A 57,671-nucleotide genomic window follows, 5' to 3' on the forward strand; every position below is an offset into this window, starting at 1 on the left:
AAGTGGGGTCTACTCGGCGACTATGTGTACATCAACATCACGTTTAGTTACTTAACTATTGCTAGGCAGTACAGTTTCCATAAGTACTGTTTCCTTAAGTGCTGTCTAGCGCGCATATTTTACGTGTTTGCTTTAGCGTTACCCCTAAAAAGGTTTCACCACCGCGAGACAAACGATAGCGAGAATAATTAATACCGGCGCTTCATTTAAAAAACGATAAAAACGGGGCGTGTGTCTGTTTTCGTCCCGTGCGAATTGCTTCATTAACTTAAACAAATAGAAGTGATACCCGTAAATAGCAAGCAACAACAGTAACTTTATATGAAGCCACCCTGACATTTTAAACCACGTGCCCCCGTAGCTGACAATAAGCGCAACGCCGAATGCCAGAGTTAACAAGGCGAATGGTGTAACAAAGAACCACAACCGGCGTTCCATCACCTTAAATTCATCCTTTACCACTTGAGATTGTGTGGTGGCATGGTAGACAAACAACCTAGGTAAATAAAATAACCCGGCCATCCATGCCAACATGAAAAAGATATGCAGTGCCTTAAACCATAAAATGTACATATTAGTAATGAGCCTTTTGTAAGAAGCTTTGCAGGATATTCCACGTAACTACGCCAATAATATCGTTAAGCTCCTGATCGTAAATATAAACAGCGCCAGAGCGCGAATTTTTGAGATGTTCATACACTTCGTGCAGTGTGGACTGCGCACTTATGCCTTCCATATCATAATAGTTTAAGGCAGATGCATCGTGTTCCAAGCTGACATTGTATTGGACCAGTTTATACTGCACATCTATTTCAAACTTTGACTTCTGAATGACAATTTTTGTTGGATTACTTTCTAAGTAGTTGAAAAGTGCAGCCTCTGGTGCATCGTGAAAAAGTTTGTACTCTGTGTTCATGGCCGCAAGTACGCCGGTTTTTTCAAGGGCCTCGCGAATAGACGAAATGGCGTAAGGTAAGTTCTGGTAGTCGAGCTGACGGATGAATATGGAACGGTTACCGAAAAACTGCGTTGAGGTCACGTAAGCAGGCACAATGACAAGCATAGCGGGCAAAATTATTTGCGGGCTATATGAAAGTTCCATAACCGCAGATAGGGCAGCAAGGGGGGCGTGCAAAACCGCAGTCAGCATGCCGGCTATGCCCAGTAAAGCGAAGCTGTTGGTAAACTCAGGAACGTTGATAAAGTAGGAAAGCGGTAATAACAACACCGCGCCTGCCAGCATGCCAATTACCATCACTGGGCCAATGATGCCCCCCGGTATTCCCAAACCAATAGCGAACACCGCCAGTATCACCTTGAATATTAGGGTAGATACCAGTAGTAAAGCGCCCGGAGAGCTATCAAACAAATGCTCTACGTCTATAAAATTAGCACCAAGCGCCTCGGGGATAAACATACCGATTGTACCGGTTATTAGCGCGGCAAGTACTAAGCGCCACACCATAGAAACGGGGCGAAACCAGGTCATAACGCGCATTAACTGGCTGTTGAATAACACCGCCAACATGCCCAGTAAAACACCTAACAGCACCAAGTAAAAGTACATCCACTGGCTGAACGCGTTAAAAGATAAAAACGACAGTTCGTTCACTTCGCCAAACACTATTCTGGTCAGTACAGAGCCGCAGGCGGCCGCTAGCATAATGGGAACAAAGATATGAATTTTGTATTCTCGAAGCACCACTTCCATAACAAAAATAACGGCGGCAAATGGGGTGTTGAACGATGCCGAGATACCTGCAGCAATGCCGCACCCAGCCAGAATACGTATACTGTTGTAAGGCAGCCTAAGCCATTGCCCTAAAAAGCTACTGCCAGATGCGCCCATGTGTACCGATGGACCTTCTCTTCCTACAACAAAGCCCCCCGCTAAGGCAAGCATGCCGCCAAAAAACTGGTTTATTGTGGTTCTAAGTGGTACATAGCCGTAATAATACTTAACCCTGTGTATAACGAAGGGGATACCCAGTCGGTAATGCTTGAAGCCAGTAAGAAATGCGATGAACAGTATTAACCCTACGCTGATAAAAGGCATGATAAGCCAAACTAACCAGTCGTAGGTAAGCACAGCTTGAAGCGACGATACGCCTGTTTCTTTTAGCCACTCAACACAGAGCCGAAACAATATAATGATAAGCGCCGCGCAGGTTCCCCCTACAATGCCCAGCATGCACAACTGAATGGATGTGCGTGGGTGAGCTACTTCCTCTCTTAAAGCCTGCAAGCGCATGTTGTGGTACAGTTGATTAACGTAGCTAGCAGCTTACCATAAACACTTAAAATTCATAATATTTAGAACGCTTTAGCACTGAGTGTTTTTTATAGATGTAGAGAAGATGACAACAGATCAGTTAAAAGAAGTACTAGGCAATTATAAATGGTCACTGCTGGTGGCGCTTATTATGTTAGTCATGGTGGGGTTTGGTTATAAACTCGCCCGAATGATTGATGAGGGAGACCGTAAAAAAGTACAGGCCCAGCAAGACACTATTGCCATTTTGTCTAGCGAAAATAACACCCTGACCACGAGAGTAAATCAACTTGAAGTGGCTATAGAATTATCAAAACTAGAAGCAGAAAAAATTACCAGCACCTTAAGTGAGCAGAAAAAAGAGCTAGAAGCGCAGCAAGAGCTATTAGGCTTTTACGAGCGGGTGATGGCCCCAGAAAAAGTTGATGCAGGCTTTGCCATTGAGGGGGTGGAAGTCTTTCCCGTCGCTGAAGAAGCTTACCAGCTAAGAATGGTGTTACTTCAGCCGAAGCAGAAGAAAGCGGTAATAAATGGCAATGTTAAAATTGCGATTACAGGGAAGCGAAATGGCGAGCCGGTAACGCTAACATCGGGTAAATCAGGTGCATTGGGTGAGGATGTGAAATACCGCTTTCGCTTTTTCCAAGCGGTTAACCTAACGCTCAACATTCCCGGCGATATAGATATTGAAACCATCGAGTTATCTACCACTGTGTATCAATATAAGACGCGAAAAGATAACTATGAGCTAAGCGTACCTTGGAATAAGGCGCTTTCCGTTGGCGTGGAATAATTCCAAGTTAATGACTATAACTAAAGCCTGTATCGAGAAGCGTTAGCTTAGCGTAAGGCAGTCATAATGATAAAGGCGCACCGGTTTACTGGCGCGCCAACACGTTTTTACTATTAACTTTCTAGGGTAACCGTTCCCTGCATTATGCCAATGTGGCCTGGGAAAGAGCAGAAAAACATATAGTCTTCATCTTTACTCAACCCTTTTACTGAAAACGTGGTAGAGGTTTCTTCACCGCCGCCAATAATTTCTGTAGCGCCAATGACTCTCTCATCGTTAGGCTTAATGTAGTTATTGTCTAAACCAGCGCTCATACCGTCGGTTGCTACAGCTTGGCCATCTGCCTTAGTTGTCATAACCCAGTTATGGCCCATAGATTGTTTTGGTAACTGACCGGTATGTTTAAGCGTGACGGTAAACTCATCACAGCTTGCTGGAACAACCACATTTGACGTATTAAATTGCATGGCGTCGTTACTTTCTACGGTAACAGCACAGTCATTTGCAAAAGCGCTTGAGGCGAAGAAAAGAAACGTAGCGCCTCCAAGTAACTTCTTAATCATAGATAATGTCCTTGAATTTAGATGAATTACACCTATCGGTGGAACGAAATGGTTCATCCTTACATACGTATCAGCGTACCACTAGATCACATCAAATGCTAATGGTTATCATTTGTGTTTGTTGGTGCTATGCTCAATGTACTTTCATTCGTGTAACGGCAAGTAAACGTACACAAGGTGATATGCTGCTTGCCGCGCCAATTAAACATCAAGCTAATCAGTTGGCTTTATCGAGGCGCTAGTTAGCTTTATAGCGGTCAGAATGAAACGCAAACCGTTATATTGAGTAAAAAGAGTGATCGAATTGGCTTTGCACGGATAACAATAGATATGAGCAGGTTCAAAGCAGGGGAAGCTTGCTAAGCGCAGTACCTAAGTTTTCAACCATTTTCATCAATACAAGGACACGAGTAATGACAGCGACACGCACAGAACGCGACAGCATGGGAGAGCTTGAAGTACCCAAAAACGCACTATATGGCGCGCAAACGCAACGGGCTATAAACAACTTCCCCGTAAGCGGTCAGCAAATGCCAGAGGCATTCATTCGTGCACTCATCACTGTTAAAAAGGCAGCGGCGCAAGCAAACATGAAACTTGAAGCACTAACCGTTGACCGCGGGCTAGCCATCGTTAACGCGTGTGATGAACTGTTAGCAATGGATGATGTATTAGTACACTTTCCGGTAGATGTGTTTCAAACCGGCTCTGGGACGAGTACTAACATGAATGCGAACGAAGTGATTGCGCAGCTAGCCTCACGTAACGCGAATGAAAAAGTACACCCCAACGATCATGTAAACTATGGACAAAGTTCTAACGACGTAATACCCACCACCATTCATGTAAGTGCGGCAATTGCCCTATCGGGCGAACTCATCCCTGCGGTCGAAAGCTTAATTGAGGTGATTGAAGTCAAAGCAGAGTCTGTGGCGCAATACTGCAAGACAGGGCGTACACATTTAATGGATGCTATGCCTGTTCGTATGGACCAAAGCCTAATGGCGTGGTCGGCACAACTAAAACAGCAGGTAGCAACCCTTCGCTCAGTGCAGCCCGCAATTCAAACCCTAGCCCAAGGGGGGACCGCAGTAGGGACGGGGATAAACGCCCATGCCGACTTTGCCCCAGCGTTTTCTGAAACGTTAAAAGAACTTACTGATATTCCGTTTACGCCAGCAGATAATTTTTTTGCACTTATCGGCTCGCAGGATACGGCGGTAACCTTATCTGGTGCGCTGAAAAGCTTAGCGGTGACGTTAATGAAAATCGCGAACGATTTGCGCTGGATGAATTCCGGCCCGCTAGCTGGGCTTGGCGAAATAGCGTTACCGGCATTACAGCCTGGCTCGTCTATTATGCCTGGCAAGGTGAACCCGGTAATTCCCGAAGCCGTGGCGATGGCTTCTGCTCAGGTTATTGGGAATGATGCGGCCATAACCGTGGGCGGCCAGTCTGGTAACTTTGAGCTTAATGTGATGCTGCCAATGATTGCGACCAACTTGCTTTCAAGTTTGTCGCTAATGACCAACAGTGCAAGCCTTATCGGCGAACAGGCGATTAAAGGGTTTACCGTTAACCAGGATAATTTAGAAGAAGCGCTTTATCGAAACCCGGTACTTGTAACCGCCCTAAACCCGGTTATTGGCTACGCTAAAGCTGCGGAAATTGCAAAAACCGCTTATAAGGAAAACAAGCCGGTTATCGATGTGGCCGAGGCGATGACAGATATTCCCAGAGACGAGTTGGTACAACTGTTAGACCCTGAAAAGTTAACCCGGCCTTAAATATAAAACATGCCCCTAAACGCGAAAAAGTGCGACCGAGAGTCGCACTTTTTCGTCTTAACGCCGCCGTAAAAACCTGAGCAACAATGCTAGCCCCCCTTGCCGCGTAAAAACTATTCGCTTGTTGGCATGCTCTTGGCTTAGTCTTTGAAATAAAAGTATGCCAATAACGTGTTAAACACACCGCACAGTTGCTGTATGTACACGCAATTTTTGATACAGTGACACACTGAAAGATTTATACAGCTGCGTTAGACAGCAACAACATATTGCGCTAATAGGTTTTGCTTTAAAGCTTAGTCACAAGCAACACCTTTTCGGGAAGAAAAAATGACAGAAACTTGCTTTCGCATGAAGGGCACTACGCTCACCAGTATTGTGTTAGAAGTATTAGATTTTGAGCCAGATAACTTTGAAGCTCAGTTGTCTCAGAAGGTTGCCAGTGCGCCACAGTTTTTCACGCGTTCCTCACTGATATTGCACCTCATTAAGCCCCTATCGGCCACTGAATTCGAACTACTTGTTGCACTGTGTCGCAGGTTACAGCTACAGCCTATGGCGGTTAAAGGGGAAGTGGCAGAGCTAAAACTAACGATTAATGACTTAGGTCTTGCCGATGTAAGTCAAAGTAAATTCACAGATAGTACGCTTCGTTCACAAAAAACAGCGCAAAGTGCTGAGGTTAAAAGCGAAAGCACAACCAACAGCGATGCGGAGTCTGCTCAATCTCAAAATAATGAGCCGGCCGCACCGGCAAAGGCTGAAGCGATAAGCCCGCCTGCTGTAGCTACGCTAAAGCCTGCCAAGGTGATTAACCGCCCGGTAAGGTCTGGTCAGCAAGTTTATGCAGAAGGAAGCGACTTAGTAGTTACGGCATCCGTGAGTGAAGGGGCCGAACTGCTTGCCGATGGCAACATCCATGTTTACGGGACACTGCGCGGCCGTGCGCTCGCAGGCGTAAAGGGAAATACCGGCGCTCGCGTATTTTGTCAGTCGTTAGATGCAGAACTAATTTCAATTGCAGGGCAATTCATTATGCACGAAACCGTGAAAGGTGAATGCTGGAAGAAACCTGCGCAAGTATTTTTAGAAGAAGAAACGTTACGTATAGAGCCGTTGGCTTAATGCTTTGTACGCACTAATAGGAAAGAATAGATGGCAAAGATTATCGTAGTAACCTCAGGAAAGGGAGGTGTGGGTAAAACCACATCAAGTGCAGCAATTAGTACAGGGCTTGCATTAGCAGGGCACAAAACCGTGGTGATCGACTTCGATGTGGGTTTGCGAAACCTCGATCTGATCATGGGCTGTGAGCGTCGTGTTGTTTACGATTTTGTGAATGTTATTAATAAAGAAGCGTCGCTTAAGCAGGCCCTTATTAAAGACAAGCGCACAGAAAACTTGTTTATTCTACCGGCTTCTCAAACCCGTGATAAAGATGCCCTAACCGTTGATGGTGTTCAGGCCGTACTCGACGAACTTAAAAAAGACTTCGAGTTTATTATCTGCGATTCTCCAGCAGGTATTGAGCAGGGCGCACAAATGGCATTGTACTTTGCTGACGAGGCCATTGTGGTTACAAACCCTGAGGTATCATCAGTGCGCGATTCAGACAGAATCCTGGGTATTTTACAAAGCAAGTCAATGCGTGCTGAAAAAGGCGAGCCGGTAAAAGAGCACCTTCTTTTGACCCGCTACAACCCGTCTCGGGTAGAAAGCGCCGAAATGCTGAGCGTTGCTGATGTTGAAGAAATACTCGCTATCCCACTATTAGGTGTTATTCCAGAGTCAGAATCAGTGCTAAAAGCATCGAACCAAGGGCAACCGGTTATTCTTGACGAAGAGGCTAACGCAGGACAAGCTTATGCTGACGCCGTTAAACGTCTGCTAGGCGAAACTGTTCCACATCGTTTCCTTGATGCAGAGAAAAAAGGGTTCTTTAAGCGTCTGCTAGGAGGGAAGTAATGGGCATTTTTGACTTACTCAAAAAGAAGCAAAAACCGAGCACTGCGGCGGTTGCCAAGGAGCGGTTACAAATTATTGTGGCCCATGAACGTAAGAAGCGCACCGAGCCTGACTATTTGCCCATGATGCAGCAAGAGATTATTCAGGTTATCCGTAAATACGTCACTATTGCCGATGACCAGGTGTCGGTGCAGCTAGACAATAACGACGAGTGCAGCGTACTAGAATTGAACGTTACATTACCTGACAGCAACAGCTGAAGGTATTACAAAGTCACGAATCAATTGCTTGGCAAGCTAGGCGGTGAAAGTGAGTAAAAACTAATCACTTCGCCTAGCTTGCGCAATGAGTGCTTCGTCGACATCAAGCTGCTTTGAAGCCTGGGCTATAAGGTTTTCATCAAGAGGCGGAGGCGCAACCTCAACACCTTCGCTTAGCGCGTTGACGATAGTTTCAAGTACGTCTATACGCGCCTGCCATTTGTATTCCCCATTAATAATATGCCAAGGCGCATAAGACGTGTGGGTGTGTTTAAACATTTCATTTGCGGCGGCAATATATTCGTTTCGCATTCGACGATTGTGTAAGTCCTCTTCAGTTAACTTCCAGCGTTTGAATGGGTTATGTAACCTCTCTTCAAAACGTTCCCTTTGTTCTTTAGATGATATATGCATAAACAGTTTTACAATGCGTACGCCGTTATCACTCAGCGTTTGCTCAAATTCGTTAATTTCGCGGTAGCTGCGCTGCCAAATAGGGCGTTCAATAAGGCTGTTCACTCGTTCCACAAGCACTCGACCATAATGGGAGCGGTCAAATATATGAAGTGAACCAGGGGGCGGGATGTGTTTCCAAAAACGATATAAAAAGTGTTTTTCCTGATCTGATTGGGCAGGCTTAGCCACTGGGAAAACAGAAACACCTCTAGGATCTAGTTTTTCTGTAAGCCGCCTTATGGCACCACCTTTACCCGAGGCATCCCACCCCTCAAAGACAATAAGCGCTCGTTTCTTTTGATGATAATAGGACTGCTGCACGTGGAATAACGCTTCCTGATAGCTTGCAAGTGCGTTTTTGTATTCATCCTTACTTTTAAAACGAGAACTTCCAAAATCGTCAAAAAGACTTGGGGTAGTTGGTTTTTTAGCGCCATCTATCATAATAAATCTCTTACTATTCAATGAGTAATATCATTCTATAAGTGTTTTTATTAATTTTTCGCGACCAGCCGTGCAGAAATAAAAAGAACGTCTACACTTACCTGTCAATTTAAGCTATCAGGATTAGAACATGCAGTTCAATGTTTACCCGTTCTTTCTTTTATTCCTTATGCTCTTCTCCTTTCCTTCTCTTGCATCGCTTTGGAGCGAAAATGAACTTCATATTCAGCAAGGCAAGTTAAACCAGCCTTTCGCCGACGTGTCGGGCACCACATCAGACACAACGATAGTCACGTTTCAGCACGCCAGTGGTTGGGAGTACGGCCAACATTTTTTCTTCGTAGACTATGCCAGTACCGAGGACGACGACTCTCTCTACGCTGAGTGGTATCCAAGCCTGAGTACCCACGCCCTTTTTGACAGTACCTACGGCGGGGTATTGAAAGATATTAGTGTTGTTATGGGCGTGAATATGGCTCCCGAGTCAGATGTACTTAAGTATTTACCAGGTGTTCAGCTACATTTAGATGTAGACGGCTTCCAATTTTTAAACCTTCTGATTGCTGGGTACATAGACGACAGCGAAGGCATTAGCGCAGGCGGCGCACCAAAAGAAGGTGACAGCTGGATGCTAGATCTTGCTTGGCGATATCCATTAGCGATTAAATCTCAACACTTCTACATCGAAGGTCACGTTGAGTATATCGATTAGCGTTCTTCTGAAATACCGGGCGTCACTGTCGAATCGTGGGTATTGGCACAAGCACAAGTACGCTGGGATGCAGGAAATGCGTTTTTTGACGTTAAAGACAGGTTGTTTCTTGGTATTGAATATCAATACTGGAACAACAAACTGGGTACGCAAGAAAAGGACAACACCGTACAAGCGTTAGCAGTTTGGCGGTTTTAAACAGATACTTTCCGTTTTACCCTCTAACCATGAGAGATGGGTTAGCATACGGTTGAATCGTTAAGTTTCGCCCCAATAATTGCTAACTATCCGCAAGTATTAGATAATTGCGGCCAAGCACAAAGTGCAATCGCACTAGGTTAATGTAGAGGTGGGTATGTCTGTAGAAACGGCGTTGCCAATAGAGTTTTCCGACGCTGCCGCAGCGAAAGTGAAAACCCTTGTTTCAGAAGAAGAAAATCCTGATTTGAAATTACGTGTATACGTAACAGGTGGTGGTTGTTCGGGCTTTCAATACGGCTTCACGTTCGATGAGAAAGTAAATGAAGGCGATATGACCATTGAAAAAGACAGCGTGACCTTGGTGGTTGACCCTATGAGCTTACAATATCTTGTAGGTGGTGTAGTGGATTATGTGGATGGGCTGGAAGGTTCTCGATTCCTAGTACAGAACCCAAATGCCACTACAACCTGTGGCTGTGGCGCAAGCTTCAGCGTTTAGCGCTATTGAGTTGTACTCGCGAAGACTTAGATAGGTATACATCGCAACATTCTGTATGCCTATCGGTTGTCGCACTTTTCGTCTTTCCTTTGTTTACTTTTCGTGGCTACACTTGATTCATCAACGATAACTGTTTAGGACAGCGTTTATGAAACTGTATGGCTCTACCACCTCTCCTTATGTTCGCCGTATTCGTATTGTGTTGGCGTCTACGGAGCATGCGTTTTTAAACCTTCAAATATTCTCAGGTGAAGATCGCGAACTACTCGCCTCTCGTAACCCAACGCTTAAAGTTCCGTGCCTCGAAGATGACGGCCAAATGATTTTTGACTCTCGTATTATTTATAACTACCTCGCTGACAAGCTGGATCACGAAGGCTTGAGTTGGGAAGAAGAGAACCAGTTGACCTTAATCGATGCGGCTAACGATTCATTTGTACAGCTGATGTTACTCAAGCGTTCTGATTTCGACATTAGCCAAGATAAGATGTACTTCAGACTTCAAAACGAGCGCATTGAAGCAGTGCTTAGCGCATTATCCGAACAACTGGATGCAGGTGGCTTCAGCGGCTGGACATACCCAGAGATTTGCTTGTACACCATGATTGATTGGGTGCTCTTTAGAGAACTACACGACATGAAGGATTACCCTCAACTGCTGGAGTTTCATGAACAGCATCACAACCGTATTGAAGTTACCGCCACAGACCCTCGAAGCTAGGTTTTCCTCTAGTACCCACGGGAAAAGTCAAATTGGTATTTAAGTGGTTGGCCTTCAAGGTAGCGCTTGGCATTGTCTAGAAACACGTCTGCCACGTCACTTGGCTGAGACTCAGCGGCGGTATGGGCGGTAATGGTGATGTTAGGGTGGTGCCAGAAGGGGTGTGTTGTATCTAACGGCTCTTCGCGAAATACATCGAGCACAGCATGGGCAAAGGCGCCGCTATTAAGCGCATTAAGCAGCGCCTCATCATCAACTGCGCTGCCCCGTCCTGCGTTAATGAAAACACTATGGCTTTTCAGTGCGCTAAAAAAGTCATTAGACAGTAAATTATGGGTGCTAGGTGTATCTGGCATTAAATTCACTACGTGATCGCATGCACTTGCAAACGCTGTGATAGTGTCTGGTGTGTACACCTTTTCTACCCCTTTTATATTGTCGCCACTTCTCGTTAAGCCTACAACCTTCATACCCAAAGCGTGGGCGACGGGAATAAGTGCTTGGCCTATACTGCCTAACCCCGCAACGCCTAGTGTTTGGCCATGTAGGGGAATGCGTTGCGACGCTTCCCATTTCGGCACACCGGCGCGCTGGTTTTGCTCAAAAGCCTTTGTGTTTCTGGCATGCTGAAGTAAATAGGCAAAAACGTATTCACGCATAAGTTTGCCAAAAATACCTTTTAGCCCAGTTAGGTTGTAGTCTGTTTTAGTGGCGTTGAGAAGCGGGGCGTTACCCGCCCAGGTTGACTGGCACCAGACCAATGTTGAACACTTATCAATGATAGAAGCGGTAAGGTCGGGGTCGGCGAGTAATACGGTCACATTTTCTGCATCGATCGCGTCAGGGCGATGGGTAACGCATTCAAGCTCGATAAGTGGCTGGCCATCCCCGCGTCTGAACGTCTGATTATTAGCCAGTTTGTCGCGAAGTGCTTTAGCAATCTCATGAGCCTCATCGCTTAAAATTGTGAGCTTAATCATCTTTGAACCCCTTACCGTCATTCGCTTATCCTTCCCAAAGTAAACTTTTCTTTCCTATGCATGGACGTAAAATCGTCGCGCTGGTTGTTCTAAAAATGTGATTTAAGTTTTACATTTTTGTAAATAGTGTTGGTGCGCGCTAACGCGTATCTGAAGTCAATTCGCAATGGAATCGCCATGCAGTCAGAAAATAACTATCAAAACACCGTATCAACCGCTGTTGATGTAAAAAATGCTAAAGTGCTTTCGCCTAAGCGTAACACGACTAAAGCTGAAACCACTGAAGGTTTGGTGGAAGAACAGCTTTCTCATTTTGGCATTGATGCCTCAAGCGAGTATGGCAAAGCCCTAGCGAATACGGCCCATCATTTATACGGCGCCCATGCGAGCGTGATGCAGCTGTGGGACATTACCAGCAATACGCTGCAAGGACTCGACAAAGAAGACCGAGTGGCATATTTCAATGCTAAAAAGTTTCTATCTTTTCAAATCGCTAAAATCTTGGATACGTTACAAAACCCATTTCGCGCAACTTACCAAAGTTTATCAAGCGGAAGTGGCTCTCAGGGGCACTATCCTTTATTTGATAACGTGACCGCGCTGTTTTCGGCAACACCTGTGGTAGTTAGAACCGCAACCTATGTGTATGCCTGCACCGAATGGGTAGACGATGCGTTTCAGGGTAAAGAGTTTACCCATCAAATTTACTCGCGTTTATTAAATCCTACCAACATCTCGCTCGCCAATGCGATTGTTGATATGGAAGCTGGCCCTTATGCTGCTGACTATTTGGCGTGGAACTTTAATTCGGGTATGGCTGCAATAGACGCCTGCTTGTCTAATGTATTGAGCCATGGCGATGTACTCATTGTTTCTCGAAACGTTTACGGCGGCGTGTATCAACTGCTTCACGATTATTTCGCTCGACGAAACAGAATGGATATTCAAATAGCATGGTTTGACGGTTACGACACGCAAAGCTTTGCGAAATTTATGCAGCAAACCAAAGCGGAGTATGCTGATCGCCTAGATAATGGCGCTAACATGCATGTTTATTTAGAGTCGCCTTGTAACCCCCATGGTTACGTTTTGGATGTGCCAGGAATCTGTGAGCTAGCCCATGCGCAAAATGCATTAGTCATGTTAGATTCCACGCTGGCAACGCCCGTGCTTCACCAGCCGCTGCAACACAAAAATAAAGCTGCACGGCCTGACTATGTTATTCACAGCTACACCAAGGACTTGTGTGGTAGCGGGGCAACAACGGCGGGGGTTGTAATAGGCGAGGGGCATCGTATGTTTCAGCCTAAAGGAAGTTCAGTCAATGGGGTAGACTGGTCTGAGACCATGTTTTGGGATGTGTACTACATTAAAGGCGCGTTTCTTGATTCTGAAAAAGCATTTGATGTGCTAAATGGCATGAAAACCCTTGAACAGCGCATGATGACCAAAGTCATTAATACCCAGGTTTTTACCTCTTTCCTTAACGCGCATAATCAAATTAGGGTGAACTGCCACGCACTGCCAGAGCATGAAAACGCTGGGCTTCGTGAAAAACAGCATACGCATGGCTGGCCTTGTACGCTGTTCACCGTAGATATGGCCCCCGCAAACTTGCCTCGCGATGTATTCGTAGGTTTCTTCGATGCGTTAGAGCCGGCATTTAGCCATCAGGTAAGCATAGGTCAAAACAATACGATAGTTTTATGTCCTGCACTTACGTCTCACTCTGAGCTAAGTAGCGATGAACAGAAAAAAGCAGGCATAGAGCTTACAACAATGCGTATCGCCATGGGGACTGACAATGTAAAACAGTTAATTGCTCATTTTATGCTAGCCGCAAAGCATTTTATTGAACCGCATGCGCCAGGCTTTTGTGAGAAGTTTATGGCGAACGCTGATATTGACGCATTGTACGTCTCGGTAAGCGAAAGAGTATGTTCACAGCACTTTAGCAGCAAAGCCAGTATGGATTCGCTCATGAAAGGTGCATAAGTGGACGTTTAAGCTCAAGAAAATGCTGTAAGCTGTCGATACCGTTATGAGGATGTTCTCCTTCTCCCGGGCCTTTCCTTACGCGGGCTCGGGATTTTTTTATCTGCATCAAAGCGACATAGGGCTTAGCGCTTTTAGGCCTTTGGTGTACAGTAATAAATAAAATACCCTTAACAGTTAAACGTAACTAAGGCGGCGTTATGCACGAGTTTAAAATTGATGTGACCCTAGATGCATCATTGCCCTTTGTTTTTGCGGCGTTTCATGAGCCTGAATATCTTTCTCAGTGGTTTGCGCCTGGCGATTGCATGGTGACTCAAGTCATGATCGACTTTAAAAGTGGTGGGCGCTACCGCATCAAAATGATGTACCCGAGTGGCATAGAAATGTCGTTGACCGGTGAATACGTGCTTATTTTAGCTAACGAGCAGCTGTCTTTTTCTTGGGCATGGGAAGATAACATGGAAGAGTCTGTTATGACATCCGTGGACGTTCACTTTGAAGAAACGGAAGAAAATCAAGTGCGCTTAGTGCTTTTGCAGCAGGGGTTTATGAATAAAAAAGAATGCGATCAGCACCACTTTGCGTGGATGTCGTGCTTAGAAAAATTGGCTGTGCTATCGAAAAAGAAAAAAACGTTCAGCTAAAACCTATGTGCTATTAGGTATGCGCGCCTTCAAGTAATAAATAGCGTGTTTAAAAGGCAGAGCGCGTTGCTCTGCCTTTTACATTAACGCTCGCTGCCCTTTGGTTAGGTCAACGATGTCATTGCTTCTTTTCCACTCTTCTCTCGGTAAGTCTCGTAGTCGTTGTAGCCTTCCTCGCCACCACCATACCACGTCGACGGGTCGTCAAATGAGGCAAGAGGGTAGTCGTGCTTGAAGCGGGTAGGCAAATCCGGGTTGGTGATCCAAGGTCTACCAAAGGCAATCATGTCCGCATCGCCGTCAGCCAGTCGCTTCTCAGCGTCTTCTTTCGTGTAGCCACAATTACCCATTAACATGCCATCGTACAGCGCTCTGAACTCGGCTAACGTCATGGCTTCACCGCGCTCATGAAAGCCAAATGCTAAGCCGTCCATAACGTGAAGATAGCCCACTTTCAACTTATTTAGTTGTTGTGCGACATAGGTAAAAGTCTCGCGGAAATCATCAGCGCCCATATCATTAAAGGCGCCATTTGGCGATAATCTGACCCCTACGTTTTCCTCTGGCCACACGCCTAACACGGCGTCCATTACCTCAGCTAAAAAGCGGTAGCGATTTTCTAGATTACCGCCATAGCTGTCTTCTCGTTGATTGCTACGGCTATCTAAAAATTGATTGATAAGATAGCCATTCGCAGCGTGAACCTCTACGCCATCGAACCCTGCGGCTTTGGCGTTAATGGCTGCTTTTTTGTAGTCTTCTACGGTGCGTTTAATATCGTCTGACGTCATCGCTTTTGGCACTTCGTAAGGTTTTTTGCCTTTGGGCGTATGTATCTCGTCACCTTCAATTTTTATGGCCGAGGCCGACAAGGGCAAATCTCCGTTGTGAAAATCGCTGTGAGAGGCCCTGCCAGTGTGCCACAGCTGAAGAACAATTTTGCCACCCGCCTCGTGAACGCGATTTACAATAGAACGCCAGCCTTCAACCATGTCGTCGGTATAAATTCCAGGGGTATCAACCCAGCCAATGCCTTCTTCTGAAATGGCGGTTGCCTCTGTGATGATAAGACCTGCATCGGCACGTTGAACGTAGTGATCGCCCATGATTTTATTCGGTATGCGGTCTTCACCCGCACGCCCTCGCGTCATTGGCGCTAATACCATGCGGTTTTGCAATGTGTTGCTGGCCCAATCAAACGAGCTAAAAAGTACTGAATCTGTCATTCACTATCCTTATTTTATGTGTAATACGTTGTCGCAAAGATTCATCTGGTGATAAGACCAATGACCATGTGTGCCCTTATTTCGGTATGCAAAAATGGACAGCTGGCCAAAACAACACCACGATGTAACCATTAAGCGATGTGCAGTAGTAGTGAATACACAATTTGTACGCGGTTGGATTGCTTAAACCGTACTTTATAATAATGACGGTGATTACTTTGATAAGAGCGCTTAATGCGCTCTTATTTTATTGACGGGAAATAATACAGACTATTGTATGAGAAGACCCGCAAGATTTACGTCAAACCTTAGGCCCAATACAATCGCATCATCAAGCTCGCTAACTCTGTCGCGTTCTGCGAACTGATCGGGGTTAATAATATAGTGTACATTTGGCTGAATGCGAACGTGTTGGTTTAACTGATAACCGTAGCTCAACTCCAACATTGTTTGACTACTCGGTGGGGTGCCCACACCGCCATTCATCGCTCGCAATATACGTTGGTCTTCTAAGGCTTCATCGGTGTACTGCTGTCGGGTGAAGACGAATCCAATAGTATCGTTAGGTCGAGAAGCAAGCGTGCCGCGCATTACGAAACCCGCTTTAAGATAATAGTCTTCAATCAGTTCCCCCGACGTGCCGGTAAGCACAGCGCCAAATAAGGTTAACCCTTCTTTAGTGGACGGGTTGGGGCGAGTGACGGTTTGCTCGAAGCGAGCAAACACACCGGAGCGACCATTTCGAACGGCGTAGTCATTTCCCGATAAGGCGGCATAATTCCCTTGCTCGTCAAAAACTGGGTCGGTGTAGTCAGCACCGTCATACCAGCCGCCAATTTCGTATCTTCTTGGTAACGCATCGTTATCCCACGTTGTCTGGTAGCCTAGCGTAAAAGGGACAACAACGCCTGTGGCTTCATTCGTAGCCCAGTCAAAACCATGGTCGCCTAAGTCCTGATGGCTTGTGTTATCTTCATAAATACCCGTGTGGAAATACGTGTTTGATGATAGCCAATATTTTGCGTGACCACCCCAGCTAGACACAGGCCACCAAGTAAAGTTACTGGTTCTAAATACAAAAGTAGGGTTTCCGCATGCCGCGTTGGTCTGAAAATACTGACACAGTTCAGATCCTAAGAAACTAATATTAGCTACGGTACGGCCGCCTTCCAGTTCTAAATCGCCATCCAAAAAGGTCGAGGCAATGGTGAACCGAGCGAGGCGGGTGTTTTGACCGCCAAAGATTTCCTGTACCGACGTACTGTTACCAATATAATGTTCTGCTAAATTTTTACCGTGTCGGTTGGTCATCGCAACATGAATTTTTGTATCTTCCCAGTTGAACAGGGTATTTAGATCGAGTTCCCCTCCTACAAAAAGCTGCCCTGCGTATGCACTGCCTCTGCGCTCACCGCCTTCGACGTTAGTTGCCGATTCCCCGGTGTAGCTTGCTTGAAAGTCGAAAGCATCTTGCCACTTGCCTTGGTCGGCCTGGGCTGTGCCAGACACCAAAAGAGTGGTTGATAGTAAAGCTGCACTCAGGTTTTGCTGAAAGCCTCCGGTATTTTTAATTCGCGTAGGTTTTCTCATCATTATTCTCTCTGTCAAAATTGCTCGTTTAACCCAAACTTGTGTTAGTTAGGGAACGCAGACACCAATACGTTTTTGCTAACTCTTTGTTGAAACTAACTAAACTGGAAGTTAGCAAGATTACAACGCATTAACATTTGTGGCTTTTGAGCGAAATTTATCTGACCTTTCGATTTAAATCAACCTTGTTTATTTAAATTATTTACAGATTGTGTTGTTTTTTGGTTAACGGGGTTTTCTGTTTTTGATAACTCTAGTCACCTCGTTGTGCTAAGTTTTATTGAATCTCGAGGTGAGTTATCTGTATGAAATTTATGAATTTATCTTTGAATAATTAAAGGGTGACGAATAAGTCAGAGCTGGATTGTTAAAACCTTTCTACATCAAAAGTATAATTTTAAGCATAATTTCTAATAAGTAAATTAAATTGATTTATTGACAGGCGTGCTGGGCAGTGATTAAATTGCTTAACTAATTATTTACAAGCGAAAGGCCGTTCTTATGAAAAACAACGCCCCTTTGGTTTCCAAAGACACATTGCTCCCTTTTATATTGTTAACGATTTGCTTTGCTGCATGGGGGGTGGCTGCAAATATGACAGATCCTCTGGTGAAGGTGTTTAGTAAGATATTTACTATGTCGTCTTTGCAATCTGCACTTGTTCAATTTGCTTATTATGGTGCTTATTTTTGTTTGGCAATTCCTGCTGCGTTTATCAATAAACGTTTTTCGTATAAAACTGGTGTACTTACCGGTTTAGGTTGCGCAGCGGCCGGTGCCTTTTTGTTTTACCCTGCAAGTCAAACCATGACGTACGGTTTTTTCTTGGCCGCACTTTTTGTACTAGCAGGGGGGCTTTCAATTCTTGAAACGTCTGCAAACCCTTACGTAATGGCGATGGGCAATGAAAAAAGCGCCACTCGCCGCTTAAATTTGGCGCAAGCATTTAATCCGGTAGGCACAAACCTTGGGGTATTTCTGGCTGCCACACTTATTCTGCCCAATCTCAATCAAGCGTCGGCAGAAGAGCGTGCTGCTATGTCGGTAGGTGAACTTAAATCTGTAATAGGTTCAGAGCTTGATGCAGTTATGTTGCCTTATGTTGGTATGGCTTGCGTGCTGGTTGTTGTATGGATTGCGATTGCGCTTACTAAAGCGCCAATTCAAGAGTCGGTAGAGGCTCGCGCGGAAGACGTGAACTTAGGGGCATCCCTGAAGCGCTTAGTTGCTAATAAGCATTACCGCTTTGGTGTCCTTGCTCAGTTTTTCAATGTTGGCGCACAGACTTGTGTATGGACGTTTACCATTCAGTATGCAATGGAAGCGACTGGCGGCAATGAAGTTAGCGGCGGTGAGATTTTACAATACAGCATGATTGTATTTCTTATTTCGCGCTTTGTGATGACGTGGCTAATGCAGTATCTCTATCCAGCAAGACTACTGATGATCATGTCGCTAGTTGCAATGGCATTGTGTATTTTCATGACCCAGTCACCTAACTTGGCAGGGGTAATTGCACTTGTTTCAATTTCTGCTTGTTTATCTCTGATGTTTCCTACCATCTACGGTATTGCTCTTGAAGGCTTAGGCGAAGACACTAAGCTAGGAGCGGCGGGATTGGTCATGGCTATCTTAGGAGGGGCAATTATGCCGCTTTTCCAAGCAGCCATTATTGATAGCGCTGGTATTGTCATCTCTTATGTTGTTCCCGCTATTTGCTTTCTTCTTGTAGGCAGTTACGGCTTCTTCGACATGCGTGCTAAGAAGGTGAGCGCTAAACCGCAGGCCGATGTAAAGCTTCAAGCGGTAAAAGATATGGAGATGGGGATCGCTAAGTAATTACTGAGATGTACGACGATAGGGCCAATGGATAACCATTGGCCCTTTTTTTATGTCTTTTTATACATGGCCCCCAACACTGACGGTTTCGATGCGCCAGTGACTTCAGGGACATTACCCGGTATATCATGTATATAAGCGTGTGCGAGCCAAGCAAACGCTGCCCCCTCTACATGTTGAGGGTGAATGCCTAGGGTAAAGCTGTCTGAAACGCGGTAGTGACTTAATGTATCTTCAAGGTATTTCACTAACGATTTATTGAATGCACCGCCGCCACAAATAATAACTTCGCTGACATCGCCATCGGCGTTTTTCGCGGGTAAGTGTCGCTTAACTTCAGTAGCAATAGTCTCGCCTGTTAAAACGAGCAAGGTAGCCTGAACGTCTTGCGGGGCTAAGTTAAGGTCTGTTTCTTCACTTTTTAAATGGGCACTAGAAGGGAAGTAGTCAGCAAGCGTATTGCTAAGCCAATCAATATTAAAATACTCCCTTCCAGTACTTTTGGGGGCGGGCAAACTGAAATATTTGTCGAGTAAAAGTTGCTGAAGCAACCCATTATGCGGGTTGCCAGATGCAGCCCAAGCCCCGTCTTTATCGAAAGGTTTATTACAGTGAAGGCTAATCCACTGGTCCATTAACGTGTTGCCAGGGCCTGTATCGAAACCCTTAGGGGGGGCGTTATCACGCTCTGGTGCTAGCAAAGAGATATTCGCTATGCCCCCAATATTGACCAGTGCACGATGGCTGTGATTAGAAGCAAATACCGTATTGTGGAACGCTGGAACCAAGGGGGCACCTTGCCCCCCTAGTGCGATATCTTTACGCCTAAAGTCGGCGATAACATCTATGCCCGTAAGCACGGCAATCGTATTAGGGTCGCCAAGTTGACAGGTAAAGCCGCGAATCGATGAACTTGAAAACTGTGCAGACAACACATCTGAATTAGGGTGGTGACGTACTGTCTGTCCATGCGACCCTATAGCGGTAATGTCTGATGCTGTGAGGCTGCTTTTTTCCAATAGCTCTAGAGTAACTTGCGCAAAGACTTCCGCTACCAGTCGGTCGGCAATACTAAACGTATTAAGCTCGTCAGGGCCTTCACTGCAAAGCACGTTTAGTGCTGAGAGCAATTCTGTCGGGTAGGGAATTGAATGGGCGGCGAGAGTGTTACAAGAGGTATGCGTAATATCGCATAGGACGGCGTCAACGCCGTCCATGCTAGTGCCTGACATTAGGCCGATATATTTTGCCATCGTGCCGCTATTTCATCGCAAGCATAATACGTTTGTTGTTATTAAGTTGCTGCTGGCGCAGTTTAGCTATTTCCATAAATCTTTCTCGCTCTTCCTTTGCTATCGGTAATGCTTTTGGTAGTTCTACTGTACGAGGGTTTCTATGCACACCATCTACTAAGAATTCATAGTGCAAGTGAGCACCGGTTACCATACCCGAACTACCGAGATAGCCTACCGTTTGACCCTGCTTAACGACATCGCCCACTTTAACAGCACGCTTCTTAAAGTGTAGGTACTTGGTGGTGTATTTTTCACCATGCTGGATGAAAACGTGATGTCCGTTATATTTATCATAGCCTGCTTTGATAACTTTACCATCCCCTGCCGCCATTATAGGGGTGCCAACGGCAGCCACATAGTCTGTGCCTCGGTGGGCTTTCCAACGCTTTTGTACCGGATGGAAACGGGCTTTAGTAAAGTTAGAGCTTACGTATCTGAAGTTAACCGGCGCGCGCAAGAAGCTCTTACGCATACTGCGTCCTTCAGGCGTGTAATATGTGCCATCTTCGTGAAGAATGGCGCTAAAATGTTCGCCTTGGTTAGTGAATTCCGCTGCAACAATATCGCCGTAACCAACAAATTCGCCATCGATATATTGTTCTTCAAACACGACATTGAAGGTGTCGCCAGAGCGAATTTCCATTGCAAAGTCGATATCCCAGCCAAAAATACCTGCCAAATTCATGATTTGGTTGCTGGTTAACCCGGCATCGCGGGCTGCATTCCAAAAGCTTGAGTGAATTTCACCTTGGGCGAAGTTATAGCGAATATCGACGGCCCGTTTTTCAACTTCAGCCACTAAGCTACTGTTTTCTTCTGACGTGTCAGGGCGAACAAATAAGGTTTCTGTTGACGATAACTTGTATTTAAGCTCGCCAAAACTGCCGTCGTTATTCGCTTTAAACGATAGCTCATCGCCCGGTAGCAAGGTCACTAAGGTTTTACTTAGCTCGCCAGCTCGCGTTACATTGTAAACGTCGCGAGAGGTAAAACCCGCCCGTTTAAAAAGCTTAGCTAAAGTGTCGCCACTACGAACCTTATAGGTTTGCCACGTAGACTCTTCTTCACCGGAAAATACGTCTGTTGAAGGCGTAATGTGAAGATCTACAGGGTAACGAACCCCCGCGTCTAGAATATGTGCCTCTTGATGACGGCTAGCCTCGACGGGCTCCGACGGCAAAAGGATAAGCCCACCAAGAAACAAGCTTGCGATAGCAATGCCTGTTCTATGTTGCTTAGGTAAATTTTTATATAAATGTAGCGCTTTTGAAGCGTCTAATTTCTTTCTCATACTACAGCCCACCTGAGAAATGTTATGTGCACAGCACTATTTCACATACGTTGCTTAAAAATGCAACTTTTCTCATTATTTTGTTAGCGCAAATTGTTACACCCAATAGCTCTTAAACACGCGATTATATTATGCGTTATCTAAATATTGGTGAGTGTGAGGGGGAGGGCAGGAGCAAATCCTCCACCGCAGGGAAGCGGTGGCGGAGCGTCCGTGGATGGGTTTACCGCGCATTTGCGAAAGCCCTCCCCCTCACATTCAGTCCAACGTTATTCAATACGCTAATTTTGCGTTCAAAGCTGTTGGGTTTAACAACATGACTGTTTGTAATCCGTTTTTTGACGCGCAAACCTTTTAATGGTTCCGTTGTACGCGTAAAATGCCCGCCAATATTGAATGTAGTGTTATCAAAGAGTGTGATTAACAAATGAAAGATTGGCAAACAGCGCTAGCTGAGATTAAACGGGGCGTCGATGAAATACTCCCCGAAGAGGATTTAATTGAAAAACTAAAATCCGGCAAAACCCTAACCATTAAAGCGGGTTTTGATCCAACTGCGCCTGATCTGCATCTTGGTCACACTGTGTTGATCAACAAGTTGCGTACATTCCAGCAATTAGGCCACAAGGTTGTTTTTCTTATTGGTGATTTTACTGGCCTTATTGGCGATCCTACAGGTAAAAATGTCACACGCAAGCCTTTAAGTAAAGAACAGGTATTAGAAAACGCGAAAACGTATCAAGAACAAGTGTTCAAGATCCTTGATGAAGAGAAAACGGAAATTCGTTTTAATTCTGAATGGATGGACGGACTTGGTGCAGCAGGCATGATCAAACTTGCGGCAAGCCAAACCGTGGCCCGAATGCTAGAGCGTGATGACTTTAAAAAGCGTTACAACAACGGCCAGCCTATCGCTATTCACGAGTTCTTGTACCCGCTGGTGCAAGGTTGGGACTCTGTGGCTCTTGAGTCAGATGTTGAATTAGGCGGTACCGATCAGCGCTTTAACCTACTTATGGGTCGTGAGCTTCAAAAAGAGCAGGGCCAAAAGCAGCAGTCTATTGTCATGGTTCCGTTGCTTGAAGGTTTAGATGGCGTTCAAAAGATGTCAAAGTCGTTGAACAACTACATTGGTATTACAGATACGCCTAATGAGATGTTCGGTAAGGTGATGTCTATTTCTGATGATTTGATGTGGCGCTACTACGACCTGGTTAGCTTCCGTCCTCTTGAGGAAATTGCAGAGCTTAAAGCGCGCGTTGAAGGCGGTGAAAACCCGCGTGATATTAAAATCATGTTGGCAAAAGAAATCATTGCCCGTTTCCACGACGATGCAGCCGCTGAAGGCGCACACCAAGACTTTATTCAACGCTTCCAGAAAAATGCCATCCCTGATGACATGCCCGAGCTTGAAATAGCACTAAGCGACGAAGGCATCGCTATCGGCAATTTATTAAAAGAAGCGAAACTTGTTGGTTCAACGTCAGATGCCATGCGCATGATTAAACAAGGCGCAGTTAAAATAAATGGCGATAAGGTGGAAGACACCCGTTTAGTGATTACCGAAAAAGGTGAAAACGTGTATCAGGTAGGTAAACGCAAGTTTGCCCGTATCACGCTAGCTTAAAGCCTCACTAAACTAGTATTTGAAAGCCCGCTTATTTAAGCGGGCTTTTTTTTACCTATAATTCCAACATAGGAACGAAGCCGCCATAAATAAGGCGCTTACCGTCGAATGGCATGGGTTTTTCGCTTTCCTGCATACAATGGTGAATACGGCAGACTTACCGTAATAATTCACTAAGACTAACGCTCTGCAATTTTTGCCCATTGATATAAGCCGTGCAGCGCTAGTCTTCTTGCCTTGGGAAACGGGTATGTTTTAAGTGGTGATTGATAAATAGGAAGAGATAAATCAACGTCGCTTGTACCCATCATTCGTTGAGCTAGGCGTTGCCCGGCAAAAGCGGCAAAGGAAACCCCTGAACCACAATATCCCATAGCATAACCGATAGAATAAGCAGAGCGCTTTGCGTTATTACTGCTCGCTTCACTGTTTACGAAAATACGTGGCATGCTATCTAGCGACACGCTCACCCAACCACTCCAGAAATAGTCCATGGCGATACCTTTAAGTGCTGGAAAGCTTTTTACCATGGCGTCGTAAAGGCGCTTTTTCTCTGTCGCGTTATCTGCATCTTTGCCTTTTACTGCCCCACGGCCGCCAAACAACAATCGACCGTCTGGCAACACCCGGTAGTAGTATTTCATCATCCGCGTATCCATAAAACTCATGGGTGTGGTTAACCCGGTTGAAGCGCGTTGTTCATCATTTAAAGGAGCGGTAACAAAGATACTCGACTGTACGGGGAACTGCTTATTGTCTACGCTTTCATGAAAGCGTTTAGGTGTATAGGCGTTTGTTGCAATAAGTATATGCTTAGCTGATACTGAACCGCTTGGCGTGGTGACAAGGTACCCTGTTTTTTGCTTTTCAATGCGAATGGCAGGCGAGTCGTAGAAAAGCGTGGCACCAAGTTCTTTAGCGACTCTTGCATATTCGCTCGCCAGTTTTAAAGGGTGTAAACATGCGCCTTCAAGCTCAACGCCACCGTAAGCCCCTTCTATACCAAAGCGCGCGCTTAGGTCTTTTGGAGTGAGGGTAGTGCTTGGTACATTGAAGTTTGATGCAAGATGTTTAGCACTGGCGCATAGTTGCTCGGCTTGCTTGACGTTATGGGCCAATTTTAAATAAGGCCCTTCTACTAAATCGACCTGCATATTAAAGTCTGTAATACGCTGATTGAGCAAGCTCACCGCCTCATCGAACTCTCCCTGCATACCCTTAGCAACCGCATATCCCCATTTATTTTCAATGGCGCTCAAAGACAGTCGGCCGCTTCCAGAAAGGATAAAACCGCCATTGCGGCCTGCACAGCCGAACCCGAGAGAATTTGCATCAAGTAGCGTAACGTCCTGCTTAGCTTGAGCTAGCGTGATTGCAGCAGACAGCCCGGTGTAGCCGCCACCTATGACCAAATAATCAGTACTTATTTTTTTGTGTAGGGGAGGCTGCGCCATAGGCTGATGTGTGGCGTGCCAGTAGCTTGGTGCTGCCGGAAGCGATGATGAAACACCACGGGAAATAAGCGGGTCGTAGGTCATAAAGAGGGCTTAATACAAAACAGCGTTTAGAATGAAAGGAGCATCTCTGCGCCTTCACACTCACAATATCCTGAACAAACCGGGCAGTCATAGCCTTCGTGAATAGACGCATAGCGCCATTTATTGGCGTGTTTTTTAATTAACTGCCCGCCATTTTTTGTGAAATATTTGAACGCACTGTTGTTGGGGCTCGCCAGCCAGATATGGGCTAACCCGGCGTCTGCGCCTTGTGCTTTAGCGCATGAAATAGACTTGCGCAGCAATTCGCTGCCAATGCCCTCACCTTGCATGGCAGGGTCTACGGTATTGCACTTAAAATAACATACGTGCTCTATCATATCGGGCCATAGCGACGGCGTGCACCACTTATCAAACTGCCACTGGGTATGGGCAAAGGTTAAGGCGAAAGCCAACAACTTTACCTCGGTTAAGTGCTACCCAACTAGCGTTTATATCACCGACAAAGCTTTTCGCGTAATAGTCGGCCAACAGTGCTTGTGTGAGATAATTATCGCCTTGCACCTTATTTCCAAGAGAAATTACGCCAGAAAAATGTTCAGGAGCGAGGGGGGCATAGCTTATATCAAAGCGTGCCATGACCGATTGATGCGTATCAGTATGCGTCATAACTTGCCTATTGTTTCTCGATACTAGGGCTGTGTTTAATGCCATCTAAGTGAACATCTAACGCTTCTACTGAGATGAGTATTTCTCTCACCGACATCCATAAAGAGTAGAGTAGAGAGACTAAACTTGCCGCGAACACCCAATTACCGACTTGCTGATAAGTAAGGTAAATGGCCAGCATAGAAACGACACATAGAAAAAAGCTGCCAACCCCCGCAATTTGCATGCGCTTTATAAGCTGTATGCGCAAACGCAGGTTTTTGATTTGTGCCTGGGTATTGTCGTCGCGCTCTTCTTTAGAAAAGTTTCTGATAATCGTCGCCAACGTTAAAAAACGATTTGTGTAAGCTAAGAGCAGTAAAGAAATAGCAGGGAATAACATGGCTGGTGTGGCGATATCTATTTTCATAAGAGGTTCGTACAAGCGTCAGTTTTATTAAGTGTATCATACGCTTTTATTATCACACAGGGTGTGGTGTACAGCGTAATACGTAAGAAAAATAAGGGGGGTGTAAGAATACAGAAGGAGGGGGTAACCTATCGGCACTAAACAAATACTAAGCACTTACATTCTATCTACCGTCATTCCTGCCGCGCTCCAGCCCAACATGTCACCCTCTAGATGCATGACTTCTGAAAAGTCTAAATCTTCGAGAACCTTCATTGCTAGCTTGGCTCTTCGACCTGAACGACAATAGATAATTATAGGCTTATCTTTATGGCCTTCTAACTCACTCAAATAGTCATTAATGTTCTCGTGAGGCATGTTTACCGCGCCGGGTATATGACCATCTGCAAACTCTTTTGGGGAACGCACGTCAATGAGCAGCCAGTCGTTGTTAGCAACCCGTTCAATTAGATAAGGTGATGCGGCAACCGATGCCTGAGATTGCGAAGTTGCTTTTGCCGTACATTGAAGCGACACGAAAAGTGCAATACCGACCACAACAAGAAAAACCGCAACAACAATCCGCATGAAAAGAAACTCTTACCGTAATAATGAAATATTAGAGCCATTGAACCTTTAAACATTCGCTTTGTACAATGGGCGCATAGCACCCCGAATGCTTTTGCAACATAGCGTGCTTTTGGGAGCACAGGCTGCCATTACCTAGACTTAAGTATAACGCGCGAGAACGTCAATTTATACCTTCACAAAGCAGTTTTAGTTCATTTATTAATCGCAGTGAAAATCGACTGGTAATATCAGGGTTTACTACAATTAAAGGTGCGTTTAAAAAGCTGCGGTGATCTGCCCAAAAGCCTTCAAGGTCTGCTCGTGCACTTTTAGATGCGGCTACCAGTGCCTGAGGTTGTCGGGTAAGCACGTCCTTTAATGCGACCTGTGGGTAGTCGACAGGGCTGTCATAAAAAAGGGTTTGCGCGCCGCACACATGTAGTAACTTATTTGCCCATGCGTCTGGACCAACGGTCATCAGTGGCGTAGTCCAAGAATAATAAAAAACAGGTGTTAATGTTGTTTTTGCATACTCGTGATTTAGCGCAGTGAGCTTTTGTATAAAATTATCGGCAAGGGTCGACGCTTTTTTCTGACTGTTGGTGATAGCGCCAAGCTTCTTAATTTCGCTAGCGATGTCTGCGATATTTTCAACCTTACTCTTAAATACTTTAAGGCCCATGGAAGAAAGTTTGTGAATATCCTGCGGTTTATTCCCTCCATCCCAAGCAAGAATTAAGTCGGGTTTAAGTGCGACTATGCGTGCTATGTCAGCGCCTTGGAAGTCAGCGACTCGCTGTATGGTTTTAGCCTGTTCGGGGTAGTCACTGTAATCGCTTACGCCAACCAAATTATCACCCAAACCTAAACTAAAGGCCCATTCAGTTAGGTGGGGAGCTAAACTTACAATTCTCAAAGGTTGCTGGGGGGCCTGTTCAGTGACTTCCTGCGCCGTCGCGGTTGAATGTGCAGCGTGCGTCATTATTGAAGTAAGCGACAATGTGAGAGCTAATAAGGCAAGTGCCAGCGCTTTTTTAAGACAAAAACTACAAATGCGGCATGGCAAAGCGCTCTTGCCTCGTTTCATTGTGATGTATTGATAGCGCATTATTATGGCTCTCTAAGTGTAAATACAGATCGCATGCTGTTTTGCCTTAAACAGTAGTTAATAAATAAAGCAACGTTAAACAAGCGCCAGCCCCAACATGGCTAAAGATGCGAAAGCGGATGTCGCTATCATGGCATAGGTAATCGTGCTCTTTGCAGCTAACATATGGGAGTACTTCACGTCGTTAACGCCTCCTACGCGCGTGTATCGGTACTTTTTGTTTGCATACATTGCAGGGCCCCCAAGTTTCACGTTAAGAACTCCGCCCATAAGCGCAAGTAACAGCGACGTTTTATCTTTAACCGGCGAATGCTTGATTGCACGAAAGCCTTTTAAAGGGTGACTTACCAGCAGTGTAATAAATCCGCCGATCACCGCCGGAGGTACCACCAGTATTGAAATGAGTTTGCGCACGGGTTGGGCAAAGAAAACCATGTTGGGAGTTCGGTAATGCCATTGCCAAGACGTAAGAAGAAGTAAGCGGTATATCAGCGCGCCTATTGGCCCGGTAACGACAAAATAAAAAATAACACCGCAATAAAGGTAAAGAAACTTCAGCCATAACGACTCTATAGCGGCTTTGGCGATACCTATATCCGTAAGCGAATGGCATTGTCGGGCGGTGATGGTTTGCACCATTTCTCGGGCAAGTGACTTTTTGTTTCTACCTACGCTAGCCAGTACCTTTTTGTACTGCTGACGCTGGTACCCAAAATCGAGTAGCGCCACAAGAATGAGCGCTTCAAAAAAAACGGGGTATTGAGCCATATATACCAAGATGGCTAAACAAATAACCAGTGGGGCTAACAATACCAACGGAGCCAGTGAGCCAGAAATATAGTGCTGGCCAGGCCCGTACTCGCGAGAAGGGACGACTTTGCGCCCCATTTGCTGAACAAGGTATCGCATAAGTGTTAGAGGGTGAGTGCTTTGAGGCCAGCGCCACAAAGCGTCGACAGCGATAGCCAACCAAAGTACGAGTAGCGACTGCAAACGCGGGTCGCTAAATAGGCTTGTCATCTTACTTAGCGAGGGCCTTTATCATTGCCATTACAAGCTGTGCTGAATGCTTAGCGGCAGTCTCTAAATACTCTTTAAAGCTTACAGATGACGTTTTTCCTGCGATATCCGACAGCGAGCGAATAACAAGGAACGGCGTGTCGAGCATGTGACAAGTTTGACCTATTGCTGCGCCTTCCATTTCTACCGCTTTCATATCGGGGAAGTTTTCACGTAGTTCTGCCACTGCTTCATCGCTACCGATAAACGCATCGCCGGTACAAATTAAACCCGTTGTAGATTGCAGCGAGACAATGCTTGCAGCCGCGGTACGCGCGGTTTCCATTAAGTGAGTATCACAGCGGAAATCCTCTGGCATGCCAGCACACTGCCCTAATTTGTAACCGAAATGGGTAAGGTCTGCATCGTGGTGAATAACGTGACTTGCTATCACTAAATCACCAATGTTTAAATTCTTGTCGAAGCCACCTGCGGATCCGGTGTTAACGACTGCATCTGGCGCAAATTGCTCAATAAGTACGGTAGTCGCGATAGCCGCAGCAACTTTACCAATACCGCATTTTACTAACACCACTTCCATATCGTTTAGTGTGCCTTCATAAAACGTAAGGTGCTTCCACTTTGTTTCTTTCACATTCCAAAGAGACGCTTTAAGTAGCGCTACTTCTTCGTCCATTGCACCTAAAATACCAATTTTTTTCATAACTCTACCGACGGTGTTGTGGGTTTCTTTGCGTGAACACGCATGTGTTTGACGTAATTGTATAAGGAAATATGAAAAACTGACAGAAAAATGCCTTTGTTGCTGCTACAGAGAGTAAGAAAATAGCAAAGCAACAAAGGCTAGGGGAAGTGGGGACGAGTACTTTATGCCGCAGCAGGTCTACTCGAGCGCACGGGGCGAGTAGGGCGCTTAGGCGGCTCTGGGTTATGAGTAGGAAGCTGCGCCATTTTATTTTGTAAACGGCGATAAGGAATCAGTTTGTTTTCCAAGCACTCGCGAATATCATCAACGGTATAACCAGATTTCACTTTTATTCTTGCGTGAGGAAGACCAGCCGCATCGAGCGCGCCGGTTACAAACCAGTCCTTTTGGGTTTTGTAGCCGTCTTTACCTTGGCTATGAACAAGATCAATAGCCATGACGGGGCTCATATCGTGCTTGTTTACTAATACAAAGTCGAGATGTCGGCTTGACGCTCTGCTAAGGGCTTGGCTCGCCGTTTTCTTGCTGGCCGACGGTCGAACCGACACTAAGTCGTTAAGACGTACGCGGCATACTATCCGAAACTCTTTTCCCATAGCCTGTTCAATCAGGTTTAAAAAGGTGTTTTCTACTGGTGTAAATAGCTGTGGCTTCCGCCTAAATGGAAATGCGACACCACCGTCTGACAACTTTATGGCACCTAGCGCAACGACTATAAGTAACATCATTAGAATAATTGCCAATTCCATCGTAACCCTCGCAAAAATCAATAGTTAAAGCCCATGACAGGCAAAGCAACGTGAAGCGCACTAGCTTATGTATCAGTAATTAGCGTACTTCTTGCAACTTCGCAGGTGTCAGAAAAATGACACCTGACGTAGTCATGGTGTTGTTATTGATGAAATTGCAAAGCAGATGCCAACATGAGCAATCTATATCGGTATTTTAAAAAGTCGCAAGTTACTTTGATTTTGATGTGACTAGGATATCCACTTGAGAGCCTGTTTTATCTGGGCTAACAATGACTCTAATGGCTTTATCGCTAGAAGAAAGTAAGGTACGGCCGTTTACTGGAGAATGAGCCTTAAGGGCCGGGTGCGCTGTTTGATAAAGGTTTACCAGAGCACCAGGCTCAGCGGGGGAGTGATACACCATCACCGCCGTCATGCTTTCGTCAAACGACTGGCATTGACGAGCATCACTGGCAATTTTCACCTGTTGAAATTGGGCAGGACAAGAGACAGTATTAGGTTTAGACACTGATGTCGGCAAACTTTGTACTTTAGCAGGCGCGTTCACCGAGGATGCTTCTACCGAAATGGTATCGGCAAAACACACATTACTCACCGCACAGTTCAATGCAAAACAAAGAGTGAGTGTTTTTATGTCGACGTTCTTCATGGGCCGGCTCTATCAATTACGTAATGATATTTTGTTGTTCGTACGATAGTAGAGCCGTCGCACCTTCGGTTCAACTAAACCTTGGTCTATTAACGTATGCCATCGACGTTTTCCGTATTTCCTGAGTGAGCCAAAACTAAAAAAGCTCGATAGCAGGGCTATCGAGCTTTTGTCAAAGGTCTTGTTAGCGTAGCTTAAACGCCAATGTAGTCCATTATACCTTCTGCGGCTTTACGGCCTTCGTCGATTGCGGTCACAACCAAGTCACTGCCACGTACCATATCACCGCCCGCAAACACTTGTGGGTGCGAAGTCTGGAATGCAAACTTACCTGCTGAAGGTGCGCGAACGCGGCCTTTTTCGTCAAGCATAATGCCAAAGTCGGCAAACCATGGCGCAGGACTCGGTTGGAAACCAAACGCGATAATAACCGCATCAGCCTCTAGAACATGTTCTGAACCTTCTACTTCAACAGGACGGCGGCGACCGTTAACATCCGGTGGTCCCATCTCGGTTTTAACGAACTTAACGCCACAGGCTTTTCCGTTTTCATCAACGGCGATGTCCAAAGGTTGAAGATTGAATTTAAACTCAACACCTTCTTCTTTAGCGTTAACTACTTCGCGGCGTGAACCCGGCATACTTTCTTCGTCACGACGATATGCACAGGTTACCTGCGCCGCTTCCTGACGAATAGAGGTACGCACGCAGTCCATGGTGGTATCACCACCACCTAACACCACAACGCGCTTACCTTTCATATCAACAAAATCGGCTGGGTCTTTTTCAAGTCCCATTACGCGGTTGGTATTGGCAATAAGGAATGGAAGGGCATCGTATACCCCTTCTACGTGCTCATTGTCGAACCCACCTTGCATAGACTTGTATGTACCCATGCCTAAGAACACCGCGTCGTACTTATCGATTAAGTCCTGGAACTGGATGTCTTTTCCAATTTCGGTGTTAAGTACGAACTCAACGCCCATTTCGGTAAAGATTTGGCGGCGTAGCTTGATAACGTCTTTCTCTAATTTAAAAGACGGAATACCAAACGTGAGTAGGCCGCCAATTTCTTCGTACTTATCGTAAACAACAGGTTTAACACCGTTACGTACTAATATATCAGCACAAGCAAGCCCTGCCGGGCCAGCACCAACAATGGCGACTTTCTTGTCGGTCCATACCACGTCAGACATATCTGGACGCCAGCCCATTTTGAAGGCTGTATCAGTAATGTACTTCTCAATACTACCAATGGTTACCGCACCAAAATCGTCATTCAGTGTACACGCACCTTCGCACAGTCTGTCTTGTGGACATACGCGACCACATACTTCCGGCAAACTGTTGGTTTTATGAGAAAGCTCCGCAGCTTCTAAAATACGGCCTTCGTTTGCCAAGCTTAACCACTGGGGAATGTAGTTGTGCACGGGGCACTTCCATTCACAATACGGGTTGCCGCAGTCCAAGCAGCGGTCTGCTTGGCCTTCGGTTTGAGATTGGCTGAGCGGTTGATAAATTTCCGCGAACTCTTGTTTACGTACCATGATCGGCTTTTTCGGCGGATCGATACGTTCAACGTCGACAAATTGATATACGTTCTTTGCCATAAACTAAATCCTCCTACTGAGCCTGAATGCGTAATTCAGCACTTGAACGACTGATGTGACCAAGCAAGTTTTTCACATCACTGGTTTTTGGCTTAATAAGCTTAAAGCGTTTCAGCGTTGCGGCGAAATCAGTAAGCAGAGACAACGAGTGATCGCTACCGGTTTCTTCGTAGTGCTGGTTAATTAAGCCGCGTAAGTGTTCAGCAAGAATCGCTTTATCTTCAATTGGCATAACATCAACGAGTTCGGCGTTTACGCGGTTATCGAGGTCGTCGCCATCATCCATAAGATAGGCAAAACCACCTGTCATACCGGCACCGAAGTTAACGCCAACTGGGCCAAGTACAGCTACAATACCGCCTGTCATATATTCACAGCCGTTATCGCCAATACCTTCAACTACCGCGATGGCGCCTGAGTTACGTACACCAAAGCGTTCGCCTGCACGGCCTGCCGCAAAGAGCTTACCGCCAGTGGCGCCGTATAGGCAGGTATTACCCATAATGGCACTGTCGTGGGCATCATAAGAGATGTCGCGCGGCGGGTGGATAACAAGCTTGCCGCCTGTCATGCCTTTGCCTACATAATCGTTGGCATCGCCTTCAAGATGCATGTGTAAACCGCCAGCGTTCCACACACCGAAGCTTTGACCTGCCGTACCGGTAAGTTCAACTTTGATTGGGGTATCTTCAAAATCGTGATTACCGTGATGTTTAGCAATTTCACCTGATAGCAACGCGCCTACAGAGCGGTCGGTATTGCGTACAGGGTATTTAAGCGTAATAGACTCACCGTCTACCACTGCTTGCTGGGCATCTTTAAGCATCTGTGCATTTAACTCACCCTTATCAATAGGCGCGTTTGTGGTTTGTGAACAGAACAAACGGGTATGTTCACCGGCCTTAGGCTGCGCAAGTAGAGGCGATAGATCTAAACGGTTTTGCTTAGCAGTAATGCCATCTAATACTTTAAGTAGCTCTGTGCGGCCAACAAGATCGTCGAACTTAGCAACACCCATAGATGCCATGATTTCACGTACTTCCTGAGCAATAAACTTAAAGTAGTTCATTACCATGTCAGGCAAGCCGATGAAGTGATCATCACGCAATTTTTGGTCTTGGGTTGCAACACCGGTCGCACAGTTGTTTAAGTGGCAAATACGTAGGTATTTACAACCTAGTGCTACCATTGGGCCAGTACCAAAGCCAAAGCTTTCGGCACCTAAAATACCCGCTTTAACCACATCAAGGCCAGTTTTCAAACCACCGTCGGTTTGAACGCGTACTTTATGACGTAGGCCGTTTTCGATAAGGGCTTGTTGCGTTTCAGAAAGACCTAGTTCGAACGGGCTACCCGCATATTTAACTGACGTTAATGGGCTTGCACCTGTTCCGCCGTCGTACCCTGATACGGTAATAAGGTCGGCATAGGCTTTTGCTACGCCCGTTGCGATAGTACCTACACCCGGTTCAGATACCAGTTTTACTGATATTAGCGCCGTTGGGTTAACCTGCTTCAAATCGAAAATTAGCTGAGCCAAATCTTCAATTGAATAGATATCGTGGTGCGGTGGTGGTGAAATAAGGGTTACACCTGGCACAGAGAAACGAAGCTGTGCGATGTATTTATTCACTTTATCACCAGGAAGCTGACCGCCTTCACCCGGTTTAGCACCTTGCGCCACTTTAATTTGAATAACGTTAGCGTTAACCAAATAGTGAGGTGTCACACCGAAGCGTCCTGACGCAACCTGCTTAATCTTAGAGTTCTTTTCAGTCCCAAAGCGAGAAGGGTGTTCGCCACCTTCGCCCGAGTTAGACTGACCGCCCAAACGGTTCATTGCAATAGCCAGTGCTTCGTGGGCTTCTGGGCTTAATGCACCAATTGACATAGCCGCAGTATCGAAACGTGGGAACAAGTTCTCCGGTGCTTCTACTTCGCTAATATCAATAGGATCGCAGTCTGGATTAATGGCCAGCAAGTCGCGAATGTGTGCAGGGGCACGCTCGTTAACAAGCTTGGCGTATTGCTGGTAGTCGTCATAGTTACCCGACACAACCGCTTTTTGCAGCGTGCTAACTACGTCTGGGTTATAGGCGTGATATTCGCCACCGTGCACATATTTAAGTAAGCCACCGTGATCAACAGACTTACGCTTAAGCCATGCAATGCGATTCAGGTTGATGAGATCTTGGTGGAAATCATCAAAGCCTGCGCCTTGAATACGTGAGGTCACGCCTTTGAAGCAAAGATTCATTACTTCATTGTTAATCCCCACGGCTTCGAAGAGCTTAGAGCTACGGTAGCTCGCGACTGTACTGATACCCATCTTAGACATGATCTTATACAAGCCTTTGTTGATACCTTTACGGTAGTTCAACGTAGCCTGCATAGGAGAAATATCTAACTCGCCTTTTTCGCAAAGCTGCTCGATAGTTTCATAGGCAAGGAATGGGTAAACCGCCGTTGCACCAAGGCCAATAAGTACGGCAAAGTGATGCGGGTCACGGGCACTCGCTGTTTCTATAACAACGTTCGCGTCGCAGCGCAGTGATTTTTCAACCAGTCGTCGCTGTACCGCACCCACGGCCATCGCGGCTGGGATCACCAAGCGGTTTTGCTTGATGTTTCTGTCAGACAGAATAACAAACGCAGCACGTTTATTCTTAACCAGCATTTCCACTTCGTTACACACGCGCTCAATGGCTTTCTTCAAGCCCTCTTGCGGTGCGTATTGAAGTTCTACTACTTCTGAGTAGTAGTTGTCTGGGTTAAATTCACGCAATTGTTTAAGGTCGGTATACATTAATACCGGCGAGTCGAATAACACGCGGTCAGCGTAACCCGATGTTTCGCTAAATACGTTTTGCTCGCGGCCAATACAGGTTGCCAACGACATAACGTGGTTTTCACGCAGTGGGTCGATAGGTGGGTTGGTTACCTGGGCAAACTGCTGACGGAAATAATCATAAACCGTGCGCTGGCGCGATGACATTACCGCCATTGGCGTATCGTCACCCATTGAGCCAACGGCTTCTTGACCATCTTTTGCGAGTACTTTTACAACTTGCTGAATTTCTTCGTAGCTGTAGGCGTGTAGCTTGTGGTAGACCGCCATGGCATCGTCGTCAAACACGCGCTTACCAATAAGCGAGGCATCAAGCTGCTCAATAGGCGTAAGGCGACGAATGTGCTTATCTAACCACTCTTTATAAGGGTGGCGAGCTTTAAGGTCATCATCAATTTCTGTAGAGCGCCAGATTTTGCCCGTGTAAGTATCTACGGCAAGCATTTCACCTGGACCAACGCGGCCTTTCTCAATCACGTCAGCTTGCTCGTAGTCCCAAATACCTACTTCTGAGGCTAGAGTAATAAACCCATTTTTGGTAATGACATAGCGAGCTGGACGCAAGCCGTTTCTATCAAGGTTACAGGCTACGTGACGGCCGTTGGTTAAAACGATACCGGCAGGGCCATCCCATGGTTCCATGTGCATTGAGTTAAACTCGTAGAATGCACGAAGGTCATCATCCATGGTTTTGTTGTTTTGATAGGCTGGTGGAACCAGTAAACGCATGGCACGGAATAAATCCATACCGCCAGCTAGAAATAGCTCTAGCATGTTATCCAGCGATGACGAATCAGACCCTTCGGTATTCACGAAAGGGGCGGCGTCTTTTAAATCTGGAATAAGTGGCGTTGAAAATTTCGCGGCACGTGCCATTGCCCAGTCGCGGTTGCCTTTGATGGTGTTAATTTCACCATTATGCGCAAGGAAACGGAAGGGTTGAGCTAGCGGCCAGCGTGGTAACGTGTTTGTCGAGAAGCGCTGGTGGAAAACGCAGATCGCGCTTTGCATGCGCTCATCGGCAAGATCGTGATAGAAGGCTGGCAAGTCTTTTGGCATCACCAAGCCTTTATAGATCGTTACTAAGCCTGATAAACACGCTACGTAAAAATCTGGATCTGCTTCAAGGCGTTTTTCAGCGCGGCGACGGATCATATATAAGCGACGCTCAAGGTCGCGTTTTCTCCAGCCCGCTGGTGCGTTCACAAATACTTGTTCAATTTGTGGAACGCCTGTAAGCGCTAATTCACCCAGTACCGAGCGGTCAACAGGCACTTCGCGCCAGCCCACTACTGAAAGTGTTTCTTTTTCAAGTTCTTCATTAAGTACTTCACGCGCGGCTTGCGCAAGTACAGGGTCCTGACTTAAGAAAATCATGCCCACGCCGTATTTTTTGCTGAGTTTCCAGCCATTATCTTCGGCGATTGCATGGAAGAACGCATCCGGCTTCTGTAGTAATAAACCACAGCCGTCACCGGTTTTCCCGTCTGCGGCGATACCGCCACGATGCTGCATACGGTCAAGGCCGTGTATTGCAGTGGTTACCAATTCATGACTGGCTTCCCCGTGAGTGTGAGCGATTAAGCCAAACCCACAGTTGTCCCGGGAATCATTGGGATTATATAAACTCATCTCTTAACTCCTTCAACCTTAAGACTGGGCAAGGTATGCGTTGCGTGTAGATGCGCCTAGGTGTGCGTATCACAACATTGTTAGACGTCTTTTTTGCTTGCGCGCGGTATTGCTCGCAATATGCGTCTTTCTTGTCGTTTATTTATTATTAGAGGATACCAGTCGTTTCCGCATTTTTATGCATTATTGCCATGCGGGCCGTACAAAATACCCACATTGAAAACTAAAATCAAACGCTAAAATTGTAAGCGTTATATAGTTTTTGTATAAATATAATTAATTTCTTTAAATACATGTATTTATATCCCGTTGCTTACAATTGTAATAAAAATGTTATCAAGTGAAAAAATTAATAATTCACCAGTACATAAATGATATTAGTTCTCATTTGAATTTTAATGGTGAATAAATATTCTTTATTTTCGTTGTTTTATGTTGTCAATGTGGGTTTGCTGTGTATTTTTATTAAATTGTAAAGTTATGATTCCACAAATATTAGCTGTTTGCTATATTGGTTAAAAGTTGTTCAAATGTAAGGCTAGGTAAAAACATAGCCTGTAGTTCGCAGTATGCTCACGCACGCTGAGAGTGCAAACAATGCGTAAGCTCTGGTGATATGAAAAGAATAAAAATTCACTGTAGTCGCGTGCAAACTAATCAATAAGGAATATTGAATGACTATCCTACACGCGACACCTAGGCTCTCATTTGATGTATACGAACACCGCCTCATTGGTGAAAATGTCAAATTTACTGCTTCACCGAATACTTCTGGGGCGTTTCAGACTGGCGCTCCCGATACCATTGTCATTCATTTCACTGCTGGAAGTAGTTTAGACTCCTCTGTCAACGTCTTAACTAATGCTGAAAGTGGTGTTTCAGCGCACTTCGCTTTAGGGCGTAACGGCGATATCGTTCAAATGTTGCCCACCAACAAAATAGGGTGGCACGCTGGCAAAAGTCATTACAAGGGGCGAAGCGGGCTAAACAGATACTCCATAGGAATAGAGCTAGATAATGCCGGGCAACTAAAGCCTAGAGGCGACGGCACCTATGAAAGCTGGTTTGGGAACGTTTATAGAGAAAGTGAAGTGATAGCTGCACAACACCCCAACCAATCAGTTTTAGGCTATTGGCATAAATATACTGATATTCAGATTGCCTCCACAATAAGCCTGTGCAAAGTGCTTTGCGAACACTACCCAATTTCTGTTGTGGTAGGTCACGATGAGATAGCGCCTTCGCGTAAAGTAGACCCTGGTCCGGCATTTCCGATGCATCAAATCAGAGAACAGGTACTGCTTGAAATAAGTGAAGACGAAACGCACACGGAAAGTAACGGTGTCCATACGGGCAGCTTACAAAGAGAAGCGCACGATGCCGTGCCGCGACATATTGCCAGCCCGGTAAATCGCGTGGCTAACGTAAGTGCTAACGCACTCAATGTGCGTAAAGGGCCAAATGTCTCTTTTCCTCTTATTGAAAATGGGTTGCACAAAGGTGAAGTATTAAAGGTGCTAGAAAAGCAGGGAGAGTGGGCGAAAGTCTCCTTTACAAAAGTAGGTTGGGTTAACACCCGTTATATTAATGAGATTACAGAAAAGTCGCCGTTTAAAACGTAGCGTTACGTTATGAGGTTACAGTTAGCGTGTTTAACGCATTCCCGTAGTGGTGAAAGCCTGATAGGATAAAGGCAAAATAAGCTTATATTAGACGTACATGCATTCAGATTCACCCAACGATTCTTGGGCAATTCGTTTTGCTCAATTTGTGCAGCGTTTCGGCACGCTAAAGCTCAGCATACTATTTGTTGTTCTTTCGCTTGTATTTACGCTAGGCGGCTCATACGTAATTCGCGTTAGCATGGGCAGCCAAGTTCAGCCTGATGACTTCATCAGCGCAGTTATTCTAACTATGCTGTCGGCACCGTGGGTGCTGTATTTCTTTAGTGAATTAATTAAACAGTTAGAAAACTCACGTACCAATCTTAAAGAGGTAGTGAGTCAACTAGAGAGCTTGCGCGAAGAGGATGTTTTCCTTAATCGAGAACTTCAAAGTAATATTCGCCAGCTTAATCACGAGATAGAGCAGAGGAAACAGGCGCAAGAAGAGCGCGAAGCGCTGTTCAAAGACTTAGAAAGAGAGATTCAAGACAAGTCAGAGCAAGAGGCACAAGCACGCCGCTTATCTACTTTATTGCGTTCAATTATTGATGCCTCTCCCGACCTCATTTATTACCGCAACGAAGAGGGCCGTTTTGCAGGTTGTAACCGCATTGCAGAGTTAATGACGGGGAAAACTGAGCAAGAGCTTCTGGGGTTAACCCCTAAAGACGTGTACGAAGAAGAACTGGCCCGACAAATTGTTGCCAGTGATCACGAGGTACTCGAAACCAACGCAAGTATTACGGAAGAGTTATGGCTGCGCTTCGCCGATGGCCGCCGACGCTACTTCGAAATGAAGCGCGTGCCTTTCTTCGACAAAGAAGGTAATCGTTTGGGGTTATTGTCGTTTGGTCGAGACATGACGGAACGCAAACAAGCCGAAAATGCCGCTGCTAAAGCCAGTACTGACAAAACCCGTTTTATTGCCACGATTAGTCACGAGCTTCGCACGCCGCTAAACGGTATTGTGGGCTTAAGCCGAATGTTGCGCGACACAGAATTGTCAGATGAGCAGTTCAGCTGGGTAAGCACTATTTATGCAAGTGCGATTACTTTGGGCAATATTTTCAATGACATTATCGACCTTGATAAGTTAGATAGGGACAAACTTGAATTAAGCCTTAAAACAATTTCGCTCAAAGACTTCACTGAAGAACTTAGCAGTATTATCCGCTTACTGGCTGCAGATAAGCAGCTAGAGCTTAAAACCAGTATTAATGAACCGCTGCCACGTCTCGTTGAAATAGACGGGACACGCCTTCGCCAAATACTCTGGAATATATTGTTTAATGCGGTGAAGTTCACGCAAAAAGGCCATGTGAGTTTATCGGTGTCATCGACTAAACCCGATGGTGACAAGGCCTACGTCACCTTTGTTATTGAAGATACAGGTGTTGGTATTCCTGAAAGCGAAATTGATAAAATTTTTGCCATGTACTACCAGGTAGACCACCCGGATCATCAGTCGGCTACGGGAACAGGCATTGGCTTAGCCATTTGTAAGCAAATGGTCGATTTAATGAACGGCGAAATTCACGTTTCGAGTAAAGAGGGTAAAGGCACCCGTTTTGAGATTGTACTGCCAGTACAAATTTCTAATAGCCCAATGAAAGTGGCGCAGCTTCAAGTTACAGGGTTAAATATCTTACTGGTAGAAGATATCGAGCTGAACGTAATGGTGGCTAAAGCGTTGCTTGAAAAACTGGGTCAAAAAGTGGATGTCGCTATGACGGGTCAAGAGGCGATTGATAAAGCAAGAGCTAATCAATACGACCTTATTTTACTTGATATTCAATTGCCAGATATGACGGGCTTTGACGTGGCGAGTACTTTGATTGAAGAAGATTTGGTCATGCAGACGCCTATTGTGGCATTAACGGCTAACGTGATTAAAAAGCGCGACGAGTATCTTGAAAACGGGATGGACGATGTCATCGCTAAACCCATCAAAAAATCTCGTGTCATTGAAGTGTTTAACGACCTATTCCACGCACCGCCAGCGCCGCTTGAGGTAGACGGTGAAGTAGAGCGCCCTGAGCCAACCAAAACATTAAGTAACATTTTAGATATGGACTTATTGCAGATGTTGGTAGATACAATAGGGGACGAAATGGTGCGCGCGAGTGTTAAAGTTTTCCAAGAAAAAATGCCCGAGTACATGGAAATACTGCAGCTCAGCTTAAGTGCGGACGAAAAGTCAGAAGTGTGCTCTCAAGCCCATAAAATAAAGGGGGCAGCTGGCTCTGTGGGCTTAGCTCGCGTTCAGCGTATTGCTAACCAAATTCAACAAGGTGACCACCCTACATGGTGGGAGAACGTGCATGATTGGGTGGAAGAATTGCAAATGGCAGTTCAACACGACATGAAGGCCCTACACGATTGGTTGAACGAACAGCAAGTCGATGACTAAGCGGCTGTAGGCCCGTTAGCATTTAAAGAAAAGAGGGTTCGCCCTCTTTTTTGTTATTAGTCTTTTATTGAAACGAGTAGGTTATTTTTGCGCGTTTTAATCAAGGTAAAAGGAATTATTGTTATGACAGATAGCGTTCAAAGTACGGCTCAAAACCCCGTGTTTTCAAATAACCAGCTTAATGTAGAAGATATTCCTAACCTTCAAACGTTAGCGTTATTGCCTATTTCTAAAAAGTACCGTGCTATGAATATTTTCTCTATTGGGCTAATTGCGCTTGTTTTACTAAGCATTGCTACTGGGCTTAAATACCAACCATTTTGGTCGATACCTGAAGATTTACTGAAGGCCTACCCATACATTGTCACGGCTATCGTTGCTTTAGCGACTATCTGGGCGCTCTACCACGTTTTTGCAGATGTCCGAATATTCTATGCAATAAGAGAGCAGGACATCAGTAAACAATCAGGGCTCATTTTTCGCAAACTTTCTTGCCAACCTATTTTGCGCGTTCAGCACGTTGAAGTAAATAGAGGGCCGTTAGATAGATGGGCTGGGCTTGCTTCTTTACAAGTGTTTTCAGCCGGTGGAGAAATGCACACCTTTGAGATACCAGGGCTTACGTTGGACAAAGCGGAACAGCTACGGGAATTTATTTTAGCACACAAGGATATAGGAGCTCGCTAATGTCTGAGCCGGTATCCTCTGCGGTGTCACAACCGAATGTTAAAGTAGAGACGGGTGGCGAATGGCAGCGCCTTGCACTTATATCCATTTTATATTTTACGGTACGTAATATCAGTAACGCAGGGCAGGGATTGATATACGCGGTACCAGCGTTGGCCGTATCCTTTAATATTTGGGACAACCTTTTCTCGCCAGAAGTATTAGCCGTTGCTGGCTTTTTGCTACTTTCTACGGGAGGGAGCGGCGTCATTAGTTTCCTAATGTACAAGTTTCGGGTGCATAAGCAGCATGTAGAAATACATCATGGCGTGTTTCAGCGTCGCTATACCAACTTACCGTTATGGCGAATTCAAAATGTGAAAATTGAACGCCCCTTCTATTATCGCCCATTCGGATATGCACTGGTGGTGTTGGATACCGCAGGCAGTGGCAAGGAAGAAGCTAAGATAGTTGCTGTGCCTGAATCCTATGCTGAAGCGCTTAAAAAACAAGTACTGTACGAGAAAAAAGCGCACGATTTGCCAAGCCCTGAACGAACGATTAGCTATGGTGATAGTGAGGGTAGAAGCATGTCAGGGGCTGAAGTTCCCATCTTGGCAAGCGCTGAGCATAGGAATGATGCAACAGAAGAGGTGTTAAATCGTCGTTCAGTTAAAGATATTATTATTCACGGCATTACCAACAACCGCGTATGGATCATTCTGGGTGTCGCCGCTCCGTTTTACGATGATCTCTTTGGTATAGTGTCTGAGTGGCTTGCTGATAAAGGGCTACAGCTTAATCAACTGGTGGGTGAACAAACCGTTGCGTGGTGGCAATTTGGGCTGTATGCCTTTGTGCTGCTAATGATGTTGATGGCGTTAGTTGCACTATTAAGCGTAGGCGGTGCTTTATTTACGTTCTATGGCTACACCCTTTCTCGCGCTGAGGACAGGTATATTCGCCGCAGCGGACTTTTAAATAAGCTGGAAGTTAGCATGCGTTCATCGCGCATTCAGATGATCACCGCGAAACAAGACTGGTTAGATAAAATACTAAAACGGGTAAATTTATACTTCGAGCAAAACTCTACCGCAAGTCAGCAAGTGCAAGAGTTGATGTCGCCTAATAAGCTCATTGTGCCGTCAGTTACCGAAACCGAGGCTATTGAACTAAGCCAAGAAGTGATGCCAGGTTGCGATTTAAAGGGCCAGTCGTATCAGGTTATTAGTAAGCGATTTATTCAGCATTGGCTGCTTGCTGTTTGGTCCATCCCCTTCTTAGTTTTCTTTGCTATTGGCGCCATATCCCTTCATTTAGATATCGTGGTGGGGGCGTTGGTTATTTATAGCGTAATTGGACTATTGCTCACGTTAAGGTGGTGGCGGTGGGGAATCTCTTACGACAATAAATACGTGTATATAAGAAGCGGTCGGATTGGAATTGACTATCAGTGTTTCGAACCTCACAAGGTGCAGGAGGTCATCGTAAAGCAAAGTGTGTTCATGAAGAGAAGGAAGCTAGCAACAATTAAGTTTGTGCTGGCGTCTGGCGCTGTAACTGTTCCTTTTTTACCTGAACAATATGTCTTTACGCTTGCAAATAACGTGTTGTTCGAAGTTGAGTCTACGCGAAAGTCTTGGATGTAATGGCGTTTAAATAAAGCGCCACCGCCCACAAAAGGGGGATGGCGCTTATATTGTTTATTCACGCTTATTTATAAAAGCTTAGTGCATCGAGAACGTCATAACATGCGCCCATTGTGTGATAATCGGTTTTGCCTACAGGGCTTTTTGTGGTCTCTAGCTTTTGATTTTTGGCTGATAAAATCCTAAACCATGCCCCATATTTGTGGTCGACCATATATGACCATGCATAGTCCCAAATTCGGTGGTACCACTGCCAGTATTTATCTTCCCCTGTTTCTAGGGCTAAACGCGCCGCGCACGCAAAAGATTCAGCCTGCACCCAGAAGTATTTTTCATCATCACAGATACGGCTATCCGGTGCGAAACCGTAATACAAGCCACCGTTTTCATTATCCCAGCTAATATCAATGACAGCGTCAAATAGTGAGCGGGCGCGTGCGACTAACCAATCCTGTGGCTGATACTGATGAATTTGTAGTAGTAGTTTTGCCCATTCAGTATGGTGGCCTGGTTGGAATCCCCAAGGGCGAAAAAGGTTTTTAGGATCATTCTTATTGTATTCCCAATCAACTTCCCAAGTTTTGGTATAGTGTTCCCAAATTCGACCGTCAGCTTTATCCGCTTGGCGCTCGGTGATATTGTGAGCGAGCAGCAAGGCGCGTTCTAAAAACGGACCGTGACCGGTGGCCTCAAACGCCGCAATAAGCGCTTCGCAGCTGTGCATATTGGCATTTTGACCGCGGTAATCACTGCAGCGAGAAAAATCTGCGTTAAACTCATCTTTGTACAAGCCGTACTCAGCATCCCAGAAATGGGTTTCCATTAATTCGAAGGCATCATGAATATACAGCTCAGCTTCTTTAACGCCAGCTCGCAGTGCCCAGCTGTAATCCAAAATAACAAAGGCCAAGCCGTAGCAGTGATTAGTGGCATCAACGACTTTACAGGCCTTACCGTTTACATCAAGTAACCAAGCGTAGCCGCCAGTATCTTCTTGTAAATGATAATCTCGCAAAAATTGAATGCCAGACTCAACACGGGCTTTGTATCGAGTATCGCCATAAGCTAAATAGGCTCTCGCGTAGTTAAAAACGAAACGCGTAGAGCTAACTAGGTGACGTGTTTTCTCATCAAATATGCTTCCATCGTCCATAAAATTTTGATGGAAGCCACCTGAGACGGCATCAACATTGGGCTCGTAAAAAGCCAAAATGCTCTTGATGTGATCATGCAGAAAATCGTTTGATGCAAAATTTGGTTGCGTGGTCATACCCTTCGCTCCTTAATCCTTTTCTGAGGTGTTAGGTAGTAGCCAATATAAAGCCATGGCTGCGGTCCATGAAAAGTCTGCACCGCCACTTCGCGCACCTGTTTCAGCGTGAAAAGACTCGTTAAAGCCACTGGTATATATACACGCTCGGCTCCCGTGGGTAATACGTTGAGCTTGATGAGCAAAGCCGTAATCTTGTAAGCCAAGGGCTATCATCCAGTTAATATGAAGCCATATAGGCCCGCGCCAATAACGTTGAGGCTCGTAATTAGGATCTTCAGGGTGAGTAGAAGAAATGGCATATTCACTGTGCTCAAGCCATTTATCTAGTTCGGAAATAAGCGGTTGTGTTTGGTGCTCACCAACAAGACCAGCGAAAAACGGCAGTAATCCCGCCGATGTACGTGCTTTACACAAGCTATTGCTGCGGGTATCGAAGCTATGAAATAGGTTGGTTTCTGCACACCACAACTTTTGTATCGCTTCTTCGGTAAGGCTTAAGCGTTTTTCAAGGTAGGCGGTTTGCTCGTTACTTACTCCAATTTTTTCGCACACTTCTAGTAAATCTTTCGTACCACGGTGCAGTATGGAAATAATACTGACATCGTTCACGCGATAGGGGCAGTCTTGATAAATTAACGTATCGTCAAAATTCATCTTGCGGAAAAAATCTACAAGATACAAAAAGCGATCATATTCTTTTTTGTGTGGGCGTTCTGACGCATCAATATGACTAGTGTCCCGGCGGGTATATTCCCAATCTACGCAGGGTACGGCTTCTAATGCGGCGTCCCATGCAGGGCTATTGTCCATGCCTGATTCCCATGGGTGGTAGCTTACCACTAGCCCCGTATTTTCAGGGTCGCGTTGTTTATACCACCACAAATGAGAGTCGATAAGTTGAGGCACTATAGTGTTTATCTGGGCTTCGGCTAATGCTCTATCTTTACATTCTTCAAACAATGATTTGATGACCGTTGCTAGCACAGGGGGCTGCGTAATCGAGGTGCTATCGGGTATGTTCTTTACGCCCCAAATGTCGGGGCCGGGAAAATACGTGTCAGAGTGTTGATGAAAAACAACGTGAGGCACCATTCCCGACTTCCATTGGGCGCTGAGTAATGATGTCGCTTCTTCCCAGGCTCTGGGTTCATCGAATGGTAGCCAGCCCAAGGCTACTATCGCTGAGTCCCAGTTCCATTGAAACGGATAAAGCCCATGTGTTGGGACTGTATAGCCTCCGAGGTCGTTTTTAACTAGCGTTGCTTTTGCATCTTCAATTAATTGCGCGTCGCGCTGATTAGTCTCTGTCATTATGTTTACCCAATATGAGTTAGTGATATGGCAATTATTACACAAAAATTTACAAATAAAACTCATTTTGGGTTGAAAGTGATAAAATTGTGTTTTATTGTAAATGGGAAGTTAAATGGTGGTGTTGCGTACGGCATAGTGGGAATCCGTAATAGAACACCTAATAAAATGACAAACGGTTGGAGATACACAGTGAAAAAACTACTTCTTGCGACGACTATTTCGTCGCTTTTAGCCGGAAACGCTTTGGCTCAGGACAACGCTCAAGCTGATACACAAGACGCGGCAGAAACAAAGAAAGACTATGAAAAAATCGTAGTTACGGGTACGAGCCGAGCGCGATTGGTGGCTGAAACGCCACAATCGACTACGTCTATGGGGGCGCAGGAGGTAGCAAAATTATCCATGAGTAGCCAAGCAGACGTGCTTCGTTATGTTCCTGGTATTAAAGTAGAAGGTGGCGGTGGTGAAGTGGCCACAAATCTCCAAGTCCGTGGGTTACCATCTTCAGGGCAGTTTCAGTTCACCCCACTTTTGTACGACGGTTCACCCACTTTGAGTGCGTTTGGTCTTAACTCGTCGGCTTACGATGTGTATTACCGAAACGATCTAGGTATTGAGCGGGTTGAGTTTGTTCGCGGCGGTGTATCTAACTTATTCGGGCAAGGTTCGGTGGCGGGCGTTATCAACTACCTATCGAAGAAAGGCACGGAACTATCGGAAAGTACGGTGCAATTAGAGCTTTCTGATAACAACCGCAAGCGTATAGATTTTGCCACCAGCGGCCCACTGAATGAAAAAGGCATGTACTATGCCATGTCCGGTTTTTATCGTTACGATGAAGGCCCAATTGATACAGGGTTGCCTACGGAAGGTTATCAACTGCGAGGCAACATTCACAAAGAATTCGACGATGGCAGTGGCTACTTTACTATATACGGCCAAGCTATTGATGATGAGGTACAATTTTTCCTTCCATTGCCTCTTGATTCACAAAGCCGAGAGCGTGTTGCCGGCAACGATGGCAGAGAAGTTGAATCTACCCAAACATTTTATGCATCTGGCTTGTCTTATGACACCGCAGATGGGCGTTATCGCACGCCTATTGAAGAGGGGGTAGCCACTCGTGGAGGCTCTATTTCCATGGAGTTCTCAAAGGATTTAGGTAATGACTACAGTGTTTTAGCACGAGCAAAGTACGCCAGTTACGACCACCAATTTAACTTGTTTCTAGACGGTGACGGTATTATCAATGTGCCAGAAACACAAAGCGAATATTTAGCGAACAGAGGGCTCGACGACCTTGGCGCCGCTGAATTTACCTATGCGGGAACGGACGTAGTATTACCTGAAGGCGATTTACTATTTGCTAACCGAATACTAGACAGAGACCGGCCGGCAACCGATTTTTCTTCAGAGCTTAATGTCGTCAAATACCTGGATGTGGGGGATTTCTCTCATAGCATTACCGTGGGCACCTTCTTTTCAAGCGCCGAAGCAGAAGATAATAATGTAATAACCCGCTACCTCGGCGAATTTAATAATCAGGCCAGATTGGTTGATCTAACCATTACTGACGCCGATGATAACAGTGTCATAGTTAGCCAAAACGGCGTGACAGGCCCGGGTATTAGTTTTTCTGATACGACTATTTCTGCAAGAAGAACGGCATTCTATATAGCTGACCAAATGCAAAACGACGACTGGATCATTGACGTGGGTCTTCGCTGGGAGGAAATCGACGGTACCATTACCCGTGAGGGCAGCGAAACTGTGGTAGTTAATGACGACCCTATACTGTACGAAGACTTACAGGTGAATGTCACAGGGAACGGTGTGCTTACTCACGGTAAAGTCGATAACTCAGAATTAGCTTATTCAATTGCAGCCCTCTATAAAATGGCCGATAACTTTAATGTTTATGCCAACTATTCTCGCGGGTTCTTTTTCCCCGAGTTGCGCGGTGTGGCGTTTAACCCTAATGGTGAGCCGGGCAGTTATGAAAGTGAAATTGTTAAGCAGGCTGAAATAGGCGCGAAGTTCTTCTTTAATGACTTCATTGGAACCATGGCTTTGTTCAAAACCGATCTTGAAGACAGACGTTCGGTAGACTTTGTGAACGACGAAAATGGGGTTGCTGTTGAAGTTCCTGTTTTTCAATCTACCGAGGCCTATGGCGTGGAGTTGGTGGGTAGCTACAACATTACTGATGACCTTATCTTTGATGCAAACTTTACTTACACCGACCACGAATTCACCGAATACGATTCAGATCCTTCTGTTATCGGTAATGAATTGAGAAGAAAGCCAAAGATTATGTTTAATTCTTCTTTACGCTACACCCTAGACGATTGGGATATTTCTTTCTATCACAACTATCACGGTAAAAATTACACCAACGATGCTAATTCGGTTGAATTGGATGACTTTCATGTATTTCGCTTAGACACAGGCTATACCTGGGAGTTTGGACAAGGCGAACGCTTACGTGCCAGTATTGCCGTATGGAATCTGTTCGATTCAGATGGTATTACTGAAGGGTCTCCTCGACTAGGAAACAGTCAAACAGCGGGTGAATCTTATTTTGTAGGTCGCCCTATATTGCCGCGCCGCGTATCGCTTCGCTTGCGTTATGATTTTTAGTCGACGTTGACACTCCCCCTCGCTGATAGTCTCAATTAGGGGCTATCAGTTTTTTATTTCGCCACGTACATAATAAGAACAACTTATGAATTTTCTAGATTATATTGTAGTGATTGGTTACCTAGCTATCTTGCTTTACATGGGCTTTGCCCTGCGTCAGCAAGAAAATAAAGGTGATTATTTTTTAGGTGGTAGAACATTGGGCTGGAAGCCGTTGACGTTATCTGTAATGGCCACTCAGCTCTCTGCAATTAGCTTTATATCTGCCCCTGCTTTCGTTGGCCTTCGCGATGGTGGCGGTATGATTTGGTTGTCTTATGAGCTGGGAATTCCCATTGCCATGATCCTGCTGCTCGGCACCATTCTTCCTTCATTGTACAAATCAGGTGTCGTGAGTATTTATGATTTCTTAGAGCAGCGTTTCGGCCGTTTAACCCGTGTTCTTATTAGTATCGTTTTTCAATTTAGCCGCGCGTTTGCTACTGGCATTATGATTTATGCAGTCTCCATTATTTTACAAGGAACAATGGGGATTGAAGCTTGGCAGGCGGTCGTACTTACCGGCATCATAACAGTGCTTTATTCTCTTCAAGGTGGTATGAAGGCAGTGGTTTATGCTGATGCTATCCAAATGATTATCATTGTACTTGGTACTATCGCGTGCATTGCCATAGGCTTACACGCGTTAGGCGGTGTGGACGTACTAGTTGAACAAGCGCCTAAAGAGCGTTTAACCGCCATCGATTTTTCTTCTTTGGGGTTCAGCGGCGATGGTTTTGGCTTCTTGCCAATGCTATTTGGCGGTATCATATTGTACGCGTCCTATTATGGTTGTGACCAAACTCAAGCACAGCGCGCGTTATCGGCAAGAAATGAAAACGACTTGCGAAAAATGATTGTGGCTAACGGCATCATCCGTTTTCCAATTACCTTATTGTACTGTTTCTCTGGGCTTATAGTAGGTACTCTAGCGCTAACCAATACCGAGTTTTTCAATAAAATCCCCGCTGATAATCCGGATTGGTTGATGCCTACGTTTATTCTTAACTATCTCCCTCATGGCTTAATTGGCCTTTTAATTGTGGCTATTTTATCTGCTGCGATGTCTTCTCTTAGTTCCGCTATCAACTCATTATCAGCGGTTACCGTTGAGGATTACTGCCGTATTACAAATAAACAGCTTGAGCATCAAAGCTATTTAAAAGTGGCAAAAATCACCGGGCTTATTTGGGGTGGCGTTACCCTTGTTCTGTCGTTGTATGCGGGCAATATTGCTCCTACTATTATTGAGGCTATCAACAAAGTAGGCTCTGTTTTTTACGGTCCTATTCTGGCCTTGTTCTTATTAGCGGTGGCGAGCAAGGCGCTGGTTGGAAAACACGTAAATTTAGGGCTGATTGCCGGCGTAAGTACGAATATTGTAATTTGGCTCTCTGTACCTGATATCTTTTGGTTTTGGTGGAACGTTATTGGTTTTGTTGTAACGTGCGCCGTCGCCTTGGTCGCGCGCTATGTTTGGCCGTCAGCAACGCTAGCAGAAAACGTTAAACAACTTAAATTCCACTCAATTCTTACTACGAAAGACGTTGTTATCCTAGTAGGCTTTTTTATTATCATGCTGGCAGTATGCTTACTAATGCCATCGCTGTTTTCATAAAGCCCTTTTAGAGGGCTTTTATAAAAGGTTTTTTCATGAATAAAACATTTCTCTTTTCACTGTATGAAGAAGCGGTTCGGGTAAGTAAACCAAAGCATTGCTTGCCTGATTATTTTTCGACTTTTTCAAAGGGCGAGCGCGTGTGCATTTTAGGTGCAGGTAAAGCGGCTGCCGATATGGCGGTAGAGGCATATAACTATTTCGGCGACAACGCCTACGGCTTAGTTGTTACCCGTTACGGCTATGAAAATACAGCGCCTACAGGGAATATCGAAGTGCGTCTTGCTGCGCACCCAGTACCCGATGAAAACAGTGTTGAAGGCGCCAAAGCACTCCTTGCCATGGCTTCTCGTGTAGCACCTACCGACAAAGTGATTTTTCTTATCTCTGGTGGTGGCTCCTCATTAGCTTGCGCGCCGCCAAGTACTATTTCCCTTGACGATAAATTGGCACTGCACAAATTTTTACTGCGAAGTGGCGCTAGCATTGAAGAAATGAATACGGTGCGAAAGCATGTGTCAGTGATAAAAGGCGGAAGGTTAGCTGCCGCATCTAAAGGCCATAACACCAGCTTGGTTATTTCAGATGTCGTCGGTGATGACCCGGCATTTATCGCTTCGGGTCTTACCGTACAAGATACATCAACGCCACACGATGCCCTTGCCATTTTAGACAAATACGGGTTCGATACTTCATCGAACATTCGAGGATATTTAGCTCGCGCTCCTGAACTCCCTAGGGTTACTGGCGATTATACACTAGTGGCTAATGCACAAAGCGCGATTGATGCTGCGGTCAAAAAAGCCAATGCTAATGGTTGGGACACCCATATTATTAGTTACACTGAAAAGGGCGAGGCGCAGAAGGTAGCAAAACGTCATGCAGAGATCGCCCTTGAACATAAAAAAGCGGGTAAGCCTATTTTATTACTCTCCGGTGGTGAACTTACCGTGACATTGGGCGATTCCCAAGGTGAAGGCGGACCAAACCAAGAGTACCTTATGGCGCTAGCAAACGCGCTTAAAGGTGAAGCAGGTATCTGTGCACTAGCTGCCGACACTGATGGTGTAGATGGAAGTAAAGACGTTGCCGGTGGTTTCATAGACGAGCATACCCTTACCCGAGCGACGCAAAATGGACTAGATATAAACGCACTATTAGCGGAACACGATAGTTTTGGCTTTTTTGATGCGTTGGGCAGCCATATCAAAATTGGCCCTACACGCACTAACGTAAATGATTTTAGAGTGATTTGTATTGCTTAAGTGCGCTATGTTGGTGAGATCTGCCTATCACTTACGTATAATAGCGCTAGCTTAATTCGAACATGTTGAAAGTAAAATCTATGCTTACATCGGCGAGAAATAATCAGTTATTGCGCAGCGCCTTTACCCTAGGAAAGGGGGATAAGTTGCTTCAAGATAACCAGAAAGCCATTGTGAAAGAGGTGTTTTGGACACACGGCATTACCCAACGGGAAATATCAAGCCGTACTAAAATTCCTCAGCAAACCGTTTCACGATTGGTAAACAGTCTAGTGGAAGACGGCCTTATTCATAGTGTAAGCGACTCAGGCAAGCCTTCATCAGGTTTAGAGCCTAACCCAGACTTTGCTTATTGCTATGGGCTATCGGTGCTGTTAGACGCAATATCGATAGCGTTAATGAATCTTAAAGGCGAAGTCGTTGCGACAAAGCATGTGGAATTAGATGACATGGGCATTGCATCGGTCCTATCTAAAGCGGCTTCAGAGGTAGAGTCGATGTCCACTAAGTTTAATATTGATAGTGCTCGTATACTGGGTATTGGCGTGGGTATATCAGGCTTCTTCAGTTCCACAGATGGTAGAATGAATACGCACCATGCCATAGAAGAGTGGGCAGATATTAATATTGCCGATACCGTTGCCGAGGCGTTTAATTTACCCTCTTGGGTGGTAAACGACGGTACAGGCGCAGCAGCGGGTGAGGGAATAGCTGGAGTGGGCAGGAAGTACAAAAACTTTGTGTACTTCTTTGTATCGAGTGCCTTTGGTGGTGGCCTTATTAACAATGGCGATATGATCCGCGGAACTCATGGAAACGCTGGAGAACTCGGCGATATGTTACCTGCCAAACTCTACAGTCATCCTAATCTCCAGCTTTTAGAGCGCATACTCTTAAAACATGGCGTAGAAGTACCGTCGATGTACCGATTAAATGAAGTCTTCGATCCAAATTGGCCCGGGGTTGATGAATGGATTTATAAAGTTCAGGACTCATTTGATTTGGTTGCTACCGCAAGTTCAGCATTACTGGACAGCCAAGCTATTATCATTGGTGGGCATATTCCCACTAAACTGGCTGAAAAAGTTATTCCTAGAATAGATGTTTATGCACAATTTAGACGAGGCGCGAAGCGCCCCATGCCTGAAATAGTGTGTGCCGGCGTAACCGAATGCCCGGTAGCCGTTGGGGCAGCTACCTTACCAATTAGAGATTGGTTTTTGTAATAGGGTTAGACTAACTGAGCGGATTTAGAAGCAGTATCCCTGAGCATTATTTGATCTCGGCCTGCACGTTTCGCATTGTATAAACGAGCATCAGCCACCTCTAATTGTGACTCTAAGCTCGGGTGTTCTTCAGCGCAAACGCCAATACTACAGGTAATGTTGAATTTGTGATTGGTGAATTGTGTTGTGCGAACTGCATCCATAAATGCAGAGAGCGCAGAAAGGTAAACTTTGGGCGGTCTCACTGACACCACCGTAAACTCCTCTCCGCCGTAACGCACAATAAGATCGTCTGGGAAATAGTCCTTCATCAAGGCCGAGAACTCTTGTAAAAGCACGTCACCGGTTTTGTGTCCGTAGGTATCATTAACGCCTTTAAAATTATCAGCATCAATCATTGAAACAATCACATTGCTTCTCGTGGCCTTGCGGGAGAAGAGCTCGTCTGCTTTTTCATAAAGAAAGCGACGATTGTAGACCTTGGTTAGCGGATCTAAATTAGCCGAATTGCGAATAGTTTGAATCATTTCCTGAGACTCAAGGTTCTGCATGATTCGGCAGTAGAATTCTTCGTGATAAAAAGGCTTAGAAAGAAAATCGTTCGCGCCGCTCTTGATAAACTTAGAAGTTAAAACGCTGTCACCGGAAGCGGACAGACCGATGAAAACCAAATCCTGTAAGCGTTTTTCGTGACGAATTGTCCTAACAAGCTCATAGCCATCCATATTAGGCATACGGTGGTCAGCAATGACCATTTTAATATCTCGATGGTTATCTAGCACTTCCAGCGCTTCTAAACCATCGTTGGCTTCGTGCACCTGAAATTGAAATTTACGGAGTAACGAGCAAATGTGGTTACGGCTGGTTTTTGAATCTTCTACCACGAGTACTTTTGTGGTTAAGTTCTTTCTTAAGCGATCCACAAGTTTAGAAACTTGAAGGTATGAATAGCGAGACTCTTTGGTTATGTAGTCTAATACCCCTTGATCGAGCAATTGTGCGCGGGTGAACTCATCGAAATTACCAGTCAATACAATCGTTGGTAAGTTATAAGAAAGGGCTAACTCAACGCTTTCGCCGTTAGGCGCATCGGGAAGGTTTAAATCAACAATAGCCGCTAAATATTCATTGTCACTTTCAAGAGCACTTTTCGCCTCAGCCAGATCTTCACACAGATCACACGTAAAGTGAGGATTATCCTCAATAAGTTTATTAACTATCTTTCGGACAGTCGAGCTGTCTTCTACTACAAGAACTTTATACATGAGATCTACTCTTAATATCTTAGCTTTGATAATAACCAATAAAAGAAAAAAAAGCCCTCTTACAGAGGGCGTTTCATACTTATGTCTAAATCAATTGGTAAAGTGGAATCACTAGGTTGTATTAACTTTGCTCAACGGGGACGCGAACAAAGCCTTCCATTAAAACTCGTGCACTTCGGCTCATGACAGCTTGTTGAATATGCCATTGGTTATTATCAAAAGTCGCTTTCGCGCCAACCCGTAAAGTACCAGAGGGATGGCCAAAGGTAACCGACTCTCTGTTCTCCCCACCTGCCGCTAGATTAACCAGCGTGCCGGGAATAGCGGCTGCTGCAGCTATAGCAACGGCTGCCGTGCCCATCATCGCATGGTGCAGTTTACCCATAGACAGGGCGCGAACGAGTACATCAATATCAGAGCCCAATATGTCTTTGCCGCTAGACGCTTTGTAGCCTTTAGGCGTTGCTACAAAAGCCACTTTAGGAGTATGTTGGCGCGTTGCAGCTTCGCCAATATCTTTTATCAAACCCATTTGCACAGCGCCATGTGCACGAATAGCTTCAAATTTCCCAAGTGCTTCGGCATCACTATTTATATCATCTTGAAGTTCGGTTCCTGTGTAACCGATATCTTCAGCGTTGATAAAAATAGTAGGGATACCTGCGTTGATCATGGTGGCCTGCAAGCTACCAACGCCCGGCACTTCCAAGGTGTCGACTAAACGTCCAGTTGGGAATATCGCGCCCTCGCCATCGGCAGGGTCCACAAATGCGACCTCGACTTCTGCAGCAGGAAAGGTCACACCATCAAGCTCAAAATCGCCAGTTTCCTGTACTTCACCATCAGTAATTGGCACGTTAGCAATAATCGCTTTGTTGATATTGGCCTGCCAAATATTTACCGTAGCAACACCGTTTTGTGGAATTTTGCTGGCATCAACCAATCCATTGCTAATGGCAAAAGCGCCAACGGCCGCGGTTAGGTTACCGCAGTTACCGCTCCAATCTACGAAAGGCTTGTCGATGGCAACTTGGCCAAACAAGTAGTCTACATCGTAACCTTCACGCTCGCTTTTACTTAAAATCACGGTTTTACTGGTGCTAGAGGTAGCACCGCCCATACCGTCGGTTTGTTTACCGTACGGGTCTGGGCTACCTATCACCCGAAGAAGCAGCGCATCACGGGCTGGTCCCGGTTTTTGTGCTGCCTCTGGTAAGTCGGATAAATTAAAAAACACACCCTTGCTAGTACCGCCACGCATGTAGGTAGCCGGTACTCGAAGTTGTGGCGCATACTTTGTCATGTTTTTTCCTTGTTGTGGTGAGCGGAAGTTGGTTGCGATTTGAAACACGCTGTGAACACGTCCGTGTGCGCTCCCCAGCCGCATCCATGCGGCTGGAAGGTTTCAAATCGCAACCAACCTCCTGCCCAAAAGTAACAAATCCTGCCAAAAGAAGTTAGCTTGTTTAGGGAAAACTGAGTTGGGGGTGGGACCCTCAATTCGCATGGATGCGAATTGGGAGCCTACATGGATGTATTCACGGCGTGTCCTGCAACCGGCTCAGTTCTTCCCAGCCGAATCAGCTAGCTTCTGCTTCTAAGAAGTCCTTTGCGAAGCGTTGTAATACGCCGCCTGCGCTGTAAATTGAGACTTCCTCACCTGTATCTAAACGACAGGTTACGGGCACTTCTAGTTGCTCGCCGTTTTTACGGTTTACTACCAGCGTCAGTGTTGCGCCCGGCGAAGGTTCTCCGCTTACGTCGTAGGTTTCTGTACCGTCTAGCTCAAGGGTTTTTCGGGTTGTGCCAGGCTTAAACTCTAGCGGTAAAACGCCCATACCAATAAGGTTAGTACGGTGAATACGCTCAAAACCTTCAGCTACAATGACTTCAACGCCCGCAAGACGCACGCCTTTCGCTGCCCAGTCTCGCGATGAACCCTGACCGTAGTCCGCGCCCGCTACAATGATGAGCGGCTGTTTGCGGTTCATATAGGTTTCAATGGCTTCCCACATGCGCACGACTTTGCCTTCTGGCTCTACGCGGGCAAGCGATCCTTGCTTAACTTCGCCGTTTTCCAGCACCATTTCGTTGAACACTTTGGGGTTCGCAAGGGTAGCGCGCTGCGCCGTTAAGTGATCGCCTCGGTGGGTGGCGTAGGAGTTGAAGTCTTCCTCAGGTAACCCCATTTTCGCTAAGTATTCCCCGGCGGCACTGCTTGCCATAATGGCGTTCGAAGGTGATAGGTGATCGGTGGTGATGTTGTCACCCAAAATGGCCAGCGGTCGCATACCTTTCATGGTACGCTCGGCATCCATTGCGCCTTCCCAGTAAGGTGGGCGGCGAATGTAGGTGCTCATTTCACGCCAGTCGTAGAGCGGGTTAATGTCTTTACCGTAATCCACACTCAAGTCGAACATTGGCTCGTACACTTTTCTGAAATGCTCAGGCTTGACAGATTTAGCAACAATAGCGTCAATCTCTTCATCGCTTGGCCAGATATCTTTAAGCGTTACTGGGTTGCCATCTTTATCGGTGCCTAACACGTCCTTTTCGATATCAAAGCGAATGGTACCGGCTATGGCGTATGCAACGACCAAGGGTGGTGATGCCAAGAAGGCTTGCTTCGCATAGGGATGAATACGCCCATCGAAGTTACGGTTGCCCGAAAGTACCGCCGTGGCGTATAAATCGCGGTCGATAATTTCTTGCTGAATTTTAGGGTCTAGCGCGCCACTCATACCGTTACAGGTGGTACATGCAAATGCCACAACCCCGAAGCCTAAGTCTTCCAACTCGCTCATTAAGTTGGCTTCTTCAAGGTATAACTTAACAGCTTTAGAACCTGGCGCCAGAGAGCTTTTCACCCATGGCTTGCGGGTTAAACCGCGCGCGTTTGCGTTTCTGGCAAGTAAGCCTGCTGCAATAACATTGCGCGGGTTAGAGGTATTAGTACAGCTGGTGATAGCCGCGATAATCACCGCGCCATCTGGCATTTTACCGTCTTCCTCTTCCCATTTTGCTGCGATACCGCGGCTTTCTAAGTCGCTGGTAGGTAAGCGTGCATGTGGGTTAGACGGCCCGGCCATGTTTCTGCCTACTGCAGACAAATCAAACGTAAGCACGCGTTCGTACTCGGCAGTTTCTAAGTCATCTGCCCATAAACCTGTGTGTTTAGCGTACTGCTCTACAAGCGCAATTTGCTTTTCTTCACGACCCGTTAATCGCAAGTAATCAATAGTTTGCTGATCAATATAGAACATGGCCGCTGTTGCGCCGTATTCTGGTGTCATGTTCGAAATGGTGGCACGGTCGCCAAGGGTTAAGTGGGATGCACCTTCACCATAGAATTCAAGATACGCAGATACTACACGCTCTTTACGCAAGAATTCAGTAAGCGCTAATACAATGTCGGTAGCCGTAATACCTGGCTGAGGCTTACCGGTAAGTTCGACCCCTACAATATCAGGCAAACGCATGTAAGACGCACGACCTAGCATAACGCTTTCTGCTTCAAGGCCGCCCACGCCTACCGCAATTACACCAAGTGCATCAACGTGCGGCGTGTGGCTGTCGGTACCTACTAGTGTGTCAGGGAAGGCTACGCCGTCACGGTTTTGAATAACTGGCGACATACGCTCCAAGTTAATCTGATGCATAATGCCGTTACCCGGCGGAATAACATCTACGTTTTTAAACGCGGTTTTTGTCCAGTTGATGAAGTGAAAACGGTCATCGTTTCGTCTGTCTTCAATAGCACGGTTCTTTTCAAACGCGTCTTTTTCGAAGCCTGCGTGCTCTACGGCGAGGGAGTGGTCCACTATTAGCTGAGTAGGCACAACCGGGTTTACTTTCGCCGGGTCGCCGCCTTTCGCCGCAATGGCATCGCGAAGGCCCGCTAAATCAACCAGTGCGGTTTGACCCAAAATGTCGTGACATACCACACGTGCTGGGAACCACGGAAAATCGAGGTCGCGCTTGCGGTATATCAGCTGTTTGAGTGAATCGTTTAGCATGGCAGGGTCGCATTT

At 45.8% G+C, this 57,671-nt stretch carries 45 protein-coding genes and 1 pseudogene (1 of these 46 running past the window's edge); 21 read left to right on the top strand and 25 right to left on the bottom strand.

The window, feature by feature from the left end:
• Nucleotides 1-144 precede the first annotated feature (144 nt).
• The gene (locus ACTRWF_RS11745; protein WP_012519611.1) at nt 145-573 is read right to left on the bottom strand and encodes a CopD family protein; all 429 of its coding nucleotides are present in this window, start codon (nt 571-573) and stop codon (nt 145-147) included.
• 1 nt (nt 574) lies between these two features.
• On the bottom strand, nt 575-2,251 hold the full coding sequence (locus ACTRWF_RS11750) for a chloride channel protein (RefSeq protein WP_462835601.1): 1,677 nt from the start codon (nt 2,249-2,251) through the stop codon (nt 575-577).
• Between the two features lie 106 nt (nt 2,252-2,357).
• On the opposite strand from ACTRWF_RS11750, the gene ACTRWF_RS11755 reads away from it, so the two are divergent.
• Nucleotides 2,358-3,065 (top strand): DUF6776 family protein, encoded by a 708-nt coding sequence (locus ACTRWF_RS11755; protein WP_024016847.1) that lies wholly within the window; start codon nt 2,358-2,360, stop codon nt 3,063-3,065.
• A 113-nt stretch (nt 3,066-3,178) separates the two neighbouring features.
• Here the strand turns inward: ACTRWF_RS11755 and azu are convergent, their stop codons facing one another.
• Nucleotides 3,179-3,628 (bottom strand): azurin, encoded by a 450-nt coding sequence (gene azu / locus ACTRWF_RS11760; protein ID WP_024016846.1) that lies wholly within the window; start codon nt 3,626-3,628, stop codon nt 3,179-3,181.
• Between the two features lie 413 nt (nt 3,629-4,041).
• Between azu and ACTRWF_RS11765 the strand changes: the two genes are divergently transcribed.
• From ACTRWF_RS11765 to minE, 4 genes are all read left to right on the top strand, one after another.
• Nucleotides 4,042-5,415 carry a lyase family protein gene (locus ACTRWF_RS11765; RefSeq protein WP_462835602.1) on the top strand — a complete coding sequence of 458 codons (1,374 nt, stop codon included), beginning with the start codon at nt 4,042-4,044 and terminating at the stop codon, nt 5,413-5,415.
• Nucleotides 5,416-5,745: 330 nt separating this feature from the next.
• The gene (gene minC / locus ACTRWF_RS11770; RefSeq protein WP_015067908.1) at nt 5,746-6,540 is read left to right on the top strand and encodes a septum site-determining protein MinC; all 795 of its coding nucleotides are present in this window, start codon (nt 5,746-5,748) and stop codon (nt 6,538-6,540) included.
• Between the two features lie 30 nt (nt 6,541-6,570).
• Entirely contained in the window at nt 6,571-7,380 is an 810-nt protein-coding gene (minD, locus tag ACTRWF_RS11775) for a septum site-determining protein MinD (RefSeq protein WP_012519605.1), read from the top strand.
• Nucleotides 7,380-7,640 (top strand): cell division topological specificity factor MinE, encoded by a 261-nt coding sequence (gene minE / locus ACTRWF_RS11780; RefSeq protein WP_012519604.1) that lies wholly within the window; start codon nt 7,380-7,382, stop codon nt 7,638-7,640. Before minD ends, minE begins: the two co-directional genes overlap by 1 nt.
• A gap of 60 nt (nt 7,641-7,700) precedes the next feature.
• Here the strand turns inward: minE and ACTRWF_RS11785 are convergent, their stop codons facing one another.
• Nucleotides 7,701-8,540, bottom strand: a complete 840-nt coding sequence (locus ACTRWF_RS11785) for a polyphosphate kinase 2 family protein (protein WP_462835603.1) — start codon at nt 8,538-8,540, stop codon at nt 7,701-7,703.
• A gap of 130 nt (nt 8,541-8,670) precedes the next feature.
• Here ACTRWF_RS11785 and ACTRWF_RS11790 point away from each other — a divergent pair, with 130 nt between their 5' ends.
• The 4 genes from ACTRWF_RS11790 (at nt 8,671) to ACTRWF_RS11805 (ending at nt 10,673) form a co-directional block, all read left to right on the top strand.
• Nucleotides 8,671-9,252, top strand: a complete 582-nt coding sequence (locus tag ACTRWF_RS11790) for a hypothetical protein (protein WP_462835604.1) — start codon at nt 8,671-8,673, stop codon at nt 9,250-9,252.
• A 42-nt stretch (nt 9,253-9,294) separates the two neighbouring features.
• On the top strand, nt 9,295-9,450 hold the full coding sequence (locus ACTRWF_RS11795) for a hypothetical protein (protein WP_462835605.1): 156 nt from the start codon (nt 9,295-9,297) through the stop codon (nt 9,448-9,450).
• A gap of 157 nt (nt 9,451-9,607) precedes the next feature.
• Complete coding sequence (erpA, locus tag ACTRWF_RS11800) at nt 9,608-9,952, top strand: iron-sulfur cluster insertion protein ErpA (protein WP_012519601.1); 345 nt, start codon at nt 9,608-9,610, stop codon at nt 9,950-9,952.
• A gap of 148 nt (nt 9,953-10,100) precedes the next feature.
• Entirely contained in the window at nt 10,101-10,673 is a 573-nt protein-coding gene (locus ACTRWF_RS11805; protein ID WP_024016842.1) for a glutathione S-transferase family protein, read from the top strand.
• An 8-nt stretch (nt 10,674-10,681) separates the two neighbouring features.
• On the opposite strand, the gene ACTRWF_RS11810 is transcribed toward ACTRWF_RS11805, so the two are convergent.
• On the bottom strand, nt 10,682-11,653 hold the full coding sequence (locus ACTRWF_RS11810) for an NAD(P)-dependent oxidoreductase (protein ID WP_462835606.1): 972 nt from the start codon (nt 11,651-11,653) through the stop codon (nt 10,682-10,684).
• A 177-nt stretch (nt 11,654-11,830) separates the two neighbouring features.
• Here ACTRWF_RS11810 and ACTRWF_RS11815 point away from each other — a divergent pair, with 177 nt between their 5' ends.
• Both ACTRWF_RS11815 and ACTRWF_RS11820 read left to right on the top strand, forming a co-directional pair.
• Nucleotides 11,831-13,648, top strand: coding sequence for an aminotransferase class I/II-fold pyridoxal phosphate-dependent enzyme (locus ACTRWF_RS11815; protein ID WP_462835607.1), 1,818 nt, complete (start codon nt 11,831-11,833; stop codon nt 13,646-13,648).
• 200 nt (nt 13,649-13,848) lie between these two features.
• On the top strand, nt 13,849-14,295 hold the full coding sequence (locus ACTRWF_RS11820) for an SRPBCC family protein (protein WP_012519597.1): 447 nt from the start codon (nt 13,849-13,851) through the stop codon (nt 14,293-14,295).
• Nucleotides 14,296-14,399: 104 nt separating this feature from the next.
• Here the strand turns inward: ACTRWF_RS11820 and ACTRWF_RS11825 are convergent, their stop codons facing one another.
• Both ACTRWF_RS11825 and ACTRWF_RS11830 read right to left on the bottom strand, forming a co-directional pair.
• The gene (locus ACTRWF_RS11825; RefSeq protein ID WP_287148897.1) at nt 14,400-15,521 is read right to left on the bottom strand and encodes an alkene reductase; all 1,122 of its coding nucleotides are present in this window, start codon (nt 15,519-15,521) and stop codon (nt 14,400-14,402) included.
• A 270-nt stretch (nt 15,522-15,791) separates the two neighbouring features.
• Nucleotides 15,792-17,111: a carbohydrate porin gene (locus ACTRWF_RS11830; RefSeq protein ID WP_462835641.1), complete on the bottom strand. Its 1,320-nt coding sequence runs from the start codon at nt 17,109-17,111 to the stop codon at nt 15,792-15,794.
• Nucleotides 17,112-17,612: 501 nt separating this feature from the next.
• Between ACTRWF_RS11830 and fucP the strand changes: the two genes are divergently transcribed.
• Nucleotides 17,613-18,950, top strand: a complete 1,338-nt coding sequence (gene fucP, locus ACTRWF_RS11835) for an L-fucose:H+ symporter permease (RefSeq protein ID WP_015067899.1) — start codon at nt 17,613-17,615, stop codon at nt 18,948-18,950.
• Nucleotides 18,951-19,000: 50 nt separating this feature from the next.
• Here the strand turns inward: fucP and ACTRWF_RS11840 are convergent, their stop codons facing one another.
• Together ACTRWF_RS11840 and ACTRWF_RS11845 are read right to left on the bottom strand one after the other, a co-directional pair.
• Nucleotides 19,001-20,203, bottom strand: coding sequence for an anhydro-N-acetylmuramic acid kinase (locus ACTRWF_RS11840; RefSeq protein ID WP_462835608.1), 1,203 nt, complete (start codon nt 20,201-20,203; stop codon nt 19,001-19,003).
• 7 nt (nt 20,204-20,210) lie between these two features.
• Nucleotides 20,211-21,536 (bottom strand): OapA family protein, encoded by a 1,326-nt coding sequence (locus ACTRWF_RS11845; protein WP_012519592.1) that lies wholly within the window; start codon nt 21,534-21,536, stop codon nt 20,211-20,213.
• A gap of 427 nt (nt 21,537-21,963) precedes the next feature.
• On the opposite strand from ACTRWF_RS11845, the gene tyrS reads away from it, so the two are divergent.
• Nucleotides 21,964-23,163: a tyrosine--tRNA ligase gene (gene tyrS / locus ACTRWF_RS11850; protein ID WP_012519590.1), complete on the top strand. Its 1,200-nt coding sequence runs from the start codon at nt 21,964-21,966 to the stop codon at nt 23,161-23,163.
• Between the two features lie 179 nt (nt 23,164-23,342).
• Here tyrS and ACTRWF_RS11855 read toward each other — a convergent pair whose 3' ends face one another.
• From ACTRWF_RS11855 to gltB, 11 genes and pseudogenes are all read right to left on the bottom strand, one after another.
• A complete protein-coding gene (locus ACTRWF_RS11855) occupies nt 23,343-24,701 on the bottom strand; it encodes an FAD-dependent oxidoreductase (RefSeq protein ID WP_462835609.1) in 1,359 nt (452 codons plus the stop codon).
• A gap of 26 nt (nt 24,702-24,727) precedes the next feature.
• Nucleotides 24,728-25,328 (bottom strand): annotated as a pseudogene (locus ACTRWF_RS11860) (GNAT family N-acetyltransferase).
• Nucleotides 25,329-25,335: 7 nt separating this feature from the next.
• On the bottom strand, nt 25,336-25,737 hold the full coding sequence (locus tag ACTRWF_RS11865; protein WP_462835610.1) for a DUF2721 domain-containing protein: 402 nt from the start codon (nt 25,735-25,737) through the stop codon (nt 25,336-25,338).
• Nucleotides 25,738-25,893: 156 nt separating this feature from the next.
• Entirely contained in the window at nt 25,894-26,304 is a 411-nt protein-coding gene (locus tag ACTRWF_RS11870) for a rhodanese-like domain-containing protein (RefSeq protein ID WP_012519586.1), read from the bottom strand.
• A gap of 163 nt (nt 26,305-26,467) precedes the next feature.
• Entirely contained in the window at nt 26,468-27,394 is a 927-nt protein-coding gene (locus tag ACTRWF_RS11875) for a cobalamin-binding protein (RefSeq protein ID WP_012519585.1), read from the bottom strand.
• Nucleotides 27,395-27,469: 75 nt separating this feature from the next.
• Nucleotides 27,470-28,414 (bottom strand): cobalamin biosynthesis protein CobD/CbiB, encoded by a 945-nt coding sequence (locus tag ACTRWF_RS11880; RefSeq protein WP_012519584.1) that lies wholly within the window; start codon nt 28,412-28,414, stop codon nt 27,470-27,472.
• 1 nt (nt 28,415) lies between these two features.
• Nucleotides 28,416-29,117 (bottom strand): 5'-methylthioadenosine/adenosylhomocysteine nucleosidase, encoded by a 702-nt coding sequence (locus tag ACTRWF_RS11885; RefSeq protein WP_015067894.1) that lies wholly within the window; start codon nt 29,115-29,117, stop codon nt 28,416-28,418.
• Between the two features lie 164 nt (nt 29,118-29,281).
• Nucleotides 29,282-29,869, bottom strand: a complete 588-nt coding sequence (locus tag ACTRWF_RS11890; protein WP_015067893.1) for a DUF2726 domain-containing protein — start codon at nt 29,867-29,869, stop codon at nt 29,282-29,284.
• Between the two features lie 211 nt (nt 29,870-30,080).
• Nucleotides 30,081-30,521, bottom strand: coding sequence for a hypothetical protein (locus ACTRWF_RS11895; RefSeq protein ID WP_015067892.1), 441 nt, complete (start codon nt 30,519-30,521; stop codon nt 30,081-30,083).
• A 194-nt stretch (nt 30,522-30,715) separates the two neighbouring features.
• The gene (locus ACTRWF_RS11900; RefSeq protein WP_012519580.1) at nt 30,716-32,131 is read right to left on the bottom strand and encodes an FAD-dependent oxidoreductase; all 1,416 of its coding nucleotides are present in this window, start codon (nt 32,129-32,131) and stop codon (nt 30,716-30,718) included.
• A gap of 13 nt (nt 32,132-32,144) precedes the next feature.
• Entirely contained in the window at nt 32,145-36,611 is a 4,467-nt protein-coding gene (gene gltB / locus ACTRWF_RS11905; protein WP_462835611.1) for a glutamate synthase large subunit, read from the bottom strand.
• A gap of 674 nt (nt 36,612-37,285) precedes the next feature.
• Between gltB and ACTRWF_RS11910 the strand changes: the two genes are divergently transcribed.
• From ACTRWF_RS11910 to ACTRWF_RS11925, 4 genes are all read left to right on the top strand, one after another.
• Complete coding sequence (locus ACTRWF_RS11910; protein ID WP_012519579.1) at nt 37,286-38,233, top strand: N-acetylmuramoyl-L-alanine amidase; 948 nt, start codon at nt 37,286-37,288, stop codon at nt 38,231-38,233.
• Nucleotides 38,234-38,330: 97 nt separating this feature from the next.
• Nucleotides 38,331-40,685: an aerobic respiration two-component sensor histidine kinase ArcB gene (arcB, locus tag ACTRWF_RS11915; protein ID WP_012519578.1), complete on the top strand. Its 2,355-nt coding sequence runs from the start codon at nt 38,331-38,333 to the stop codon at nt 40,683-40,685.
• A 123-nt stretch (nt 40,686-40,808) separates the two neighbouring features.
• Nucleotides 40,809-41,372 (top strand): PH domain-containing protein, encoded by a 564-nt coding sequence (locus ACTRWF_RS11920; protein ID WP_012519577.1) that lies wholly within the window; start codon nt 40,809-40,811, stop codon nt 41,370-41,372.
• Nucleotides 41,372-43,000 (top strand): PH domain-containing protein, encoded by a 1,629-nt coding sequence (locus ACTRWF_RS11925; RefSeq protein WP_015067889.1) that lies wholly within the window; start codon nt 41,372-41,374, stop codon nt 42,998-43,000. Before ACTRWF_RS11920 ends, ACTRWF_RS11925 begins: the two co-directional genes overlap by 1 nt.
• Nucleotides 43,001-43,064: 64 nt before the next feature.
• Here the strand turns inward: ACTRWF_RS11925 and ACTRWF_RS11930 are convergent, their stop codons facing one another.
• Nucleotides 43,065-44,270 carry an AGE family epimerase/isomerase gene (locus tag ACTRWF_RS11930; protein ID WP_012519575.1) on the bottom strand — a complete coding sequence of 402 codons (1,206 nt, stop codon included), beginning with the start codon at nt 44,268-44,270 and terminating at the stop codon, nt 43,065-43,067.
• Between the two features lie 12 nt (nt 44,271-44,282).
• Nucleotides 44,283-45,584 (bottom strand): MGH1-like glycoside hydrolase domain-containing protein, encoded by a 1,302-nt coding sequence (locus tag ACTRWF_RS11935; RefSeq protein WP_012519574.1) that lies wholly within the window; start codon nt 45,582-45,584, stop codon nt 44,283-44,285.
• A gap of 192 nt (nt 45,585-45,776) precedes the next feature.
• Here ACTRWF_RS11935 and ACTRWF_RS11940 point away from each other — a divergent pair, with 192 nt between their 5' ends.
• From ACTRWF_RS11940 to ACTRWF_RS11955, 4 genes are all read left to right on the top strand, one after another.
• Complete coding sequence (locus tag ACTRWF_RS11940) at nt 45,777-48,227, top strand: TonB-dependent receptor (RefSeq protein ID WP_020744814.1); 2,451 nt, start codon at nt 45,777-45,779, stop codon at nt 48,225-48,227.
• Between the two features lie 85 nt (nt 48,228-48,312).
• On the top strand, nt 48,313-49,884 hold the full coding sequence (locus tag ACTRWF_RS11945; RefSeq protein WP_015067888.1) for a sodium:solute symporter family protein: 1,572 nt from the start codon (nt 48,313-48,315) through the stop codon (nt 49,882-49,884).
• 35 nt (nt 49,885-49,919) lie between these two features.
• Nucleotides 49,920-51,149 carry a glycerate kinase type-2 family protein gene (locus ACTRWF_RS11950; RefSeq protein ID WP_015067887.1) on the top strand — a complete coding sequence of 410 codons (1,230 nt, stop codon included), beginning with the start codon at nt 49,920-49,922 and terminating at the stop codon, nt 51,147-51,149.
• Between the two features lie 80 nt (nt 51,150-51,229).
• Nucleotides 51,230-52,375 carry an ROK family transcriptional regulator gene (locus tag ACTRWF_RS11955; protein ID WP_015067886.1) on the top strand — a complete coding sequence of 382 codons (1,146 nt, stop codon included), beginning with the start codon at nt 51,230-51,232 and terminating at the stop codon, nt 52,373-52,375.
• A 5-nt stretch (nt 52,376-52,380) separates the two neighbouring features.
• Here the strand turns inward: ACTRWF_RS11955 and ACTRWF_RS11960 are convergent, their stop codons facing one another.
• From ACTRWF_RS11960 to acnD, 3 genes are all read right to left on the bottom strand, one after another.
• A complete protein-coding gene (locus ACTRWF_RS11960) occupies nt 52,381-53,640 on the bottom strand; it encodes a response regulator (protein ID WP_012519568.1) in 1,260 nt (419 codons plus the stop codon).
• Between the two features lie 121 nt (nt 53,641-53,761).
• Nucleotides 53,762-54,943, bottom strand: coding sequence for a 2-methylaconitate cis-trans isomerase PrpF (prpF, locus tag ACTRWF_RS11965; RefSeq protein WP_012519567.1), 1,182 nt, complete (start codon nt 54,941-54,943; stop codon nt 53,762-53,764).
• A gap of 277 nt (nt 54,944-55,220) precedes the next feature.
• Nucleotides 55,221-57,671: the 3' portion of a Fe/S-dependent 2-methylisocitrate dehydratase AcnD gene (gene acnD / locus ACTRWF_RS11970; RefSeq protein WP_012519566.1), read on the bottom strand. 141 nt of this gene lie beyond the right edge of the window; only the last 2,451 of its 2,592 coding nucleotides appear in the window; its start codon lies off the right edge, out of view; its stop codon occupies nt 55,221-55,223.

The organism is Alteromonas sp. G5_S2_22_S1 (assembly GCF_054968525.1).

Excerpts from the sequence above, each read along its gene's own strand:
- ACTRWF_RS11880 (WP_012519584.1), bottom strand. The coding sequence starts at position 28,414 with ATGACAAGCCTATTTAGCGACCCGCGTTTGCAGTCGCTACTCGTACTT.
- arcB (WP_012519578.1), top strand. The coding sequence starts at position 38,331 with ATGCATTCAGATTCACCCAACGATTCTTGGGCAATTCGTTTTGCTCAA.
- ACTRWF_RS11865 (WP_462835610.1), bottom strand. The coding sequence starts at position 25,737 with ATGAAAATAGATATCGCCACACCAGCCATGTTATTCCCTGCTATTTCT.
- ACTRWF_RS11935 (WP_012519574.1), bottom strand. The coding sequence starts at position 45,584 with ATGACAGAGACTAATCAGCGCGACGCGCAATTAATTGAAGATGCAAAA.
- minE (WP_012519604.1), top strand. The coding sequence starts at position 7,380 with ATGGGCATTTTTGACTTACTCAAAAAGAAGCAAAAACCGAGCACTGCG.
- ACTRWF_RS11785 (WP_462835603.1), bottom strand. The coding sequence starts at position 8,540 with ATGATAGATGGCGCTAAAAAACCAACTACCCCAAGTCTTTTTGACGAT.
- ACTRWF_RS11755 (WP_024016847.1), top strand. The coding sequence starts at position 2,358 with ATGACAACAGATCAGTTAAAAGAAGTACTAGGCAATTATAAATGGTCA.
- ACTRWF_RS11945 (WP_015067888.1), top strand. The coding sequence starts at position 48,313 with ATGAATTTTCTAGATTATATTGTAGTGATTGGTTACCTAGCTATCTTG.
- ACTRWF_RS11895 (WP_015067892.1), bottom strand. The coding sequence starts at position 30,521 with ATGAAGAACGTCGACATAAAAACACTCACTCTTTGTTTTGCATTGAAC.
- ACTRWF_RS11790 (WP_462835604.1), top strand. The coding sequence starts at position 8,671 with ATGCAGTTCAATGTTTACCCGTTCTTTCTTTTATTCCTTATGCTCTTC.
- ACTRWF_RS11830 (WP_462835641.1), bottom strand. The coding sequence starts at position 17,111 with ATGAGAAAACCTACGCGAATTAAAAATACCGGAGGCTTTCAGCAAAAC.
- ACTRWF_RS11885 (WP_015067894.1), bottom strand. The coding sequence starts at position 29,117 with ATGAAAAAAATTGGTATTTTAGGTGCAATGGACGAAGAAGTAGCGCTA.
- ACTRWF_RS11950 (WP_015067887.1), top strand. The coding sequence starts at position 49,920 with ATGAATAAAACATTTCTCTTTTCACTGTATGAAGAAGCGGTTCGGGTA.
- ACTRWF_RS11750 (WP_462835601.1), bottom strand. The coding sequence starts at position 2,251 with ATGCGCTTGCAGGCTTTAAGAGAGGAAGTAGCTCACCCACGCACATCC.
- azu (WP_024016846.1), bottom strand. The coding sequence starts at position 3,628 with ATGATTAAGAAGTTACTTGGAGGCGCTACGTTTCTTTTCTTCGCCTCA.
- ACTRWF_RS11765 (WP_462835602.1), top strand. The coding sequence starts at position 4,042 with ATGACAGCGACACGCACAGAACGCGACAGCATGGGAGAGCTTGAAGTA.
- ACTRWF_RS11855 (WP_462835609.1), bottom strand. The coding sequence starts at position 24,701 with ATGACCTACGACCCGCTTATTTCCCGTGGTGTTTCATCATCGCTTCCG.
- erpA (WP_012519601.1), top strand. The coding sequence starts at position 9,608 with ATGTCTGTAGAAACGGCGTTGCCAATAGAGTTTTCCGACGCTGCCGCA.
- ACTRWF_RS11745 (WP_012519611.1), bottom strand. The coding sequence starts at position 573 with ATGTACATTTTATGGTTTAAGGCACTGCATATCTTTTTCATGTTGGCA.
- ACTRWF_RS11875 (WP_012519585.1), bottom strand. The coding sequence starts at position 27,394 with ATGCGCTATCAATACATCACAATGAAACGAGGCAAGAGCGCTTTGCCA.
- fucP (WP_015067899.1), top strand. The coding sequence starts at position 17,613 with ATGAAAAACAACGCCCCTTTGGTTTCCAAAGACACATTGCTCCCTTTT.
- ACTRWF_RS11920 (WP_012519577.1), top strand. The coding sequence starts at position 40,809 with ATGACAGATAGCGTTCAAAGTACGGCTCAAAACCCCGTGTTTTCAAAT.
- ACTRWF_RS11960 (WP_012519568.1), bottom strand. The coding sequence starts at position 53,640 with ATGTATAAAGTTCTTGTAGTAGAAGACAGCTCGACTGTCCGAAAGATA.
- tyrS (WP_012519590.1), top strand. The coding sequence starts at position 21,964 with ATGAAAGATTGGCAAACAGCGCTAGCTGAGATTAAACGGGGCGTCGAT.
- ACTRWF_RS11820 (WP_012519597.1), top strand. The coding sequence starts at position 13,849 with ATGCACGAGTTTAAAATTGATGTGACCCTAGATGCATCATTGCCCTTT.
- ACTRWF_RS11955 (WP_015067886.1), top strand. The coding sequence starts at position 51,230 with ATGCTTACATCGGCGAGAAATAATCAGTTATTGCGCAGCGCCTTTACC.
- ACTRWF_RS11825 (WP_287148897.1), bottom strand. The coding sequence starts at position 15,521 with ATGACAGATTCAGTACTTTTTAGCTCGTTTGATTGGGCCAGCAACACA.
- ACTRWF_RS11810 (WP_462835606.1), bottom strand. The coding sequence starts at position 11,653 with ATGATTAAGCTCACAATTTTAAGCGATGAGGCTCATGAGATTGCTAAA.
- ACTRWF_RS11840 (WP_462835608.1), bottom strand. The coding sequence starts at position 20,203 with ATGGCAAAATATATCGGCCTAATGTCAGGCACTAGCATGGACGGCGTT.
- ACTRWF_RS11845 (WP_012519592.1), bottom strand. The coding sequence starts at position 21,536 with ATGAGAAAGAAATTAGACGCTTCAAAAGCGCTACATTTATATAAAAAT.
- minD (WP_012519605.1), top strand. The coding sequence starts at position 6,571 with ATGGCAAAGATTATCGTAGTAACCTCAGGAAAGGGAGGTGTGGGTAAA.
- ACTRWF_RS11815 (WP_462835607.1), top strand. The coding sequence starts at position 11,831 with ATGCAGTCAGAAAATAACTATCAAAACACCGTATCAACCGCTGTTGAT.
- ACTRWF_RS11910 (WP_012519579.1), top strand. The coding sequence starts at position 37,286 with ATGACTATCCTACACGCGACACCTAGGCTCTCATTTGATGTATACGAA.
- ACTRWF_RS11900 (WP_012519580.1), bottom strand. The coding sequence starts at position 32,131 with ATGGCAAAGAACGTATATCAATTTGTCGACGTTGAACGTATCGATCCG.
- gltB (WP_462835611.1), bottom strand. The coding sequence starts at position 36,611 with ATGAGTTTATATAATCCCAATGATTCCCGGGACAACTGTGGGTTTGGC.
- ACTRWF_RS11870 (WP_012519586.1), bottom strand. The coding sequence starts at position 26,304 with ATGCGGATTGTTGTTGCGGTTTTTCTTGTTGTGGTCGGTATTGCACTT.
- minC (WP_015067908.1), top strand. The coding sequence starts at position 5,746 with ATGACAGAAACTTGCTTTCGCATGAAGGGCACTACGCTCACCAGTATT.
- ACTRWF_RS11930 (WP_012519575.1), bottom strand. The coding sequence starts at position 44,270 with ATGACCACGCAACCAAATTTTGCATCAAACGATTTTCTGCATGATCAC.
- prpF (WP_012519567.1), bottom strand. The coding sequence starts at position 54,943 with ATGACAAAGTATGCGCCACAACTTCGAGTACCGGCTACCTACATGCGT.
- ACTRWF_RS11890 (WP_015067893.1), bottom strand. The coding sequence starts at position 29,869 with ATGGAATTGGCAATTATTCTAATGATGTTACTTATAGTCGTTGCGCTA.
- ACTRWF_RS11925 (WP_015067889.1), top strand. The coding sequence starts at position 41,372 with ATGTCTGAGCCGGTATCCTCTGCGGTGTCACAACCGAATGTTAAAGTA.
- ACTRWF_RS11805 (WP_024016842.1), top strand. The coding sequence starts at position 10,101 with ATGAAACTGTATGGCTCTACCACCTCTCCTTATGTTCGCCGTATTCGT.